The sequence below is a fragment of the Hyalangium versicolor genome, assembly GCF_020103695.1.
In the GTDB taxonomy this organism is placed as follows: Bacteria; Myxococcota; Myxococcia; order Myxococcales; family Myxococcaceae; genus Hyalangium; species Hyalangium versicolor.
Genome location: NZ_JAHXBF010000025.1, coordinates 115344 through 172104 on the forward strand (window position 1 = coordinate 115344; position 56761 = coordinate 172104).

Genomic DNA, 56761 nt, shown 5'->3' on the forward strand with positions numbered 1-56761 from the left:
CGGCCATCCTAGCCGCCAGTCTCCAGCACCTCAACCAATCCGAACCTGCCTGCCGCATCTCTATCCCTGCGCCACTCTTGAAGAATTCCGCTCCGAGTATCACCTGCGACAAGCGGTTGGCACCACGAACCGCTGTGCTACGGTGCCGAGTCCATCGCCTTCCTCCTTAAGAGGTCCATCTCGATCATGTCTCCGCGTCTGGTCGTCCTCCTGAGCGCCGCCCTGCTGGCCAGCGGGTGCGAAGTGACCACCGAGCTCGGCAAGAAGTGCGTCCTGGTGAAGAAGCCGTCCGATGAGGAGGTGGCTCAGGGCATCCGTTCCAAGCCGGTGATCAACAGCGAGATCGCCGCCGGCCAGGACTTCATCTCCTTCGGCGCCACGGACTGTGAGGATCTCATCTGCGTCCGGGATGCCGAGTTCGTACCGGAAGACACGAGCCCGAACGTCGCGGCCGAGGGTTACTGCAGCCAGGAGTGCGTGGAGGGCAGTACCGGGGACTGCGAGGTGACGGACACTTCGGTGCCGGATGCCCTCAAGGACCGCATCGTCTGCCGCTCGCTGCTGCTGGACCAGGCGACGCTGGAACGTCTGAAGCGAGACGATCCGGTCACCTACCGCAGGACATTCGGGGAGACGAACTCCCCCTACTTCTGCTCGGGCAAGCTGTCCTCGACGGCCCCGCAGTGAGACACTGGCGCGCGGCCCTTTAGATCTTTTTCGCGCGCCATTCGTCTGATGCAGGGCCTGCCGTTTCTAGGAGCCCTGCCATGAACAAGACGACGACCTTCCTGGGTCTGGCCGGAGCGCTCGCGCTCGTGGCCCTGGTGCTGGGGATGCCGCATGTGGTGTCCCCTCCCCCGCCGCCCCAGCCGCACATCGCCACCCCGGTGGCGCCCACTCCCCCTCCTCCTCCCACCCCGCCGGCCAGCACCTCGCAGGGCTCGCTGACCATGACGAGCCGGCTGAGCCACCCGTACATCGTCCCGGGCAGCACGGATGTGTTCGTCACGGTGGACGTCACGGGCGCGGAAGTCCCGGGCTCGAAGCGCAGCCCGGTGAACCTGGCGCTGGTGATCGATCGCTCCGGCTCCATGAATGGCTACAAGCTGGCGCAGGCCAAGCAGGCGGCGCGGCAGCTGGTGGGGATGCTGACGGAGGATGACCGGCTGGCGATCGTCCACTACGGCTCGGACGTGAAGAGCCTGCCGAGCATGCAGGCCACGGCCTCCAACCGGCAGCGGATGCTGCAGTACATCGACGGAATCTGGGACGAGGGCGGCACCAACATCGGCGCGGGCCTGACGACGGGGCAGCACCAGGTGAACACGGCGCGCAGCCAGTACCAGGTCAACCGCATCATCCTCATCAGCGATGGGCAGCCCACCGAGGGAGTGACGGATGACGAGGGCCTGAAGCAGGTGGTGAAGAACATCCGCGCCGAGGGCGTGACGGTGAGCTCCATCGGCGTGGGCACGGACTTCAACGAGGATCTGATGCAGGCGTTCGCCGAGTACGGCGCGGGGGCATACGGCTTCCTGGAGGACGCGGGCAAGCTGGCCACGCTCTTCCAGAAGGATCTGCAGCAGGCCACCACGCAGGTGGCGCGCAATGTGGAGCTGTCCTTCACCCTGCCCGAGGGCGTCACCCTGGGCGAGGTGCTGGGCTACCGGGCGCACCAGGCCGGACGCACCGTGCGCGTGCCGATGCCGGACTTCTCCGCGGGCCAGACCGAGCGCGTGGTGGCGCGGGTGACGGTGACGGGCTCGGCGGTGGGGCAGGCGGTGGACGTGACGGGGGTGAAGCTGACGTACACGGACCTGCTGAAGGACGGAACAGTGGAGAGCGGGGCCGCGCTGTCGGCGATGGTGACCGACCGCCGCGAGGAGGTGGCGGCGAAGCAGGACAAGGAGGCCACGGTGTACGCGGCGCGAGCTCGCGGCGCGGCGAACCTCCAGAAGGCGGCGGAGGCCCTCAAGGTCGGCCGCCGGGACGAGGCGCGGCAGCTCATCCAGCAGAACCAGGAGATGTTCGACGACGTGGCCGCGGTGGCGGGGGCTCCGGCGGTGGCGGCGGACAAGGCTGCGCAGCAGGCGGCGTATGACGAGTACGAGTCGGCCCAGAGCGAGGAGGCAGTGAACACGGCGGTGAAGAAGTCCAAGGTCCAGGCTCTCAAGGACTTCGGGCGCATGGGCTCGACGTACTGAGCCAGGACAGGGCTCCCCAGGCAGGCACCTCACCGAGGGCTCCGCTGGCAACGGCGGGGCCCTTGGTGTTTTCGCGTCCTGCGATTCTGGAGTTGACCGGTGGAATCCCGCCGCCCTATCTCCGCGTTCCTCCTGCTTCCTGGCAGGAGAGCGCACAGAGAGAGAGGACACGGCATGGCGAGCGCGGACACCCCCTGGGTCGGGGTCATCATGGGCGGCAAGAGCGACCTCGAGTACCTGCGCCCGGCGATCGAGATCCTCACGGAGCTGGGTGTTCCTCACGAGGTGCGGGTGGTGTCGGCCCACCGGACGCCGGACTGGATGATGGAGTACGCGTCCACGGCCGAGTCCCGAGGGCTGTCGGTCATCATCGCGGCGGCGGGAGGAGCGGCCCACCTGCCTGGCATGGTGGCGAGCAAGACGCTGCTGCCCGTGCTCGGAGTGCCCATGCCGACCACGGTGCTCAACGGCCTGGATGCCCTGATGTCCATCGTGCAGATGCCCAAGGGCGTGCCCGTGGGGACGCAGGCCATCGGCAAGCCGGGAGCGGCGAACGCGGCGCTGCATGCGGCGTCCATTCTGGCACTCAAGTATCCAGAGCTGCGCGCGCGGTTGGCCTCGTGGCGTCAGGCACGGACGGATGAGGTGTTGCGCGAGCGGGAGATCTCATGACCACGGTCCTTCCTGGCGGGACGATTGGCATCCTGGGCGGCGGGCAGTTGGGCCGGATGATGGCGCTGTCGGCGCGCACGCTGGGGTTCCAGGTGCAGGCGCTGGATCCGGATCCCGCGTGCCCGGCGCGCTGGGTGGTGGACCAGTGCTACACAGCGGATTTCGGCGACGCCAGGGCCGCGGCGCAGTTGGCTCGCTCGTGCGACGTGGTGACACTGGAGATCGAGAAGATTCCTCTCTCCTCGCTGCGCGCGGCGGCGGAGCAGGCTCCACTGCGGCCCTCGGCCGCTGTTCTGGAGATGATTCAGCACCGGGGCCGGCAGAAGGCATGGCTGGCGAAGCAGGGCTTCCCGCTCGGGCCGTGGCGCGAGGTGAACAGCGCCGAGGAGCTGGGCACAACGGTGGAGGCGCTGGGCGGGAAGTCGTTCGTGAAGTCCTGCGAGGGCGGCTACGACGGACGCGGGCAGGTGGTGGTGAAGGCCGCCTCGGAGACCGCGCAGGCATGGCGGGATCTGGGCGAGCGCGCGGTGGTGGCGGAGGCCACGCTGGACCTGCAGTCCGAGCTGTCCGTGCTGGTGGCTCGGAGCCCTCGTGGGGAGACGGTGGTGTACCCGCCCGCCTTCAACCACCACGAGGACCGCATCCTGGCGTGGTCGCTGCTGCCCGGTCCGCTGCCGCCGCAGGTGACGGTGGAGGCGACGAAGATCGCCCGGGACATGGCGAACGCGCTGGAGGTCGAGGGGCTGCTGGTGGTGGAGATGTTCCTGCTGAAGGACGGGCGGTTGTTGGTGAACGAGCTGGCGCCGCGTCCCCACAACAGCTTCCACGCCACGGAGGTGGCCTGCCTCACCAGCCAGTTCGAGCAGGCGGTGCGAGCGGTGTGCAACCTGCCACTGGGCTCGGTGGAGGTGGTGCGTCCGGCGGCGATCGTGAACCTGCTAGGAGACCTGTGGCTGCATGAAGGTGGGCCCCGCTTCGAGCAGGTGCTGGCAATGCCGGGCGTGCGGCTGCACCTGTACGGCAAGCGCGACGCTCGAAAGGGCCGGAAGATGGGGCACCTGTCCGCGGTGGGCGCGACGCCCGATGACGCGCTGGCTCGGGTGAAGGCCGCCTCGCAGGCCCTGGGGATGTGACGCCATGAAGACGAACGCGGCCCGCCAACTGGATACGCTCGGCATCAAGTACGAGCTGCGCGAGTACGAGGTGGATCCAGAGGATCTGTCCGCCGAGACGGTGGCCGCCAAGGTGGGACTGCCAGCGGAGCAAGTCTTCAAGACGCTGGTGGCACGAGGGGATCGGACGGGCGTGTTGATGGCGGTGGTGCCGGGCGACGCGGAGCTGGATTTGAAGGCGTTGGCGAAGCTGAGCGGGGACCGGAAGGTGGACACGGTGCCGCTCAAGGAACTGCAGCCGCTGACGGGCTACATCCGCGGTGGAGTGACGGCGATTGGCGGCAAGAAGGAGTACCCCGTCTACGTGGACGAGACGGTGGAGCTTTTCGACATCATCTCCGTGTCTGCGGGCGTGAGAGGAACGCAGATCCTCATTTCCCCAGCGGACTACCTGAAGGTCGTCAAGGGGAAGCCGGGTCCCATCTCCCGGCCCAAAGCCTGATTGATCAATCCTTCGCCGCTTTGGGCGCGAAGTACACCTTGCCGGCTGTCATGTTCGAGGCGGCGATGCGCAATGCCTCTCCTGCTGACTCCAGTGGCAGCTTCGCGCGAACCGGGGTCTCGAAGTCCTTGCCCAACAACGTCGGCACTTCCACCAGCGCGCGGAGCTGGTCCTTGCCGAAGCTCCCCTTGAAGAACTCCGAGAGCCAGAAGCCCTCGATCTTCTTCTGATGGAAGATGAGCTCTCCCGGGTGGATGCGGCTCTCCTGCTCCGAGAGCCCTCCGTAGACGATCACCGTCCCCTCATCCACCAGCGCCCGTGCCAGGTGCCCTGTCATCGATCCCGCGACGGCGTCGAAGGCCAGCGATACACCCAGTTCCTGGCAGATGAGCCGCAGCCTCTCCTCGAACTCGGGCTCACTGCTATTCACCACGTGCTCGGCCCCCAGCTTGCGCAGCATCGCCTCCTGCTCGGAGCGGCGGACCACGTTCACCAGCGGGATCTTCTCCTTGCGCGCCAGCTTCTGCAGCATGCGCCCCACAGTGCTCGCCGCCGCGCTCTGCACCAGCGCCTTGTGCTTCCCCTGTCGCGCTCGATCCATCAACGCCCACGCCGAGAACGGGTTCACGAAGAAGCTGGCGCCCTGCTCGTCACTGATTCGCGGGAGCAGAGGGATGCACTGCTTCATCGGCACCACCACGTACTCCGCCCACGTTCCGGCATCCGAGGGCACGGGCACACATCCCACTCGCCGCCCCACCAACAGCCGCCCCGCCAGACTCCCCGCCGCCACCACCGTCCCGCTCCCCTCGAAGCCCGGCACTGCTGGCAGCGGCTTCTTCACCCCGTAGAGTCCTCGAACGAACATCAGATCCGCTGGGTTGATCGGCGCCGCCGCCACCCGGACCAACACCTGCCCCGCCCCAGGCCTGGGGACTGGAACTTCCATGACTTGCAGAGACTCGGGCCGACCGTCGTAGGCCTTCAGGCACAGCGCTCGCATCGTCTCGGGCAGGGCGGTGGTCGTCATCCACAGACCTTTTTATTCGCACGCGCGTTCCCACGGGAACCTTTCTCTCGCCCGCCGCGTCGGAGTTACCGATGTCCGCCACTGTCCTGCAGCTCCACCACCGCGAAACCTTCGAGCGAAACGTCACCCGCGCACTGGCCGCCGGCGCCGGCGCCGGCCTGCTGCACCTGGCCATTCACAAGGCCGGCCTGGCGTTGCCCCTCGCCTACATGGTCCTCGCCGGTACCCTGCTCGCAGTGGCTCGAGGGGACAAGTGGGACCGGCTCCTGCTGTCCGGCCTGGGCGTGCTGCTCCCCGCCCTCCCCTATGCCCTCGGCATGGCACCCGCGTGGACGGCGGGACTGAGCGCCGCAGCGGCCGGTGCCCTGTTGGTTCGCGCCCACCTCAACGAACGCGGCGAGGAGAGCCAGGTCGGCGAGCGGCGCCCTACCTTCATCAACTACGTGCTCGGCGCGGGCCTATGCGCTGGACTCACCCTCGGCGGTGTGGCGGTGGCCCGCATCCTCGCCGCAAGGATGGCGGACCTGGCGACCCCGGTGCTGCTTGGCGCTGGAGTGACAGGCGCCATCGTGGGCCTCTTTGTCGGGCTCAGCTCCGTGGCCGCGCACCTGGCGCTCGCCTCGGATCCCGTGGAGGCGCGCTGCGAGGAGCTGCTGCCCCAACTCTCGGGTGATTTCCATACTCTGGCCCAGCGCGCGCTCACCATCTACCGGCAGTGCGGCCAGTCCCTGGCACAGCTCCCCCGCGAGCCCGCCCGCGAAGAGATGGCTCGCACACTGTCCCGAATGACGAAGGATGCTGTGGAGCTGGCCTCGGAGTGGGCCGGCGTGGAAACCCAACTCGAGGAGCGCGCCCAAACGGAGCTTCAGACCGAGCGCGAGGAATTGCTCCGTGCCGCGAAGGCGAGCACCGATATGGTGGCCCGTCGTCAGCTCGAGTCCGCCGCTGCCTCGCTGGGCGAAGAGGTGGAGCGGCTGGGAGAGCTCAAGCAGCGCCGCGAGCGCATCCTCGCGCGGATCCGGGCCCAGGTGGCTCAGTTGGATCGGGCCCGCGTGGCGCTCCTGTCGCTGCGCAGTGGGCACGCGCAGATGAAGGCCGCAGAGCTCTCGGCACTGTCCCGCCGCTTCCGCGCGCTCTCCTCCTCGCAGATCGAGGAGGGTCAGGCGATGGACGCAGTGGCCGCCCAGGCGACGCTCGCTCAGACCGAGCCGGCGCCCTCGGTTCCGGCTCCCACAACCGCCAGCCCCGAGGCCATGGCTCCCGTTGCTCCGATTGCCGAAGACGCGGAGGTGCCCTCGGCGCCCGTGCAGGAGCGCGTCTCCTGAGCCTGCTGTCTCCCTGAACTTTCGAAGCGCACCCAGGCGCGCGTTGAGCAGACGACATCCGTCTCTCGCCTCCCTGCTCTCCAGACCTGGAAGCGAGCTCTCGGCCGTTGCGCTCAAGTGACGGAGCTGTTGCCTGGCGCTCACTCGACGGGCGTGGGGCGGTCAGAGGGATCCGTTACATCTTCCAGGCATGACGCTCCCCCTGATCAACAGTGTCACCGAGCGGCCAGCCTGGCTCTGGGCCGGAGACGAGCCACGGATCACCTCGGTGTTCCAGCCGATCGTGGACCTGATGACGGGAGAGGCCATCGGGTACGAGGTACTCTCACGGGGCGTGGGTCCCATCCAGGCTCCACATGTGCTCTTCACCAAGGCGCGGGTGGAAGGTGTCACATGGGAGCTGGAGCGAGCGTGCTGGACAGCGGCCGTCCGGCGAATTGCCCTGCTGCCGCTCGAGGAGCGCCGCGTCCCCTTCTTCTTCAACGTCGGACCGGACGTACTGAGCGATCCACGCTTCGGAGATGGATCCACGCTGGAGCTGCTCGCGCAGTACGGAATGAGCCCGAGACAGATCGTCTTGGAGATCACGGAGACAAGCACCTTCGCGAGCGTCGATCAGCTTCAGCAGCTCATGCGCCAGTACATGGGCCACGGCTTCAGGATCGCGCTGGATGACTTTGGCGCGGGGCACTCGGGGCTGGTGACGCTGGTGCACAGTGCGCCGCATTACATCAAGCTGGACCAGGCGCTGGTGCGGGACATCCACCAGCACAGCTACCGGCAGCACCTGGTGAAGTCTCTGGTCGACTTTGCCTCCAGCGTGGACAGCACCTTGATCGCCGAGGGCGTGGAGACGTGGGAGGAACTGAACGTGCTGCTGCGGCTGGGCGTCCGTCATGCGCAGGGGTTCCTGGTGGCGCGGCCCGCGAGCGATCCCCCCCAGCCCTCGCGGGAGTTCGATTTGCGCCGCCGCGAGGCGATCCGCGCGCACCACTTCCAGAAGGACGAGGACGACGAGACGGTGGGGGGCATCGTCATCCGCAGGCTGTGCGTGGACGCGGAGATGACGACGGAGGAGCTGGACCGGCTCTTCCGCCGCACCCCAGAGCTGGATCACGTGGTGATTGTCGGCGAGGAGAAGCCTCGGGCGTTGGTGACGCGGCAGCACTTCTACGCGAAGACGGCGGGGCCTTTCGGCTACCCGCTGCTGCAGAAGAAGCCCGCGGAGCTGACTTCGAGCGAGCGGCCGTTGATGGTGGAGGACACGATGGCGATTACCGCTCTGGCGAAGGTGGCCATGGAACGGGCGCCGGAGTCCCTTTACGATCCCGTGGTGGTGACTGACGCGCAGGGGCGGTTCCTGGGCACAGTGACGATGAAGCAGCTGATCGGCCGAGCCACAGAGCTGGAGGTTCGGGCGGCCACAGGGGCGAATCCGCTCACGCAACTGCCAGGGAACCGGATGATCGAACGGTGGATCCGGCAGGTGCTACAGGGTCCAGGGTTCACGGTGATCTACGGGGATCTGGATCACTTCAAGGAGTACAACGACCGCTATGGCTTCCTGCTGGGAGACAAGCTGATCCGGCTCACGGCGCGCGTGCTGTCGGAGAGCCTGCACCTGTTCCCGCGTGGGAGCCACCTGGGACATGTGGGAGGAGACGACTTCGTGCTCGTGTGCCCGGACGCGGTAGACCCCTCAGCGCTCGAGGTGATCTGTCAGCGCTTCGATGAGGAGAAAAGTGCGCTGTTCGACGCAACAGACCTGGAGCGCGGGTGGTTCGAGGCCACGGACCGGAAGGGCACGTGCGTGGAGGTGCCTCCGGTGACCCTGAGCCTGGCAGTGCTGGACAGCCGGAAACTGGGTGGCAGCGTACATCCCGCCTCACTGTCGAGCATGGCGGCTTCACTGAAGAAGAAGGTGAAGGAACTGGCGGCCAGCAGGCGCACCAGCACGTTCATGTTCGAGCGTCGCGCACAGATTCAAGAGAGGTAGGCGCTGGTCATCACTGGGAGATAGAACCTCCAGACATGGGAAGCTGGAGGAGAGCTGTCGCCTGGACCGCGGCGCTGGGTGTGCTGGGGGCCGTGCTCGTCGCGGTGTTCCCCGACAGCTACCAGCAGGATGGGGGACAGCACTATCTGTTCGCACGCTGGGCCTTCCGCCTCCCCCACTACTTCGTCAAGGTGTGGGCCCGGCCCCTCTTCATGCTCGTCTATGCCCCGGCGACTCAGCTCGGCTATTCGCCCGCCCAGCTCGTCACCGTGCTCGTCTGTCTCGTCACCAGTTGGCACACGTTCCGGCTCGCGGAGGAGCTGGGCCTCGCAAGGCCCCACCTCACCGTCCCCCTCCTGTGGTTCCAGCCATCCTGGCTGCTGCTGAGCCACGAACTCATGACCGAGCCCCTCTTCGCGCTCGTCTTCGTTCTCGCGCTGCGGCTCCATCTCTCTGGACGGGTGATGGCTGGCGTCGGTGTGGCGTCCCTCATGCCCCTGGCCCGCCCCGAGGGCTTCTTCCTCGGCATCCTCTGGGGCGTGTGGCTCCTCATCGATCGGCGCGACTCACGCCCCGTCTGGAAGCGACTCCCTTCCACCCTGCTCCTGCTCTCAGGCTGCGCCCTGTGGTGGCTGGCCGCGTACCTGCTCACCCGCGATCCCCTCTTCATCCTTCACGACTGGCCCCGAGACTGGCACGCCACCGCCGCCGAATACGGCTTCGAGCCAGTGTGGAGCTACATCCTCCGCCTCCCGGAGCTGGTCGGGCCCCTACTCCTCGTCCCCTTCCTGCTGGGATTGAGCCTCCTGCTCCGCCGACGCCAACTGGGCACCGCCACCTCGGCCTTCCTCGTGCTCTTCGTGCTGCACTCCGTGCTCCACACCTTCGGCCTCTTCGGCTCCGCCGGCTACCCGCGCTACCTCGTCTGTGTCGCTCCCGCCACCGCCCTTATCACCCTCGTTGGCTGGAACCTCCTCGCCGACTGGCTCTCCCGTTTCTCTCGTCCACGGATGGCCTGGCTCGTGGGCTCTCTGGTGCTCGTGCCCTCAGCGCTCGCGGCACTCCTCTACGTCGATGCCGCTCAGTGGGCCCGCGATGCATGGGCCGTGGATGCCACGGTGGCTCGCTTCCGTGAGGAGCCTCGTCCCGTGGCGCGCTTCTATGGCAGCCAGCGCTACATGAACATCGTGTTCGATGACGGCGCTCAGGAACCCCGCCTCGGCCAGGACCGCGAACGCAACCTGCAGATCCTTCGCGAGGCTCCACCCGCCACACTCGTCATGTGGGACGCTCAACGTGGACCCGACTGGTTCCGCTTGGAGGTGAAGGATCTCGAAGCGCTCGGATACACCCTGCTGCGCTCCGATGAGTACGTCCTCACTGGCAAGCTGCTGAACCGCTCGCCCGGACCCTGGTTCGACTATGGCTATGGTCCGCTGGTCCGATACGGATGGAGGTGGCACGGCTTCGGCGGCCCCCACTCCGTCCACCTGTTCCTGCTCTACAAGGAGCGCTGAACCTCGCGCTCTCGCTCGCTCCTCAGGGGACGATCTTGATCGCCGAGACGCCCTCGAACTCCACCGTCGAGCCCTTCGTCACTCCCACCGACTGGCACCACCCTCCCGGCACCTCCAACACGAACTGGCTGGGAATTCCCACCGAACGCGCCGTGTACGTGCGCGGCTCCGCCCGCTCCACGATCCCCACGATGCGCTTCTCCGCGTTGATGAACACCATGTCCAACGAGATGAGCGTGTTGCGCATCCAGAAGCTCTGCACCTCTTCCTCCGGAAACAGGAAGAGCATCCCCTTGCCCGCCGCCATCTCCGTGCGCCACATCAATCCCCGCTGGCGCGAATCCCCCGTCGCCGCCACCTCCACCTCCACCCGGTGCACTCCCCCAAACGCGTCGTGCAGACGCACGTACCCATGCGGCAGCGCCGGCATCGCATAGTCCTTCGCGGTCACGTCCGTCTCGGCGGCCGCCTTCGCCGGCGGAGCCTTGCCCTCAGCCTCGGGCCGGCACGCCAACATCATCAGCACCGCCAGCCCCACCGCCTGAAATGGAAGTCGGCGCATGCTCACGAGCCCAACGGCTTCTTCAACAGCTTCTCCGTCAGCTCCGGCCCCAGGCTGTCCGCCATGAGCTTCTCCACCACGCCTTCGAAGTCCGCCCGCTGCGCATCGCTGTTGTAGATGAAGCGAATGCCCATGCCCGGCTCGTCCCCGTCCCCCTTGGACCAGACCACCTCGCCCAACAGCTCGAACGGCGCCTCGCGATGCGGAACCGTGAGCTTGAAGAGAAACCGCGTGCCGATGGCCAGCGGCTTCTTCGTCTTGATGAAGGTGCCACCCTTCGAGATGTTCTTCGTGTAGTCCGCGAAGAACGAATTGAGCTTCTTGTAGTCGACCTTCAGCTCGATCGGCACGCGGACTTGTTGGCGCTGGTCTGGACCGGTCTTCTGTTCGGGCATGCTGGGTCGCAGTATAGGGGAGCCTATGCGGCAAGTCCTGTTTACCCGAGCTACCTCCCTGTTGAGGCGTCCCGCCGTCCTCCTGGTCGTGGGCCTCGTGGCGCTCGGAGGCTCCGCCCTCGTCTTCCTCCCCCTCTTCGGCCTCCCGGGCTTCGAGCTCAGTCTGGCCCTCTCCATCGCCGTCGGCACCCTCGGGGGAGGCGTCGGAGTCGCCGCCGCCGCCCAGGAGCGCCGCGTCCTCCGAGGCGAAGAGCCCCGCCTCAAGGACCTCCCCCGCCCCGAACGCCCAGGCCACGCCGCCGCGCTCGCCCTCGGCACCGCCCTGCTGATCAACGGCGCGGTGCTCATTCCCCCCTTCCTCAGTTCCACTCTCTTCGCACTCTTCTCGACGGAGTGTGATCCGTTCGAACTGGTGGGCTTCTATCCGCTGCTCACCTTCCCCTCCGCCGTGCTCGCCTCCACTGCGGGTGTCCTCTGTGGTTTCTGGGCGCGAAAACCCGGCCGGGGCGTGCTCGCCTACGTCGGCCTCGTGCTCCTCTCCGGCGTCCACACCGCGTGGCCCATTGTCTTCGGCCCTCAGGTGTATGCCTTCAACCACTTTCTCGGACATCTCCCAGGGCCCCTCTATGACGAGGCGCTGGCGATCACTCCGCGCGTGGGCTGGTTCCGCCTGGAGACACTGCTGCTGGCCGGGCTCCTCGCACTGCTCACCGCCCTCTGCCTGGACGTGCGCGAGGGCCGCCTCTCTCGTCCCAGGCTCTCACTCGGCGCGTGGGTGCTGCTGATCCTCCTCGTGGGGGGCGTGGCGCTCCTCGAGGGCAAAGCCCCATCGCTCGGCCTGCGGATGACCCACGAGTACCTGGCCGATCACCTGGGCGGAGTCCGGGACACCCAGCACTTCCGCCTCCACTACGCGCGCGGCCTGGATCGCGAAGCAATGGAGCGCGTGGTGAGGGATCTCGAGTTCCGCTACCAGCAGCTCTCCACCTTCCTGGGCGGCGCTCCCTCCGAGAGGATCCAGGTCTACCTGTACCGCAACGACGAGGAGAAGCAGGCCCTGGTGGGCGCCGGGCGGACCCAGTTCGCCAAGCCCTGGCTCTCCGAGCTGCACATCAACGATCGGCCCTTCCCTCACACCAGCCTGCACCACGAGCTGGCGCACGTCATGGCGGCCTCGGCCGGCAGTGGCCCGTTCCGCGTCACCACCCGCTTCGGCGTCTGGCCCCTTATGGGCGTCATCGAGGGCTTCGCCGTCGCCGCGGACGATCCCATCCAGGGCGATCTCACCCTCCACGAGTGGGCCGCCGGCATGCGCCGCCAGAAGCTCGCCCCGGACATGCGCAAGCTCATGGGCACCGAGGGCTTCTACCAGTCCGCTCCCGCACGGGCATACACCGTGGCTGGCTCGTTCCTGCGCTACCTGGCCGACACCTATGGCTCCGAGAAGGTCCGCGTCCTCTATGCCCACGCGGATTTCCAGCAGGCCTATGGGCGCTCGCTGGACGATCTCGTCACCGAGTGGGAGCGCTACCTGGACACCCTGCCCCTGGACGAGGCCGCCATCAGCCGCGCCTTCCTCCGCTTCCGCACCGGCAGCCTCTTCACCCGTACGTGCGCCCGCGAAGTGGCACGCATCCAGAAGAATGCCCAGGACGCGCTGGCCACCGATCCCCAGGAGGCGCTCGAACTCTACCGCCGCGCCGGCCAGCTCCAGCCCGAGGAGCCCACCTATGCCATGGGCCAGGCCCTCGCCCTGGACCAGCTCGACCGCACCACCGAGGCCGCGCAGATCCTCTCCACCCTGGCCACCAAGGTGAAGGAGCAGCCCGCCCTCCTGGCCGAGGTCGTCATGGATCAGGCCGACATGGCGCTGCGCCTGCAGAACCTCGACGAGGCCCGGAAGTACCTCGAGCAGGTGCTCTCCCTGGCCCCCAGCCCCGAGCTGACGCGCTCGGCCCAGATCAAGCTCGCCTCGCTGGATTCGCCCTCCCGCCTACAAACCGTGGAGCGCTTCTTCCGCGTCCGCCAGGAGGAGGTGCGCCTGCTCTACCTCGCCCGAGCGCTCCAGATCGCCCCGAAGGATCCCTACTTCAACTACCTGATCGGCCGACGCCTGCATCAAGCCGGGGAGGCGCAGCTCGCGGTGGAGTACCTCACCCAGGCGCTCACCCCGGGCTCCGAGACACTCTCCGAGGCCATCCGTAAAGAGGGGCTCCGACTGCTGGTGGAAGCTTCGTACCTGGCCGGGGACTGCGGCGCGGTGCGCCACGAAGTGGGCGCTCTGCCCGATTTTGGACCTGCCTTCAAGGTCTCCGCCCTCGAGTGGGTGGCCCGATGTGACTTCGAGGATGCTGCCTTCCACGGACCGCTGGTACCCCGGCAGGCTTTCCGCTAGACGCAGGCCCTTCAACAACAGGAGGGCGTATGCGGTTCGAATCGCGGCAGCGGATCCAGGGGACGGTGGACGAGGTGGAGCGCGCGATGCTCGACGAGCGCTACAGCGAGTTCCTGCTCAAGCACCACGGCGTGCTCCTCGAGGTCCAGAGCCTCGAGATCAAGGACGAGGGCGACAAGGTCCGCCGGAAGATCCGCTATCGCCCCAAGCCCGTCATCTCCTCCATCGGCCCGAAGAAGGTCCCCCCCGAGTGGTTCGCCTTCATCGAGACGTCCACCTACGACAAGAAGAAGAAAGAGCTCTCCTTCAACAACGTGCCCACCTCCAACGCCATCTCCAAGATGTTGGTGAACTCCGGCACGCTGAGGCTGCGCCAGGTGGGCGGAGAAACCGAGCGCACCATGGATGGGGAGATCTCCCTCAAGCTGCCCTTCCTCATGAAGATGCTGGCCCCCATCGGCGAGAAGATCATCCAGTCCGAGGGCCTGAAGATCCTCGACGGCGAGGCCCCGGTGCTCAACCGCTTCATCGCCGAGGTGCTGCGCAAGGGCTGAAGCAGGCCCTCTTCAGGCTGGGGAATGAGTTGACACCGGCGCGGTTGCACCCTTAGAGGCGACCGCACCATGACCTTCCGAGCCCTTCTCGTCGTTCCCCTGCTGCTGGCCACCGGCTGCGCCACCAAGCGCATCCCCGGTACCGAGATTGCCGACAACGATGACTCGCGAGCCATCCTCGCGATCATGGAGCGCTACCGCGCCGCGCTGGAGGCCAAGGATGCCAAGGCCATCCAGTCGCTCGTGTCCGAGGACTTCAAGGAGGACGCCGGCACCGAGTCCCCCGACGACGATCTCACCTACGCCAACCTCCCCGAGCACATGAACGCCCTCTTCCAGCGGGTGGAGCGGCCCAAGGTGGACCTCAGCGTGCGCCGGGTGGACGTGCAGGAGGACGAAGCCGCCGCCATCTACTACTGGAACGCCAGCTGGCGCATGCCCTCGCTCACCACCCGGCCCCAGAGCGACTCGGAGCTGGAGCAGATGGTCTTCAAGCGCGTGAAGGGCGAGTGGAAGATCGTCTCCGGCATCTGACGCCCGCTCACAGCCCCAGCAGTTGCAGGAAGCCCGCCGGGCCCATCGCATCCAGGGCCCGCGCCCGCGCCAGGTAGGTGCGGAAATCCTTGCGGGTGAGCTGCTCGGGCGGCAGCGGCGACAGGTGGAAGTCGCGGATGCGGCTGGCGGTGTAGCGCACCGAGCCGAAGAGCGCGTGACCGAACAGGTTCTCGCGCTCCACCTGCGTCAACAAACGCGACTCCTGGTAGCCGCGGATGAAGGCCCGACACAGCTCCGGCCGGTAGCCTCCGTCGAAACACCAAGCGTTCAGGGTGATGACCACGTCCAGGCCGTAGGCGTCCCGGCACGCCATCTCGAAGTCGAAGAAGGCCCCCACCCGGTCCGCCAGCCACTTCACGTTGTCCAGGAAGAGATCCGCGTGGATCACCCCGTGCGGTTGCAGGCCGTGATCCCGGGCCCGCTCGGCGCGCTCCAGGTGCTCCGCCAGCTCTTCCGCGACGCTGGCCACCTCGTCATCCTTGTGGCGCCGCAGCCCCTCCAACCAGCTGCGCACCTGCGCGGCGCTGTACGGGTTGTTCCGCGAGCCTCCAAAGGAATGGGTGATGCGGTGCATCTTCCCCAGCTCCTGCCCCAGCAATTCCACGTGCTCGGCCGTCACCTGCGGGCGCTTCAGCTCCTCGCCGGACAGCCACTTGAAGACGCTCACCCGCCCGCCCTCCAGCTCCAGGAAGGGCTGCCCCTGCTGCGTCCGCACCAGCGTCGGAGACGGGAAGTGGGACTCCGTCAGGTGCGTCAACAGCGCCGCCTCGAAGCGCAGATCTTCCTCCGAGCGCACCGTGGTGTGCCGCACGAAGACGCGCCCCGTCGAGGTGAGCACCCGGTGGTTGGTGTTGATCGAGCCCTCGGGGATGGCTACCACCTCCTGCACCGTCCCCAGACCGAAAGCCTCCGCCACCCGAGTGAACGCCTCGGGTTTCAGCACCGTATAGACAGCCATCGAGCCACCTCCCGGAGTGGACAGCCACCCAACCCTTCGAGCCCCCCTCCGTTGACACCTGAGGGCGCCGGGCATATCTAGGCGCGGCTCTCTGATCAACATAAACGTCCGAAACCACTCAAACTTTCCGGCCGGAGGCAGTCGCGCATGGGAACGGCAGACGGCGGTAGCGTCGGGCAGCGGGACTGGAAGCGGCGGGAGAGCCTGGCCAGCGCCCTGATTCAGGTGGCGCTGGTGGCCGTGCTGCTCGGGGCGGCGGTCGTCTACGTGGTGCACCGAGGCAAGGTGCGCCAGGAGACGGACAATCGGCTCAAGGCAGCCCAGGGGTTGGCGCAGCGCGGCAACCCGGCTGATTTCCAGAAGGCGCTCCAGGAGCTGGATGCGCTCTTCTCCATTGATCCGAATGTGTACGGGGCGCACGCCCTGGCCGCGGATCTCCAGGCCGAGCTGTGGCTGGAGCACCACCAACCCGGAGCCGAGACCCAGGCCCGCGAGCACCTGGCTCTCGCCGAGGCCTTGGAGTCCAAGGACGTGGAGCGCTATGGCGCCCGCGTGGTGCGCGCCCGGGTGCTGCTGGCCGAGGGCAAGACGGCCGAGGCGGATCAGACGCTCAAGGCGCTTCGGGATCGCGGGGCGAGCAACCCGAAGCTGTGGCTGGCCCAGGCCCGGACGCTCCAGGCCCTCGGAAACCTGCAGGGCGCGCGGCAGGCCTTCTCGCGCGCCACCGAGGGAGCGTGGAGGGATCCGCGCTTCTCCACGGCCTACGGAGAGGCCCTGCTCGAGGAGGGGCTGTTCACCCAGGCCAACGAGGCGCTGGGACGGGCGCTGTCGGCCAACGCGGAGCACCTCCAGGCGCGGCTGACGTCGGCGCTGGCCCTCCTTTATATGGAGAAGCCGCAGGACGCCGAGCGCGCGCTCCAGGAGGTGCAGGCGCGCGAGGCCGAGCTGACTCCGGCGCTGAAGGCGCGCGTGCTGGCGACGCGGGCCGAGCTGGCCCTGGCCCTGGGCAGTCCCGACGAGGCGATGAAGCAGGCGGATGCGGCGCTCGGGGTGATCCCGGACGAGCCCTATGCCCTCTTCAGCCGGGCACGGGCGCTCGCGGCCCGGAAGGATCCCGGCGCACGGGCGGCCTTCGAGGCGGCGGTGGCGAAGCATAAGACGGCTCCCCTGCTCTATCTGGAGGGCGCGAAGTCGCTCCAAGTGGCAGGAGACGGCGCTGGCGCGCTGGCACTGCTCGATGCGTACGAGTCCGTCTTCCGCGGCGTGCAGGTGCCCGCGAGCGAGGGCAAGACCGTGAGCGCGCTGGAGCGGGACGATCGCTACTGGCTGGCGCGTGGCGGGGTGCTGGAGACCGCGGGCCAGCAGGACACGGCGCTGGCGGCGTATGACCAGGCGATCGCCATCAAGGGCCCGTCCCAAAGCCGCGCGCGGTACGCCAAGGGTCAGCTCTTGCTGGCGCGCAAGGACTACGCCCAGGCTCGCGAGGTGCTCGCGCCGCTGACGCCCGATTCGGGCGGAGGGCCCCTCCCGGAGGCATATACCGCGATGGGCTCGCTCCTCTTCGCCCAGGGCGACTACGCCACGGGGTGCCAGCACTACTTCTTCGCGCTCAGCCGGGATCGCGCCCGGGGCGTGCCGCTCGACCAGTTGCAGGCGCGCTCCGCAGCCATCGCGAAGCAGCTCACGGACGCCGGGCAGGCCAACATCGCCAAGGCATGGAAGGCCGAGATCGACAACCTGCTGAAGTAGCGGCCCGATCGCTGATGCAGGCGATGGGCACGAATACGCCCCAGATACGAGAGGGGTCGTCGGAGCCCGAGAAACATGGACACAGTGCCACAGGTCGCAGGCCCCTCGTGGCGGGGCGGGTTTCGGGGACGGGTCCTCCAGCCCCGCCGTCCCGCTCGCTCATGAAGTGCAGCCGCTCAACGTGTCCAGGTGTCGAGCAACTCAGGGGCAAGCCGGAGTCGCAGTATACGCGGAGTCGTGCTGGCATACTTCAGGGAGGGCGAGCAGTGCCCCTCAGCCCCCACATCCAACTGAACGGCCGTGTTCATGCTCACTCCAAGGCACAGCGCCCTCCTACTCCTGATTCTTCTCTCTGCCTGCGCCTCGATGGAACCGCTCCCGGGAGAGCGAGCGGACCCGAGTCCGAGACTCACCAACCTTCAGCGCGCGGCCCAGTACCCCTGGATGGATGACGGCCATTGCGTGGTGCGAGAAGCCTCCAACAAATGGCCGATCCTGGCAGAGAGGTGCTTTCACGCGCTCGATCACGACAGGATCAGGTTTCGTGATGTCACAGGACAATGCGCCGTCGCCTCCGCGCCTGCGGCTGCCGCAGCAATGGGTGTAGGGCTCTGCCTCTTTGCGTCACCGGCAGTCATCACTGGGGCAGTGATTGTCATTGCCACCGTGGTGGTGGCGATTGCCATCAAAGAAGGACTGGATGCTTATGAACGGAGCGCATCCAGCGAGCGCGCGAAGCGTAAGATACAGATACGGCCATCCAGTGAGCAGGAACCCGTGACGAACAGAGAGCCCACGCCGAGGGGCTTGGGGCGGGACTGGCTTCCACCCGTCTCATCCGATTCAACGGAGCCCCGCCCTGAGTGCAGGCCCGTCCCGGTACCGCACCTTGGCGGAGATGCCGCACATAACGAGTGCGCCGACGAGTTTCCGCCGAACCGCTACCCCGGTATGGACGTGCTAGTGAACGGCAAGCGCTTCGATGCGCTGCAAGTCGGAGTGCGAGTTTTGTGGGAGATCAAGACTGATCAATTTGACACGTATAGTGAGTTCCTCCAGGAGCAGGTGGGCGAAACTCAAGTGGAAGCGCTTCTGGAAGAGCGCAGGATTGCGCAGGCATGTGGATATGGCTTCGTCATTGGGGTGAGCAGTGCTGCGCACAGACAGGCACTGCTCGACTTGGAGCCCTCCCTTGCCCCTCATATCGTTGTTACGGGGTGCAAACGATGACAGTGAACGGTCGCCTCCTTCTTTCCGTCTGCGCACCAGCACTCGAGGGCGACGATGGCCGCACACTCACGGTCGTCCGTGGGATGGAACGGGCGCTTCCCGGCTTGCGCTTGGAGTGGGAGGTCACCAAAGAGGGGCAGCCCATAGCGTTGCCGCTGCGTGATGCGTGGCTCGCTGAGGCAGCAAATCGCGGGAAGTTCCCGCTCCTATGCAATGGCGACGAGAGCACCCCCGTGACGATCGCCGGGTTACAGAGACCCGCGAGTTTGATCCCAGGTGGCCAGCCGCAGCTTCAGGTCCATGCGAAGCTGCCACTAGATGCGACCGTCATCGCGGCGGCGGCAGAGTTGCTGGAGCGCGTAGCAGAGGGCGCACGCGCTTTCTGGGGGCATGCGTCGCCGAAGGGCTTCGGCTCGGAAGTCGCGCAGCAGATGCGCAGCTCAGCTCAGGGACCGAAGAGTTCACCCCGCGGGCTTCCCATGCTCACCCCCCCAGAGGAACTCCGCTCACCCGAGATTCCGCATTACCTGGGGTGGCTGAACTACTGGTCTGCTGCTACCGCGCAGGCCATCGGCTTCCCGGATCCTGCCCGCGACGCCGAGTTGCTGATGCGGGCGCGGCGCACGGCGTCGGGTGGGTGGATCGTGCAGTTCACCGATGCGCCGCTCGACCTCGACAACCCCGCCCACTTAGACGCGCTCAAGCAGGCCTACGAGCGATTCCCCGAGATCGGCGGGCGCGCTGCACCTTGAGGTCCGCTCTTCCCTAAGAAGACGCTCGCGGTTGGAGACGAGACCTGCACGGAGTGCAGAGAGCAGGCGACGGCGCAACAGCGGATACGTCAGGACGATGCCTTGAACGCCTCCAGCAGCATGACGAGATTGGAGGCAGTCAGGTGCAGAGCATAGGCCGCCAGATAGCCCGGAACCTCCACGGGCTCTTCACCCTGGCCATGGCCGCCGAGCTTGTTGCGGACTGTGGGGACTCCAGCCTCAAGCGTTTGCCGAAGCCCGGTGAAGTGCGCCTGCATCGACTGGGGAATCAGCTCCTTGTCGAAGATGATGGTGATGAGATTGCGCGCGCCAGCAACATCTGGGTAATCCCAGCTCTTCCGCTTGCAAATCGTCTTCATCGTGCTCTCGAATGCCTTGAGGGCATCAACGAGCGCCTCCTTGTGCTTCCCATGGCGGTAGTGCTCAAAGGCAGAACGAAATTCTTCGTCGGCTCCCTCAAAGCCCTCTTCGAACAGGAGCTTCAGCGCGGGCTTTACGACTTCGGCGTGCACAAGCGCTGAATCGACACGGATGATGAGCCCCGATTCGAACTGGTAGCCGACGCCACTCTCTTTGAATCGGCCGTTCAGCTCGGCAATGAGGGCGTCAAAGGCTTTGGGTCCCAGGTGTGGAGGATAACTGTTTCGCTGCGCATTGTTCCAAAACATACTAAAAGTCAGCTCGATAATGTCGAGTGCCTGTTCTGGTTTACAGGCCAGCAGGAAGCCGCAGCATTCGTCTTCATATTCGTCATATCCATGATTGCCCACCGCGAGATAGCTGTCATATCCATGACGGCCCTCCACGAGACGGAACAAGCCGTATTCCCGGCATAGTAAGTCGCGAATCCCCTTGTATACTTTGAAGGCAAATGAACCTTCATAAGACTTGCCGAACCCCTCCTTCCAAAGGTGGATGACCTGCACCCGCAGTTGCTCGGGAACAGTGTCGTAGCTGTAGACATCAGGAACATCGCCGCGCTCTGCTCGCCGCTTGCGCTTCGAAAAGAGATCATAGATGGGCATGGAGCAAAAAATACCACCAGACCGGCAGGACGCGTGGCGCACTCGCGCACCTGCCCCGAAAAGACGGCAATCAGAGCGGACACCGCCGACAGGGAGGACGCGGCCATTCCTGAGATCAGAATTCCTGCTTGGCACTACGCTCGTGGTGAGCGCCTCCAAGAAGAAGGGGCCCGCGGCAGTCCCGCGAGCCCCCTCTCACTTCACACGAGGCAGGAACCCTCTCAGGTGCCCACGCCGTCCACGCAGGCCCCGAAGGGACGCAGCGGGGCGAGGTGGCCCTCCGCGTTCCCCGACAGCGAGCCGGCGTAGATGCCACCGTCAAAGCTGCCGTTGTTGAAGTCGAAGTAGGCCTGGGGTGCCAACACCGTACCGAAGAAGCCGTAGTTGAAGGCGTTCAGATACACGGCGTTCGGGAAGTTGAAGAGCACGCCCGTCGCATCCGCTCCACTGTACGAGTTGGAGAAGTTGGCGATCGTCGCCTCGGTGCCAATCACGTTCACCACCGCGATCGAACCCGACGGCACGGTCAGGGAGAAGTACCTCGTGCTGCTCAGCTGGTTGGTGGTGATCTCGAACACGTTCACCTTCGTGTTCGTGCCCTGCAGGTAGAGGCCACCCCAGGACTGGAACTGCGTGGTGCCATTCACCTTCATGCTGCCGATGATGGTGGACAGTTCCGCCACCTCCGCGGCCCGCTGGAAGGGGTCGAAGGACAGGCCCTCGGACAGCGCGCCCCGGTAGAACGTCACCGTCCCGTTGGCGGTGGTGCTCTCCCCGTAGTGCGCGTCCCCGAAGACGCCGCCGTGGCGGATGTTCAGCGCTCCGCCCGCAACCAGCACGTCGTCCGTCTGGTCCGGCGCCAGATCCGCGCCCAGCGAGAAGTGCTCCAAGTCGATGTTGCCAGCGGCCGCCACCTTGCCTCGCACATCGTGGCCACCGGTGTAGTTGCCGCTCACGAACACGTTGTAGTCGTTGAGCAGCACGTCCACGCAGACCTGCGTGGTGCGAGACATCGTGATGGTCACCGTACGAGCTGCCTCCACGTTGCCCGCGTTGTCCTTCGCGTAATACGTGATCGTCGTCGTCCCCTCGCGGTTGATGAGCGGGGCATACGCCAGCACGCCATCCTTCTGGCCGCTGCCCGTCACCGCTCCGCTGAGAGTCCAGTAGATCGTCTGCACTCCGGATGAGTCATCCGTCGCCTCGAGACGGACCGCCACATCGCTGTGGTACACGCCATTCGAATCGGCCTTCGCCTCGACGAAGGCCGTGCTCTGCGGTGGGGTGGTGTCCGCGGCCTCCAACGAAGGAACAGCACTCGTGAGCTGAAATGCTGGCGTCTCCTTCGCGTCCGTCCCCGTCATCTCCGGGGCCCCGCACGCGGTAGCCGTAAAGGCCAGAAACACCAACTCATAGATGGACTTTCTCTTCACAGGACTTCCTCCTCCCTGGCTCAGCCTCCGCGCCGCGGGGATGAGCCACAGGTTCCGTTTGCCCGACGCGTCCGGATTTCAGGAATACGGTACGCCCCCCTGTTTCACTGCCAGCATCAGCTTAATGGACTAAAGGGAAGAACCCTTCTGTAAAGTGCAGGTAGATCTTTATGACCACCACGGCTAGTGGGTTATGGTCGTCTTCCAGCCCTTCTGAGGAATTCTCGAATTGATGTAGGCACGCGCTCGGAAGCCCCGGGCGCAAAGCCGCAAATCGGGGATCCGAAAGGCACGTAGAACGCGCGCTTACGCTGTGCAGTGTTCGACAAGAGCCTCGGGCCGCGAGCCGAGCGCGGCGCAACGAAGCTTATGGATCAGAGCAGATCTCTCGGATCCAGCGAGCGGTGACGGGCCGTCACCACGCGCCACTCGCCATCCTGCTCCTTCTCGAAGGAGCCCTCGACGAGCCATGCGTTGATCACGCTCTCGCGAGCGAGCTGCTCCAGCTCCTGCGCCTCGGAGCGGGCGAAGATGAACCGCACCGTGAAGTCCCCCTTCGAGGGAGACACCTCGGTGACTTCCAGGCCCGTGTGGAAGATGCGGACCCACTGGCCTCGCAGCACCTGGGCCAGGAGGATGCCGCGCACCTGATCCTTGCTCCAGCCCTGACCGGACTTGAAGCGCTCGGACACGCCCTCCATGAGCGCGCCCATGTCCTTCTCCTCGGCGGCGCGCGTCATCTGGACGATCTTCCGGGTGATGGCCTCCTCGACGGAGGGCTCCTCGCGAGGCCACAGGGCCAGCACCAGGCCGCCCACGAGCAGCGCCAGCACCAGCCCCATCACCCTCGAGCGAGAGAGCGTCAGCATGGCTCCCGCCGGCTCATGAGGCCTGGGCCTGCTCCGCCCCGATCACCAGCTCGTCCGCGTCGATGATTTCCGCGGGCCGCAGCGCCTCGGCCGTCTGCTTCTGCCGGCGCTCCGAGAGCTGCTCGAGGTACGTCTTGATGGTGGGGTACTCCTTCACCAGCTCCCCGAAGGCCTCGCGATCGATATAGGCGGTGGCCGTCTTGCGCGTGGAGACCACGGTGGCGGTTGCGGGCACACCCGTCAGCAGGGAGATCTCCCCGGCCACCTCGCCCTCGCGCAGCACGCCCAGACTGACCACGCCGCCGGCGGGATCGTCCTTCTGCACCACCAGCTCGCCGGCCAGCACCAGGAAGAGGCCCGGAGCCACTTCGCCCTCGGTGAGCGCCTTGTCCCGAGGCTGCAGCGCCCGGAACGTGAAGCGCCCCAGCAGCGCGGAGCGCTCGGACTCGGGCAGCTGCTGGAAGAGCGGCGAGGTGGAGATCATGTTGCGCGCCATGCGCTGCTGGGCGAACTCGGCCAGCATCTGCGGCACGGAGGGGAAGCTGCGCGCCACGGTGTTGAGGTGCTCGCGGCGGATCTCGAACACCTCCGTATCCACCACCGTGCTCACCGAGGCCGTGGGCGGCGTGCCGGTGATGAGGGACAGCTCGCCGAAGATGGAGCCACCGCCCAGGCGGCCCAGGGCCTTGCGCTGCCCGTCCACCAGCCGCGTCACCTCCGCCTTGCCCGCGACGATGACGTGCATGTGGTCGCCCGCGTCACCCTCCTGGCTGATCACCGTGTTCGCGGGGACGCTCTTCCACGTCATCCGCTGCACCAGATCCAGGAAGGCATCCCGCTCCAGGTCGGCGAAGAGCGGCAGCGGCGGCCGGCTGTTCGGGTCCGCCACGCCACCCGGATCCGGCGCGGCGAGCACCTCGAGGACGCGGGCGGTCAGCTCCTCGCCCATCAGCTCCAGCAGATCCGTCTCCACCTTGCCATCGAAGAGGGGATCCGGCGGCAGCGGCGGGGGCACGGACGCACGGCCCGGGGCGCTGCGCGCCGCACGCGCGTGGATGCGATCCAAGGTGTCCTTCAACCGGCGCTCCTGCGGAGCCAGCTCCAGCGCCAGCTTGCAGGCAGCCATGGCGGACAGCAGGTAGTCCCTGCGGAGCAGCCCCTCGGCACAGGCATGGTAGGCCGTGACCGCGCGCTCCCGCTCTCCCAGTTCCGCCAGACACCGCGCCGCGAGCATGCGCGAGCGGTGATCCGACGGCCTGCGACGGACGGCCTCGGCGAAGACGGCGAGGCCGCGCTCGAACTGGCGCTCCTCGAGCAGGTCCATGCCGAGCTCTCGCAGTGATTCACTCATTCCCAATCTCCCCGACGGTGGTGCGACAGTCGCTGTCGCCGCGGCGGCACCTTACCCCACCCTCGAAGCTTCAAGGATTGAGTTCTCTCAGGTGGATCTGCGCCTTGTCCCGCAGCTCGGAGCCCTCGGGAGCGGTGTCGATGACAATCCTGAATTTTTCCGCTGCGGACCGAGGATCCCGATCCTTCTCGACGTAGGCGCGCTGGTAGAGCTCTTCCACTTTGCTCTCGAGGCTGGCGAGCCCGTCCCGAGCGCGCTGATCATCCGGGTTGAGGCGGAGCGCCTCGCGGAAGTTCTTGCTGGCGCTGGCCACGTCATTGCGAGCCATGGCGGCCTTGCCCGCGCGCACCGAGGCCTCGGCGAGCTTCTCGTGGATGGTGTCCAGCAGGCCGCCAGAGAAGCCGATCTGCATGTAGAGCTCCTCGGACTTCTTCAAGGGCCGGACAGCGGCCTCCAGCGAGTTGGACTGGACCTTGCGCATGGCGTCCTCGAAGGTCCGGCCGAACTGGGGGATGAGGCGCTTGAGGTTCTTGGCGCGGTTGCGGATCTCCTCGTCGCCCTTGTTGGCCTCGACGACGCGATCGCACTCGAGCACGGCGCGATCATAGTCCCCGTTCTCGAACTTGCGCTCCACCGCGTCGAAGGCCTCGACGATGAACTGAGCGCGCTTCTCCGCCGCCCGCTTGGCCGCCGCCGCCCGGCTGTTGCGATCCTGCTTCGCCTGGTTGGCGGCATCCTGGGCGATCGCCGCCTCCACTTCCTCTATCTTCGTGCGGTAGAGCGGCTGGGCGTTGGAGGGCAGCTTCGAGATGATCGCGCGCACGCCATCCAGATCCTGGGCCGCGAGCAGCTCGTCCGCCTTCTTCGTGTAGAAGGCGCCCTCGGCCTCTGTCAGCTCCTTGTCGAGCTTGGTGCGCTCCTCGTCGCTCTTGGCGGTGGTGCCCGTGGGGGCCGCGTCCAGCTTCTGGCGAGCCTCCTCGTAATTGCCCTCCTTCATCGCCGCGCGCACGGCCTGGAACGCCTCGATGACGGTGGCCTCGGCCCTGGCCGCCTTGGCCAGACCCTCTTCATCGATGCCGGGCTTGAGCTTCTCCGCCTCCTCGATGAGGCCGACGGCCTGCATGTACTCGCCCTCGCGGATCGCGGAGCGCGCCGCCTGCATCTTCGTGGCGGCCAGCGCCACCTTGGGATCGGGCGGAGGGGGCGCGGGCGGCTCCTTCTTCCCCAGGACGATGATCAGCACCACCACCAGCACCACCAGGCCCACACCCGCGCCGCCGATGACGATGACCTTGTTGTCGCCCAGCTTGTTCTGGGGCCGCCGCGTGGGCACGGGCCGAATGGTGTCGATGGAGCGGACCTGCGTGCCCTCCTTGAAGCGCGGATCGTCCGGATCCACGTCCTCCTTGTTGGCCGCGGTGGCGTTGGCCGCCGCTGCCTTCCGGGCCGCGGCCTCCTCCTCCTTCTTCTTGGCCTCCTCTTCCTTCTTCTTCTTCGCCTCGGCCTCCTTCGCGTCCTGCTCGGCCTGGAGCTGCTTCACCGCCTCCAGCTCGTCCACGAAGCGCAGCAGCGTGCGGCCGATGACGATCTCGTCACCGTGCTTGAGCAGCTTCTCCTCGACGCGCTCGTCGTTGACCTTGGTGCCGGTGGCGCCGCCGAGATCCCTGAGCAGCGTGCCGGTGTCACCGTGGATCAGCTCCAGGTGGCGGCGGGAGACGGCCTGATCCGACAGGCGCAGGTCCACGTCCTTGCCGCGCCCCACCACCATGCGCACGCTCTTGAAGCGCCGCTTCTTGCCCGCGTCCGGCCCCTCGACCACTTGGAGCGAGATGGGCGGCCCGGTGCGCGTAGCATCCGGGTTGTCATCCTCGTCCTCTTCGGGCTCCTCGTCCTCCAGGGCCCGCATCTCCTTGGAGACGACACGGGGATCGTCCCCCACGGGCGTACCCTCGGAGGGGTCCTCCTCCCCTTCCTCGCCGGGGAAGTGGTTGGAGGTGTGGTACTCCTCCTCCTGGGGGTCCTTCATGGACGGCTCGTCAGGCTCCTCTGCCGCCGGGGCAGAGCCCGGGCGTCTCTGGCCCTTGTTCCGGAAGGTGGGCGCAGGTCTCATTTCGGTACGATCGTTCTTCGACGCGCCACCTGAAGGCTTCGAGGAATCCGCGCGGGAAGAGGTCGGTCGGCGAGGGGGCATGGGTGTAGGCCGGTCCTTTGAGGCCGGGGCATCTTAGAGCGCCCGGCAGGCCAGGGGAATGCACTGAGAGGTTCCCTGGAACACTCAGTGTGGGTTGGCCGTTGCCGGTGACGGAGGGCCCCGTTAGGGTCCTCTCATTTCACAGTGTCTTGGAGAATACGAATGCCCCGTGCGTCGGCGAGGACGAAGCGCCCCACCCCGGCCCAATTGGCCCCTCTCATCAGCCGGCAGGCGACGCCCGCTCCCCTGCTCCCTCAGCCCCTGATCGAGCGACTGTTGGCGGTGGCCATGGAGAAGGGCGGCGAGTTCGCCGAGGTGTACGTGGAGCGCTCCACTACCACGGGGGTGATCCTCGAGGAGTCCCGCATCAAGAGCGCACAGACGGGGCTGGTGCAGGGCGTGGGGCTGCGCGTGATCTCCGGGGCGAAGGTAGGCTACGCGTACTCGGACAACCTGGATGAGGAGGCCCTGCTGCGGGCCGCGCGCACGGCGGCGATGATCGCGCAGGGCGGAGGCTCGGAGCGCAGCTTCAAGGTGAGCCGGGCGCCGGCGCCCAGCTACTACCGGGTGGCCATGCCACTGGCGGAGGTGGACGTGGCGCACAAGGCGGAGCTGGTGCTGCGCGCGGACAAGGCGGCGCGGGCGTTCGACTCTCGGGTGAAGCAGGTGAACGGCTCGTACGCGGACAACACCAAGCGGATCGCCGTGGCCAACACGCTGGGGCACTACACCGAGGACACGCAGGACCTGTGCCGCATCGGCATCCAGGTGGTGGCCGAGGGGAAGAACAAGGAGCGGCGCACGGGCATGTTCGGCGGTGGCGGCCGGGTGTCCTTCAACCACTGGGACAACTTCACGCCGGAGCAGGTGGGGCGCGAGGCGGCGCGGCAGGCGGTGGCCACGCTGGGCGCGGCCGAGTGCCCGTCGGGGCCGCAAACGGTGGTGTTGGCACCGGGCTGGAGCGGCATCCTGCTGCACGAGGCGGTGGGGCACGGCCTGGAGGCGGACTTCATCCGCAAGGGCACCTCGCTCTTCGCGGGGAAGATGGGTGAGAAAGTCGCCTCGGACCTGGTCACCGTCATCGACGACGGGACGATGGCCAACAGCCGTGGCTCCATCAACGTGGATGACGAGGGCGTGCCCGCCGAGCGCAAGGTGCTGATCGAGAAGGGCGTGCTCAAGGGCTATATGTACGACAGCCTGAACGCGAAGCTGATGGGCCAGAAGTCCACGGGCAGCGGGCGGCGCGAGTCCTTCAAGAGCATGCCGCTGCCGCGCATGACGAACACGTACCTGGCGCCGGGAGACCACTCGCCCGAGGAGATCATCAAGGAAGTGAAGCGCGGGCTGTACTGCGCCAACTTCGGTGGTGGGCAGGTGGACATCACCAACGGCAACTTCGTGTTCGAGGTGAGCGAGGCCTACCAGATCGAGGACGGGAAGCTGGGGCGTCCGGTGAAGAACGCGATCTTGATCGGCGTGGGGCCGGAGGCGCTGAAGAACGTGTCTCGTGTGGGCAACGATCCGATGCCGGATCCGGGCATGGGTACCTGCGGTAAGGATGGGCAGAGCGTGCCGGTGGGCGTGGGACTGCCTACGCTGCGCATCGACAACATGACCGTGGGCGGGACGAAGGTCTGAGGAGCGAACGGTGAACAACTACGAGCAGCTCGCGAAGAAGATCGTCCAGCGCGCGAAGAAGAAGGGCGCGAAGCAGGCGGAGGCATTCCTCGAGATCGGGCGGCAGAGCTCCTGCCGGGTGCGCAACGGGGAGATCGAGGATCTCACCGAGGCTGCCAGCAAGGGGTTGGGCCTGCGCGTCATCACCAAGGACAACCGGCTGGGGTTCGCGTACACGTCGGACTTCGAGCCGACTTCGGTGGACAGCTTCGTGGATCGGGCGCTGCAACTGGCGCAGACGGCGGCACCGAACAAGCTGAACGGGCTGCCCACGGCGAAGGAGATGGGCAAGCCCGGCAAGACGGGCGAGCTGTACGATTCGGCCGTCGCGAACCTGGCGAGCGACTGGAAGATCAAGACGGCGCTGGAGATCGAGAAGGCGGGCAAGGCGGTGGACCCGCGCATCGCGACGTTCAACAGCGTGGGAGCGGGAGACTACGTGGCGGAGGTGTATGTGGCCTCCAGCGAGGGCCTGTCCGCGGGCTTCTCGGGCACGTACGTGTACTTGTTCGGAGCGCCGGTAGCCTCGGAGAACGGGCAGCTCCAGACGAGCTACTGGATGGACTACAAGCGCTTCCTGGCGGATCTGGACTCTCCGGAGGAGATCGGCAAGGAGGCGGCTCGGCGCGCGGTACGGATGCTGGGCGCGAAGCGGGTGAAGAGCCAGCAGGTGCCGGTGATCTTCGATCCGCTGATGGCCTCGTCGTTCGTGGGCAATCTGGCCGCGGCGGCGGATGGGAATGCCATCTACAAGAACTCGAGCATCTTCGTGGGGAAGCTGGGCAAGCGTCTGGCCCCCGACTCCGTCACGGTGCTGGATGACGGCCTGCTGGAGCGCGGCCTGGGCACCTCGCCGTTCGATGGCGAGGGCGTAGCGACGCGGCGCACGGCGATCGTGGAGAAGGGAATCCTGAAGAGCTACCTGTACGACTCGTTCACCGCGCGCAAGGCGAAGGCGCAGACGACGGGGAACGCGGCGCGCGGGTACAACTCGCTGCCGCACATCGGGACGAACAACCTGTACATGGAGCCGGGCACACGGCCTCCGGAGGAGATCATCCGCGAGGTGAAGAGTGGCTTCTACGTGACGGCGATGCTGGGGCGCGGGGCGGATCCGGTGACGGGCGAGTACTCGCGCGGCGCCAACGGGCTGTGGATCGAGAACGGTGAGCTGGCGTACCCGGTGCAGGAAGTGACGGTGGCGGGCAACCTGCTGAAGATGCTGCAGGACGTGGATGCCATCGGCAGCGATCTGCAGTTCCGCGGCTCGGCCGGAGCGCCGACGATCCGGTTCAAGCAGATGACCGTCTCCGGCGACTGACGGGCTTCGGTTCCGACGTCTCAGGTTGGACTTCCCACGAGGGGTGATGGGAGAGGTTCACTCCCAACCCGTTGGGAGTGGATCTCAGCCTTTCGGCCGAAGACAACCCTCATCATACTGTCCCGGCCAACGCCAGGGGCAGTGCTGGTGGGCCACGTCAGCACGGCCCGCGCCGAATGCGTCCAGTTGCATCCTCCAGGCGAGTTGCCCCAACCCGTCGCACATCTCGGTGGGAGCACCCAAGTGGTCCGTCACTACGGCGTAGCGCCCGGTGGCGTCCTCCCTAGCCAACAAGGAGAAGCTCTCCGGTTCAAACAGCCAAGTGGTGACCCTGGGCTATTCACCAAGGATGGCCGGACCCTTGCGTCGTATCTGCCCGCCACCCGCGGGAGGCCCCCCGTCCGGAGAACCCCCATCCGGAGAACCTCCGTCGAAGCCCGCGTCGGGAGTGCCTCCATCCAGGTCCGAAGAGTCCTGCACGGGAACGGGCTTCCCGGCCCGCCACTGCCACGCCCCCGCGTCATCGAAGGGAGACATGGTATTACCGAGCGGGAAGTCGGAACTCTCTGGGACTGGCACGTAACCCGGGATCGCCTTGAGGACGATGACACCGGGCATGGTCACCGGCTCGGTGGTAACCATCAGGACGCCACTGTCGGGCCTGTCCAGCTCCTCCAGAGTGGGTTTGTCCCTCGACTCCGTGACGACCGTCACCGTTCCTCCATCAGGGGTCGTGAGACTCCAGACATGATCCTCCTCATCCCACCCATCGATGACTCGCCGGAGGATACGGCCGTCCTTGCTGATGGCATACTTCGCGCCTGAATGTATCGGTCTGAGCTTGATTCCGCAGTGGTCGAAATCCTCGTCAATGTAGACGAAGATGATGTCGCCCCTGCGCGTGAACCGATACGTGAGTGCGTCGAGTCTGGCCCAGCATGGTGGGTTGGAAATACCGGGAGGGATGTAGTCGTTGCCAGCGATCATGAGTGCTCGCAACACTTCACCATCCAGGTCATAGGTCGCTTGCTGCTCCTCGACCTTGATGAGCCCACCTCCGACGGACAGAGGGAAGATGATCGACCTGTCGTGTCCCGCTGGCATCCAGAACTGTTGCGGCTTCCGCGCGCAACTCGATAGGGCGATAGCGACCACGAAAATCAGCATTCTGGAAGTCATGGAGTACCTACTGGTGGAATTTGTCAGTAGTCTGACTATCTTCCTTCGATCTTGTATGTTTTATCATCGATCCACCTGATGATTCCATAATCCGTCCTGTCCCAGTGGCCACCTGTCTGGGTCCACGTCATGAACTCACGCGTGGAGGGAACGTATTGGTAGAAGCCATCACAGGTGGGGCTCTCGGGATTCTTCGATTTCGAGAAGAATGCGATGATGGCGAGCTTGACCTTGCCGTTCCGTGTTTCGACTTCCCAATCATGGATGCTTGCCTTGTTTTCGATGAAGTGAAGATCCATTGGGGAGAATTTTGACCCGAATGGATGATTGTGGAGCGCGAAGATGTACTTGAGTTCGCCTTGCGCATAGCGCGTGTCATCCACGAACGTGGGAAGCACACAGGTCTTCCTGTTGGCCAAGACATCATCCGGCCTCGACAAGTCCGTCAACATGCTCAGTTCATACTTGTGCTCCGGCGTGTAATACAACCAAGCGCAATACTCGGTGGCTGTTCGGGCTGCCAGTTCGGGATTCAAGTCTTGGAGATAGCCCACAGTGGCGTTGGGCTTGGAGAGGATCAACGGGCAGGCCGCCTTCAGCGCGTCCGCGTAGGAGTCGAACGGCCCGAAATTCTGGATTGGCCCCGGGATGTGGTTCGCGTCCTCCCCGGGGCCGGGCCTCCAGACACCTTCGACGGGCTTGGGCGATGAGCATCCCAGCCCCATGAGGAGCATGGCCAGCAGGCGCATGGGAAACCGCTTCGTTCCAGACATGGGGCAATCGTACAGGTAAGCCCGGCCGCGTGCTCGGCACAGGGCCTCCAGTTCCGCGGGCCATTCCCGCGTATCATGCTGCATCGACCCGGACAGGGAATGTGCCGGTGAGGATTCACGCTGGCACAGAGAACTGCTGGCCGACCCGGACTTTCAGCGCGAACTGTTCAAGAGGCTCGCGCCAGCGGCCTTCGAGCGCGTGTCCAGTGCGTGCACCGCAGATCTCCTCGGGCAGGTGTATGCATGGGATCGCCATCTGGAGAAGCAATAGGCGTACGGCTCAGATTCCAGCCGCCGATCTGGTTCAAGCAGATGACCGCCTCCGGCGACTGACGGGGGCCGGTTCCGACGTCCTGGGTTGGGCGACTCCCGCAAGAAGCGTCACGACTGCGTGACGCAGGTGGCCTTCCCCGGCCACCGCGCCTTCACCTCATTGTGGTTTGAGCTGTGCCCGGCATTGGTTCTAGAGGTGGGGCTCACACGCAGTCCTGCTCGTTGTTCATGACCGGAGTTCCATGCGTTCTGCTCCACGAACAACGATCTGGCTGGCGGCGGAGTGCCTGCTGCTGTTCGGTGGGTTGCCCTTCGCGCTCTGGCTCTTCCGGATGCAGGCCGCGCTGTTCGCCGTCCTGTGGCTGGTGGCGATCGGGTGTTGGCTCGCCCTGCGCAAGCACGGCTCCGAGTCGCCTCAGGCCCCTCTCGAGCCGGAAGAGCATTCCTGGCACGCGCTGAAGCCACTCATGCTGCGCTTCGCGCTCTCGGCGGCGGGGCTCACGGTGCTCCTGGCACTCGTTGACCCGAAGCGGCTGCTCGAGTTCCCCCGCGAACAGCCGAGCCTGTGGGCAGCGGTGATGGTGTTCTACCCTCTCTTCTCCGTACTGCCGCAGGAGCTGATCTACCGCGCGTTCTTCTTCCGGCGCTATGCCCCGCTCTTCCGCACGCCCTTCTTGATGATCTGCGCCAACGCCCTGGCGTTCGGCCATGCCCACCTGCTCTTCAACAATGCCGTCGCCTATGTCCTGAGCATCCTGGGAGGCTGGATCTTCGCCCAGAGCTATCACCAGACCCGGTCGCTGAAGCGCGTCTGTTTGGAGCACGCCCTGTACGGCTGCTTCATCTTCACGGTAGGGCTGGGACATTACTTCCACGCGGGCTCGGTGGCCCGGTACTGAGAGCCTCTGAGCCGGTTCCAGCAGATGACCGTCTCTGGAGCCTGACAGGCCCTGGGTCCGACGTCCCAGGTTGGACCTCCCATGCGGGGTGATGGGAGAGCGTCACTCTGGCCATCTGGACAATCGCGAGTGTGGTTCCAGAGAGGCTCTGGCGTCCCTCAGACGGAAGCACCTTCGGCCACGTGAAGCTCGCAGCCTCCTGCGGTGAAGCGTGAACGGGACGAGGAGGACGTTGGAAGAGCACGCAGGCGGGCAGCCAGGCGCAAAGCAGCAACAGCAGCAATGGGCGCTTCATGGAGTTCCTCTCCAGCGGCGTCTGCCGAGGGAACTGGCCGCGTTGGCGCGGTTCAATCATCGACAGGGGTGATGAATCCACGAACCTTGTCCTTGGGCTTGAAGTGCCATCAACGCTGGAGGTCATCCGAGGAACTGATACGAGTGCCTTCTCGTCCATCCAAGGCTCAAATTTTCGCTTCCAACGAAAGATGAGACCTTTCTGCATAGCTTGCGAACCCCGCTCCTCCTGGGTTTGCAGGGGAAAATCCCTTGCATCTGGCCTGTGAAAGGAACCCATCTGATGAGAGCAATCATTATCGCCAGCATTTCCCTGACCTCCTTGCTGGCGGGCTCCGCCCTGGCAGCTACCGAGCCCGAGTCTTCAGCGCAGAGCCCTGAGGTGGAGAGCAGCGGCAGGGTCCTCCTGCAAGGGAGCGGCCCGTTCAACTCGATCACAGAGGTCAAGAACTACGACGCGGCCGCCTACGACGGTTGGCGCACCGTGACCTTCGTAGACGGTAAGGTCGTGCAGGATCTGTTCGGCTTCGGTCCGGCCACCCACAATGAGTACTTCCTTTGCGCTGACGGGAGGTATTGGGCTGTATGCTCGGATCCCTTCTCGCGGTCGAGAGCCTGGGACAGCCCGCTGCTCTCGTACTCGGGCTTCCAGGGCGCAGACACCATCATCAAAGTCGATGGCGTAGTAAGGAAGTGGAACACGGCGGCGCTGACGCAGGTGGTCGAAATCTCGACCTGCACCGGCGACAGCAGCCCGACGATGTGGAGTCCGTACACGTACCACCTCGTGACGAGCTGGACGTCGATCTATTTCGGCGCGCTCATCGGTCCCCGCACCTGCCCGTAAGCGCTGCGTCCCTCGGCGCCCAGCGATTGAAGGCGATGGTTCGCCAGCAGTCGCTGGGCCCCTCGGCGTGGACACGCGCGCCGAGGATTGTCTTGGAGGCCTCACCTGAACAGGTGTAGACCCCTGCCCCGCGCACCCGTCTGAGACGGTATCCACTCCATTGCAGGGGGACGACATGGCAGCCAAGAAGGCAGCGACCCGGGCCCGCAGCACCACGCCTCGCAAGCCGCGCCGCAAGAAGGTCGAACCGCGCTCCAAAGGCCTCTCCGCCGCCGAAGTCGCCAGCGAGGCCGCCGCCCAACCCACCGAGCTCATCCAGGGCATCCAGGAAGACGGCGGTCAGGTCCTCTCCGTGTACCGCGATCCTCTCGGCTCGCACACCGTGGTGTTCGCCGCGCTCCCCATCGACAAGGTGGAGCCCACCCCCTACCAGCGCGATCTCTCCGAGCCACACGTCAAGCGGCTCGTCTCCGCCATGGAGCGCCTGGATCGCTTCCTGGATCCCGTCATCGCCGTGCGCAAGGACGGCAAGTACTGGACGCCCAACGGCAACCACCGCCTCAATGCCTCACGGATGCTGGGCGCCAAGGCCATCGTCGCGCTCGTGCTGCCCGAGGAGGATGTGGCCTACCAGATCCTCGCGCTCAACACCGAGAAGGCCCACAACCTCAAGGAGCGCTCGCTCGAAGTGATTCGCATGCACCGCGGCCTCACCGGCTCGCGCGCCGGCCGCGAGGCGGACTTCGCCAACCTCTTCGAGGAGCCCTCCTTCATCACCCTCGGCGCCGCCTACGAGAAGCGCCCCCGCTTCGCCGCCGGCGCCTACAACCCCGTCGTCAAGCGCGCGGAAAGCTTCCTCGATCTGCCCATGGCCGAGGCCCTCAAGGTCCGCGAGGCCCGCGCCGACAAGCTCCTGGAATTGGATGACGCCGTGACGCGGGTCGTCACCTCGCTCAAGGACAAGGGCTTCCAGAGCCCCTACCTCAAGAACTTCGTCGTCGCCCGCATCAACTTCCTGCGCTTCAAGAAGGACGACAGCCCCATCGACTTCGACTCCACCGTGGGCAAGATGCTGGCCAGCGCCCAGAAGTTCAATGTCGACAAGGTCAACAAGGACGACATCACCCGCATGGGAGGTGGCGCCGCCGAGCCGGACGAGGAGTAGGCAAGCAGCCTCACTCTGCGTCAGCAACTGCCCGAGCCCTCGGATTGGAGGCTCGGGCCCCCCTGCCCTAAGCTCGCGGGAAAGACCGAACGGTGGGAGCGGGCGTGGCAGGGGTACCAGGAACCAGACGGGAGGAGCGCGGGCAGCGCAGGTGGGCCCTCGTCGGGCTCGGCGTCTTCCTTGCCCTCGCCTGCCGCACGCCTCCTCCGGCGCCCGACGCGCCTGCTCCAGCCCCCACACCCCACGAGGCCGAGGAGACAGCTCCCGCCCCGGCACCGGCCGCTCCTCGCTCGGAGTCGACACGCCCTCGCAAGAGCGAACCTCGGATCTTCGACGTCAAACCGAACGACACCCGGCTGGCCAGCTACCACGTCACCCTCACGGGCCAGGAACTCGAGACCGCGCCCTCGCGGTTGGCCCAGGTGTTCCCAGAGCACTACTCGGAGGCCGCCGGCGTCTTCACCTTTCGCGGAGGCCCGAGCCGCACCGGCGGGGCCTGGGGCACCTGCCCCATGCGCGAGCACAAGCTGGAGCTCGCCTGGACGGCCAACACCACCCGAGGCCGCCCGCCCTGGTTCGGAGGCGCTGGCTGGACGGGTGAGCCCGTCATCATCCAGTGGCCCGATGTCATGCGGCACTCCATGGTCCGCCTGGGCCGCCGCCGCTTCGAGAAGGGCTTCGTCGAGGTCATCCAGGGCTCGCTGGATGGCTCGGTGTACTTCCTGGATTTGAAGACGGGCCAGCCCACGCGGCCCCCCATCGTCACCGGCAACCCCATCAAGGGCAGCGTCTCGTTGGATCCGCGCGGCTATCCGCTGCTCTTCGTGGGCCAGGGCATCCCGCAGAAGAAGCCCATCGGCCTGCACGTGTACGATCTGATCACCCACCAGGAGGTCTTCTTCCTCCCGGGCAGGGACAAGGCCTCCCCGCGCAGTTGGGGAGCCTTCGACAGCTCGGGGCTGCTCAACCGCGCCACCGACAGCTACCTGCTGGGCGGAGAGAACGGGCTGTTCTACGCCCTGAAGCTCAACACCGACTTCGACTCCATCAAGCTGAAGCTCAAGGTGCGCCCCGAGGTGCTCCGCTACCGGTACACGCCCGAGGGCAGCGCGCACTACGGCATCGAGAACTCCATCTCCGTGGTGGGCAACCTGGCCTTCTTCGCCGACAACGGCGGGACGATCCAGGCGGTGGATCTGAGGACCTTCAAGCCGGTGTGGACCTTCGATGCGGGAGATGACACCGACGCCAGCATCCCCGTGGAGCTCGAGAACGATCGCCCGGTCCTCTACACCGGCACCGAGGTCGACAAGACAGGCCCACGCGGCAAGGCCTGGCTGCGCAAGCTGGACGGACTCACTGGCCGCGTCCTCTGGGAGCGCCCCTACCCGTGCCAGGGCTCGCTCGGGCCGCCGAAGAAGATCGACGCGGGCACCTTCGCCACCCCCCTGGTCGGCACTGGGGACATCGGCCAACAGGTCGTCTTCACGCTGTCACGGTGCCCGGGCTTCGAAGAGGGGCTCATGGTGTCGCTCGACAAGGCCACCGGCGAGGAGCGCTGGCGCAAGCCCCTGGAGCACTACGCCTGGTCCTCGCCCACCGCCTGCAAGGACGATCAGGGCCACACCTTCATCCTCCAGGGAGACATTCTGGGCACCGTGCACCTGCTCGACGGGCGCACCGGCGCGGAGCTGGACTCGCTCAAGCTGCCGGGGCTGATCGAGGCCTCTCCCGCCATCTTCGGCGACATGGCCGTGCTGGCCACGCGCGGCAATTGGATCCACGGCCTGCGCCTGCGCTGAGCCCGCTCCGGGCGCTCGCGCGAGCACAAGCGTCCACGACTCCACAGAGCGCCGCTCCACCTTGCCGCTCCCAGGGAGCGTGAACACCTTCGGTCGCCATCCCCGGGCAAACCCGCGCCCTCTTCCTCAGGATCCTATGGCCCCGCGAAAGCCGTCCTCGACTTCCTCCTCGCAGAGCAAGAACCAGAGCCTCGAGAGCTTCCGGGAGCGCCCGGAGAACACGACGCTCACCACGGACCAGGGCATTCCCATCCCCCACACGGATGACTCGCTGAAGGCGGGCCTCCGCGGGGCCACGTTGCTGGAGGACTTCCACTTCCGCGAGAAGCTCACGCGCTTCGATCACGAGCGCATCCCCGAGCGCGTGGTGCACGCACGCGGATCGGCCGCCCACGGGTACTTCCGCGTCTACCAGTCGCTGGAGAAGTACACGAAGGCGAAGTTCCTCACGGATCCGTCGCTGCGCACGCCGGTGTTCGTGCGCTTCTCCACGGTGCAGGGCTCGCGCGGCTCGGCGGACACCGTGCGCGACGTGCGCGGCTTCGCCACGAAGTTCTACACGCCCGAGGGCAACTTCGATCTGGTGGGCAACAACATCCCCGTCTTCTTCATCCAGGACGGCATCAAGTTCCCGGACGTAGTGCACGCCGTGAAGCCCGAGCCGCACAACGAGATGCCGCAGGGCGGCTCGGCGCACGACTCGTTCTGGGACTTCGTCGGGCTGGTACCGGAGACGGCGCACATGATCATGTGGGTGATGTCGGATCGCGCCATCCCGCGCAGCTACCGGATGATGGAGGGGTTCGGCGTCCACACCTTCCGGCTGGTGAACGCGCAGGGCAAGTCCCACTTCGTGAAGTTCCACTGGAAGCCGCTGCTGGGCACGCACGGGCTGGTGTGGGACGAGGCGCAGAAGATCGCCGGCAAGGATCCAGACTTCCACCGGCGCGATCTCTGGGAGGCCATCGAGTCCGGCGCGCCCCCCGAGTACGAGCTGGGTCTGCAGATCATCCCCGAGGAGGATGCGCTGAAGTACGGCTTCGATCTGCTGGACGCGACGAAGCTGGTGCCGGAGGAGTTGGTGCCGGTGCAACGGGTGGGCAAGCTGGTGCTGGACCGCAACCCGGACAACTTCTTCGCCGAGACGGAGCAGGTGGCGTACTGCGTGAGCAACGTGGTGCCGGGGATCGACTTCACGAACGATCCGCTGCTCCAGGCGCGGCTGTTCTCGTACCTGGACACGCAACTGACGCGGCTGGGCGGGCCCAACTTCGCGGAGATCCCGATCAACAAGCCGGTGTGCCCGGTGCACAACCACCAGCAGGACGGCTTCCACCGGGACACCATCAACACGGGCCGCGCCAACTACCACCCGAACTCGCTGGGAGGAGGGTGCCCGGTGCTGGCCAACCCGGCCCAGGGCTTCTCGCACTATCAAGAACGGCTCGAGGGCCACAAGGTCCGCCAGCGCAGCGAGACCTTCAGCGATCACTTCAGCCAGGCGAGGCTCTTCTTCAAGAGCCTCTCGCGACCGGAGCAGGAGCACCTCATCTCGGCGCTGCAGTTCGAGCTGGGCAAGTGCGAGCGCCCCGAGGTCCGCGAGCGCGTGGTGAACCAGGTGCTGGCGAACATCGACTCGGAGCTGGCCACCCGGGTGGCGAAGGCCGTGGGGGTGACACCGCCCAAGGCAGCCAAGCCGCCCAAGCCGCCCAAGTCGCGCCACACCGTGGAGACGTCTCCAGCGCTCAGCATGGAGAACACCGCGAAGGACTCCATCCGGTCGCGGAAGATCGCGGCGCTGGTGGCGGATGGGTTCTCCTCGAAGGAGCTGGCCCAGGTGAAGCGCGCGCTGGAGGCCAGTGGCGCGATCGTGGAGGTGGTAGGCCCCACGCTCAGCCCCGTCAAGAGCGCGGAGGGCACGGAGGAGGTGCCGGTGAAGACGTTCCTCACGACTCACTCCGTGCTGTTCGACGCCATCTACGTGCCTGGCGGAGAGAAGAGCGTGGTAGCGCTCGGGATGCTCCCGGACGCGGTGGACTTCGTGCGCGAGGCCTACAAGCACTGCAAGGCGCTGGGCTTCTCGGGAGAGGGCACGCAGCTCATCGATGCCGCGGGCCTGAGCAAGCTCTCCGCGGCACAGAGCCTCGACAGCGATCCGGGGGTAGTCCAGAACCCCAAAGCGGACATGAAGAAGTTCAACCAGCGCTTCGTCGAAGCCATCGCCGCGCACCGCAACTGGGCGCGCCAGGGGCCACCGCCGGCCTGAGCGGGAGGGGGCCTTCGGGGTGGGCACTGCCCGTGAGAGACTGGGGGCGTGTCCACCGTCGACGTCCCGCTCGGCCCCATCGCCGCTCGCTGCGCCACCCATCCGGAGGAAGCCGCCAGCGGCACATGCTCCCGCTGCGGCACCTTCTTCTGCGACGGGTGCGTGAAGCGGGTCTTCGACAAGGAGTGGTGCTCGGCGTGCGCGGCCCGCCCGGAGGTGAACTACCTGGAGCGCCTGCGCCTCAAGCTGTGGGGGCGCCGGGACAGCGCGGCCTGGATGTTCGGAGCCTTCAGCCTGGTCCTCGCAGCCTTCACGATCCGGGCCCTGCTGCTGCGGCGGCTGTTCTGGCCGCTCACGTTGCTCATGGGAGCCTGCGCGGTGGTCAGCATGGCCTTCTTCCTGGGCAAACGGTGGGCCCGCGAGTCCCTCATCGTCACGACGCTGAGCTGCGGCGGCGCGTTCCTGATGCGCGGCTTGCAGGGCCCCGCCTTCGTCTTCCTGATCAGCGGCTTCAGCGCCACCCTCTTCTACTTCAATACGCGCAACCGGCTCTTCTTCCAGCAGCCGGTCTCCACCCTCCGGCTCCAGCGGCTGTGGCACGCGATCGAGAACAACCCGCTGGCCCGTAGCGCGATGAACCTGGGCCTGGCGTCCGTGCTCTTTCCCCTCTTCGCCCCCTTCGCCGTCATCTTCGGCGTGGTGGGCCTGATGCGGGTGAATCCACAGGCCACCCCGCCCATCGGGCGCAAGGGGCAGGCCATCGCCGGCCTCGTCCTGGGGCTCCTCATGACAGCGCTGTGGGGCCTGTTCGTGTGGACCTTCATCGCGGCCAACGTCGACAAGGACTCCTGAGCCGGACTCAAGCCCGCGGGTGAACGCCTTCGCGGAGCGCTACGCCGCCGGTTCGTCCGTCTCGGAGGCATCGGCCTGCAACACCACGGAGTGCACCTTCTCCAGCAGTTGGTGGAGCGTCTTCATCTCCTCCACCGTAAGGTGCTTGCGCATGTCCCCCTCGAGCCGCTCCATCTCGGACAGACAGACCGCCAGCTCCGTGCGCCCCGGCTCCGTCACCTCCAGCCGGACACAGCGGCGATCCTGCCCCTCGCAGCGGCTCAGCAGCCCGTCCTCCACCAACCGGTCCACCAGCCGGCTCACGGCGGGCGGATCCACCAACAGCCGCTCCGCGAGCGCCGCCTGACTGCGGACCTCGCCGTGCCCAATCGCTTTGAGCGCCAACATTTGCTGGAACGGACGATCAGTCCGCTTGCTCAGTCGGCGCTTGAGCAGCCTGTGAATCGCGCGGCGAACGGAAGCTACTTGCTCTGCGATGGTCATTGCACGTATTAATGATTGCGCTTTGCAACGATTGTCAACTGCACCGATAGACATGGCTACTCCGGGGCGAGCGCCGGGAAGCTCTGTCGGTGGGGTGTCCCCTCATTTCGCCCCTGGTATGGCTCTTCGCGTCACGCTCCTCATCGGGCTCGTTGCTTCTTCGGCATGGGCGCAGCCCGTTACGCCCGTCCCCCCTCCTACCCCTTTCCAACCCAAAGTCGAGGACCCGATGCTGGCCCCGGCGGCGCCCGCGCCCCGGCAGGTGAGCACCTGGGACGAGGCCCTCGCCCTGGTGAAGGAGCGCTCCACGGATCTGGACAGCGCCCGCGCCGGTATCGAGCGCGCCGAGGGCCGCTGGCGTCAGTCCCTGGCCGCCCTGCTGCCCAACGCGCGCTTCGCCGGAGGCGTCGCCGTCGATCTGCTCAACACGGACAGCTCCGTGCTGGCCACCTCGGGCTCCACGCTACCGGCGACGCCCTCCGAGAGCGGGCGCGTCCCCACTGCGCCCCTGGCCTCCGGCGCGGTGTCGCTGACGCAGTCCGTGGTGGATGTGAGCGCCTGGCGCGGGCTGTCCTCGGCCGAGGCCGCTCAGCGCAGCGCCGAGGCCAGCCTGCAGGACGTGCGGCGCCGGCTCACACTGGGGCTCGCGCGCTCCCTGGTGGCAGTCGTCTCCGCCGAGCGCGCCGCCGAGCTCAACCGGGTGGGCCTGCGACAGGCGCTGGAGCGCGCCGCTCTGGTGCAGCGCACGCTGGAGCTGGGCGCCGCCACCCAGTTGGACGTGGCCCGCACCCGGCAGGACGTGGAGCTGGCGCGCCAGTCCCTCATCTCCGGTGACGAGCAACTGCGCCGGACGCGCGAGGCGCTGGGCCTGGCGATGGGCTTCGATCAAGCCGTGGGCGTCACGCCGAACTTCCAGCTCCAGGGCCTGGTGGCGGAGACGCAGTCCGACTGCGCGCCGCTGAAGGCCGTGGGCGAGCGGCCGGATCTGCTGGCCGCGAGCACGCAGCTGGAGTCCGCGCGCGAGAGCCGGCGGCAGGCCTCCGCGGGCTATCTGCCCACGCTGGGCATCACCAGCAACGCGCTGGCCTTCACCACCGAGCCGGGCCTGGGCCGGGTGGCTTCCTGGAACATTGCCGCCGTGCTGTCGGTGCCCATCTGGGAGGGCGGCTTGCGAGGCGGCCTGGTCCGGGAGCGTACGGGCGTCGAGCGGCAGGCGGAAGACACGCTGGAGCGCACCCGCCGCGAGGTGGAGTTCGAGGTGGCACGCACTCGGCGCGGCGTGGAGGTGGCCGAGGCGTTAGTGAAGACGGCGGCGGAGGCCCGCTCGCTCGCTGAGCAAACGGACCAATTGACCCGCCGTTCATTCGAGATTGGCCGCAGCGGTAGCCTCGAGCTGGTTCAGAGCGCCGCGGCACTACGCCAGGCGGAATTGGCACTGGCACTGCGTGAGTTCGAGCTTGTCCAGGCACGCCTGGATGCATTCCTGACGGAGGCCCGATGCGACTGGTAACACGGGTACGCCCCTTGGAGGCGCTGATGAAGAAGGTCTGGGGATTGGCCCTGGTGGCCAGCATGGTGGGTTGCGGTGGAGCGGCTCCGCCGAAGGCGGCTCCTCCTCCGCGCGAGGTGGATGCGGTGACGCTCGCGCCGAGCGAGACGCGTGACACGGGTGAGTACCTGGGCGCGCTCATCTCCCGGCAGAGCGTGAACGTGCTGCCGCAGGTGGCGGGCTATGTGCGCCGCATTCACGTGACGCCGGGCCAGAAGGTGGAGGCCGGAGCGCCGCTGCTGGAGGTGGACGGGCGCCAGGAGTCCGCCGCGCTCGAGAGCGCTCAGGCGCAGCGCAGCTCCGCGCAGTCCGCACTGGAGCTGGCGAAGCAGACGCTGGAGCGCACCGAGGCGCTCTACAAGGAAGGCCTGGTGAGCGCGCAGGAGTTGGAGCGTGCCCGCTCGGCGGCGCAGACGTCCGAGGCCGCCACCCGCGCCGCCTCCGCGCAGGTGTCCCAGCGCGAGGTGCAGCTGCAGTACTACGTGGTGCGCGCGCCCTTCGCCGGCACGGTGGGAGACGTGGTGGTGCGGGTAGGCGACTACGTGGGCGCCACCACGCCGCTGACGAGCGTGGCCCAGGCGGACGTGCTCGAGGTGAGCGTGTCGGTGCCCTCGACGAGGGCCCGTGCGCTGCAGCCGAACACCCCGCTGGAGCTGCTGGATGCGCAGGGCAAGGTGCTGATCAGCAGCCCCATCTTCTTTGTGGCGCCGCAGGCCGATCCGCGCACGCAGTTGGTGGAGCTGAAGGCCGCCTTCCGCAACACCGTGGGCCTGCGCCCCAACGAGCTGGTGCGCTCCCGCATGGTCTACTCCACGCGCCGCGCCCTGCAGCTGCCGGCGCTGGCGGTGGTGCGCCAGAGCGGCAAGCCGTTCGCCTTCGTGGTGACGGACAAGGAGGGGCAGACGGTGGTGCAGCGCCGCCCCATCACCCTGGGCAGCCTGGGTGAGCAGAACTACATCGTGGAGAACGGCCTGCACGAGGGAGACCGGGTTGCGATCTCCTCGCTGCAGACGCTGCGTGACGGCGCGCCGGTGAAGGTGAAGGCGGCCGCCATGCCCATGGCGGATTCATTGCCGGGGACCGACGGTGGCGGAACCACCGGGGGCGCCCGCTAGTCCCGGGCCCGAGAGAATGAGGGCGTAGCCACCGTGTTCGTCGATTTCTTCATTCGCAGGCCCATCTTCGCGGCCGTCTGCTCCATCCTGCTGACGCTGGTGGGCGTGCTGGCCATCCCCACGCTGCCCATCTCGCAGTACCCGGATCTCGCGCCTCCCCAGGTGACGGTGACCAGCACCTACGTGGGTGCCAGCGCCGACGTGGTGGAGACGGCCGTCACCATTCCGCTCGAGCAGGAGCTCAACGGCGTGGAGGGCATGCGCTACATCTCCTCCACGAGCAGCAACGACGGCACCAGCGCGATCACCATCACCTTCGAGCCCACGCGCGATCTCGAGGTGGCGGCGGTGGACGTGCAGAACCGCGTCAGTCGCGCGTCGGCGCGCCTGCCCTCTCAGGTGAACCAGACGGGCATCGTGGTGAACAAGGCCTCCTCGCAGCTGCTGATGAGCTTCGGCCTCTACAGCCCGGACGGCACGTACGACTCGCAGTTCCTCAGCAACTACGCGGACGTGAACCTGAAGGACGCCATCAAGCGCGTGCGCGGCGTGGGCGAGGTGCGCATCTTCGGCGAGCGCAAGTTCTCCATGCGCCTGTGGCTGGATCCCACGGAGCTGGCGCGCCGCAAGCTCACCCCGCAGGACGTGCAGCGCGCGTTGCAGGAGCAGAACCTGCAGGTGGCGGCGGGACAGGTGGGCCAGGCTCCCGCGAAGGATGATCAGGCCTACCAACTGGCGGTGCGCGCTCACGGCCGGCTCATCGAGCCCGAGGAGTTCGATGACATCGTCATCCAGCGCAGCAATGACGGGCGCATCGTCCGGGTGAAGGACGTGGGCCGGGCGGAGCTGGGCGCGGAGAACTATGGCCAGTTGATGCGCTTCAACGGCAAGGAGGGCGTGGGCCTGGGCATCTTCCAGTTGCCCACGGCCAACGCGTTGGACGTGCGCGACGCGGTGACGCGGGAGATGGAGCGCCTGTCCAAGCAGTTCCCGACGGGCATGGAGTACAAGCCGGGCACGGACACGACGCTGGCGGTGCGCGCCTCCATCAACGAGGTGATCCACACGCTGGTGGAAGCCATCGCGCTGGTGATCCTCGTCATCTTCCTGTTCCTGCACGGGTGGCGCAGCGTGCTCATCACCGCGCTCACGCTGCCGGTGTCGCTGGTGGGCACCTTCGCCTTCGTCAAGCTGTTCAACTTCTCCATCAACACCCTCACCCTGTTCGGCCTCACGCTGGCCACGGGCCTCGTGGTGGATGACGCCATCGTCGTCATCGAAAACATCGAACGTTTGATGTCGGAACGCGGGCTGTCCGCGAGGCAGGCGGCGCGAGAGGGCATGAAGGAGGTGTCCGGCGCGGTGGTGGCCATCTCCATCGTGCTGGTGGCGGTGTTCGTCCCGGTGGCGCTCTTCCCTGGCACGACGGGCGCCATCTACAGGCAGTTCGCCTTGACGATCGCGGCCTCGGTGGCGCTGTCCACCTTCTGCGCCCTCACGCTCACGCCAGCCCTGAGCGCCCGGCTGCTGCGCCATGGCCACGGGCCGAAGTGGATCTTCTTCCGGAAGATCGACGAGGCGCTGGACTGGACGCGAAGAACATACGGCCGTGCGCTGGGCGGGCTGCTGCGGCACCCGGTGCTGGTGCTGCTGGCCTTCCTGGTGTGCGTGGGCGGCACGGTGCTGCTGTTCCGCTCGGTGCCCACGGGCTTCATCCCCGACGAGGACCAGGGCTACCTGATCATCTCGGTCCAGGGCCCCGAGGGCATGTCGCTGAACCAGACGCAGAAGGTGCTGACGCAGGTGGAGAAGGTGCTGAAGGATCAGCCCGAGGTGACGGGCATGTTCGTCATCGGCGGCTTCTCGTTCTCGGGCGCGGGCCCGAACATCGCCACGGCGTTCGCCATGCTCAAGCCCTGGGAGGAGCGCCCGGGCCGTGAGCACTCGGTGGCGGGCCTGGTGGAGCGGCTGCGAGGCCCCTTCGGCCGCATCGGCGAGGCGCGCGTGCTGCCCTTCCAGCCTCCGGCCATCCGCGGCGTGGGCCAGGTGGGTGGCTTCCAGTTCATCGTCGAGGACACCTCCGGCAACGGCACCCTGGACAACCTGGGCGCGGCCGTCGGCGAGCTGGTGGCCAAGGGCAACGAGGAGAGCAAGCTGCGCGGCGTCTTCACCTCCTTCACGGCGGACACCCCGCTGTTGGATCTCGAGGTGGATCGCCAGAAGGCGAAGGCGCTGGGCGTGCCCATCGAGCAGGTCTTCAGCACGCTGCAGCTCTACATGGGCAGCCAGTACGTGAACGACTTCAACTACGCCAGCCGCACCTACCGCGTGTACCTGCAGGCCGATCAGCAGTTCCGGGACAGCCCCACGGACATCGGCGCGTTCTACGTGCGCAGCGACAATGGAGACATGATCCCGCTGGAGTCCTTGGTGAAGGTGGCGCCCACCACCTCGGCGCAGATCATCCGTCACTACAACCTGTTCCGCTCGGCGGAGATCAACGGCCAGGGCGCGCCGGGCGTGTCCTCCGGTCAGGCGCTGGAGACCATGGAGACGCTGGCGGCCCAGCAGCTGCCTCCCGGCATGAGCACCGAGTGGACGGGCATCAGCCTGGAGCAGAAGGAGAGCGGTGGACAGACGCTCATCATCTTCGCGATGGGCCTGGTGTTCGTGTTCCTGGTGCTGGCGGCGCAGTACGAGAGCTTCAGCTTGCCGTTCGTGGTGATCCTCTCGGTGCCACTGGCCATCATGGGCGCGCTGGGGCTGCAAGTGGCTCGCGGGCTGGCGAATGACGTGTTCTGCCAGGTGGGACTGGTGATGCTGGTGGGCCTTGCGAGCAAGAACGCCATCCTCATCGTGGAGTTCGCCGAGCAGCTGCGCGAGCAGGGCAAGAGCGCGGTGGAGGCCGCCATCTCGGCGGCCGAGGTGCGGCTGCGGCCCATCCTGATGACGTCCATCGCGTTCCTGCTGGGCGTGGTGCCGTTGATGCTGGCCACGGGCGCGGGCTCGGCGGCGCGCAACTCGCTGGGCACAGCGATCTTCGGCGGCATGCTGGTGTCCACGGTGGTGAACCTCATCTTCATCCCGGGGCTGTACGTGCTGGTGCAGCGTCTGCGCGGCGACGCGCGTCGCGCGGGTGCGGACGAGGAGCCGGTCGCTCCCGCTCCGTCTCACTGAGCCAGGCCGGGCCGGGCGGATGGGGCTCAGGTCCCATCCGCCTGCGGGCCCACGGCTCGTGAGGCTGTACCCTTCCCTGCCATGCCACCTCGCAAGTTGGCGGGGCCCTGCGGCGTCTCCACCCTCTGGGCAGACCGGAGCACTCCTCCGGCGCCACTCTGTCCATCGAGGGAATACGCCATGAAGTTTCCCAGCCACATCAGCCTCTCCCAGGAGACGCGCGAGGAGCTCATCGAGCTGCTGAACACCTGCCTGGCGACCGCCATCGATCTGCACTGGCAGGTGAAGCAGGCGCACTGGAACGTGCGAGGCAGGCAGTTCATCAGCCGGCACGAGCTGTTCGACACGGTGGCCGACCACGTGCGCAAGCACGCCGACGAGTTCGCCGAGCGGGCAGGCGCGCTGGGAGGCTACGCCGAGGGCACCATCCGCCTGGCCGCCCGGAACAGCGAGTTGGACGAGTATGACTTGAAGGCGATCAGCGGAGAGGAGCACGTCCGCGCTCTGGTGGACCGCGTCTCCACGTATGCGGCCTCCATCCGACAGGGCATCCACCGCGGAGAGAAGCTGGATGACCCGGTCACCGTGGACCTGTTCACACGGATCCTGGGAGAGATCGAGCAGGATCTGTGGTTCCTCGAGAGCCACCTGTACGGCTCGCCACAGGCGTCTCGCACGGCGAGCACGTCCGTCGAGGTGCCGGAAGGGCTCCCTCCCGTGTGAGCCATCCCGAGCCGGGGCGTGTTGTCACTCCCCACTAGTGGGGAGTGACGCTCAGGCCTGAAGCGCGGGGTCGAGACCGGACTCCCTAGCCCGCCAGCGCTCGACCCATCACGTTGAAGATGACGGAGAGCACGATACAGCCCGTCCACGCGAGCATGATGTTCCGGTTCTGGTTCGTCTCGACGTTCTGCCAGCCCCAGATGAACGTGTAGAGGCCACAGATGATCCCCAGGATGCCGTGCAGCGGACCCTTGGCCTGGAACAACTTGATCACGACCATGACGAAGCAAACCAGGTTCGCCAGGCCCACGACCATACCCAACAGCCCAAGAATCATACCCATGTGTCTCTCTCCTCTGCGGTGTATCGGGGTTCACCCGATGGTTGTGTGAATGAAGGCACTGCGAAAAACGAGCATCCGAACAAGCCAGTAGGCCACCAGAGCCAGCAGCAGCAGGGCCACCAGACCTGTGCGCCGCTCGAACCGAGCCACTCCGGCAACGCCTCGCTGCCGGATGGACTCGGGGAGGAGCGCCATCCCGAAGATCAACGCGAGGGACGCCAGCACGAGGGGCGCGAAGGCATGCTGTGCGAGCGCGGCCGCCCAGTCACCGTGCAGCAGCGAGGCCATGGCCCGCGACAGTCCACAGCCCGGGCAGGGGATCCCCAACGCTTGCATCAGAGGGCACTGCCAGGTGGGCAGCGCCCAGCGCATCAAGCCCAAGTGGGCGAGCGCCGACACTCCGATGATCATGCCCGTGGCACGACGCTCCAGCACCTGAGCCAACACAGGGGACGACAGGCGCTGAAATGATCGAGCCAGTACGTTTGGGCGCTGATCCATGCGCCTCCCCCCTCCGGAACAGGTCGGCGAGCGCACCTAACACAGAGTGCTGTCCGGTGTCGAACGATCGCGGGTTCTCCCTAGCCTCAAGCCCACCCGGAACCACCCTCAGTGGCTGTGCGCAGGCTTGCGCCGGAACTCCGCGGGCACGGGCTCCCGACTCGACTCCACTCCGGTACCGGAGCGAGGCGACCTGACGACCAGCGCACGCAGCTCCGCCATCAGTTCACTCACGCCATAGCGGGGGCACTGCTCCTCGAGGAATGCGCGCAGTGCGTCCCTCATCGCGGCGGCGGAAAGGTAGCGCTCCTCCCGGTGGGAGTGGAGCGCGCGCTCCACGATGGCGCGCAAGGCAGCGGGAACCTGCCCCGCCACACGCGCCACGACCTCCGGGCACAGACGCTCCGCCCGAGCGGCCAGCTCCGCCGGAGAGGCCCAGCTCGGCTCCTCGGGCTTCAACCTGTGCGCCCACTTTGCCAGAGGGCCCGCCAGGCCAGGTGAGGTGCGCTCCAGGGGCGAGTCCAACAGGTACTGGTTGGTCAGCAACTCCACCAGCACCAGCCCGAGGGAGAAGAGATCCGCGCGGGCATCGGGCGTCTCATGCCGGAGGACTTCGGGGGCCGCGTACGACAGATCTCCCTTCACCAGCCTGCCCGGGGTGACGGGGCGGCCCAGACGCTGGGAGAAGGCCGCACCCAAGTCCGTGAGCTTCACCTCCCCGTGCGTGCCCAGCTGGATGTTGCGCGGGCTGACATCCCGGTGGACGAGTTCGAGGGGACGCCCCGCTTCATCCGTGACGGTGTGAGCGGCGTGCAGAGCGTCCGCCACCTGAGCGGCGACGTAGGCGGAGAACGGCGCGGACATGGGCCTGCGCCGCTTGGCGGCACGGCCCAACACCCGCTCCAGCGACAGGCCTTCCACATACTCCATCACGATCAGAGGCTGTTGGGCCCGAGGCGCCACGGCGAGCAGCCGCGCGATACCGGGATGATCCAGCATCCGCAGCAGCCGTGCCTCTTCCAGGAAGCGCCTCCGGTCTTCCGGGCGCTGCGTGGCGTGGAGGCGCTTGAGCACGACCAACTCCCCCTCGGCCCCAAGCCCCTCGGTGCGAGCGAGGATCCTCTCCCCTACTCCCAGGGTGCCCAGCACGCGCACAGCGCGGTAGCGCTGGGACCCCACGGTGAAACACTGGCTCGCCTGTGCAGCGGATGGTGGGCGGGACTGGCTGGGCATGTATGCACTCCTCAGGTGAACACGGTGGGAAGAGTCGTGGAGGTGAAGACTGCCTCGGGAGGCGACCCTTCAGGTCTGGTGACGCCTCCTTACCTGGAGAGTAACATGAAAGAACCAGCAGGAGCGAGCCCGTAGAAAATCCCGGGGAGCGTGCCGTTGCGCCGTCCTCACAGCACATGCCGGAGCCCGAGGTGACCTGGGCAGCTACTCCGCGAACTTGGTGACGTACCTGACCTGGCCATAGTTGCCGTGGGTGAAGGTGTCGTCCGTGGAGCCTGGCCCCTTCTCCAGGCCAAAAAATGGGACTCCGATTCCACGCGCGACAGCGCAGACAGGGACGCGCTCATTGGATCCGGGCAACTGGGCCTGGTACCAGCGAATGAAGAAATGCTTGCCGCCACCGGGGAGGACCTCGCCAAACAGGAGGCTCCCTTCCGGGAGGCTGCCCGGGTCGTTGTCCCTGACAAAGCTGACGATGGGGCCTACGCGGAAGGAGCCTTCCCCGACGCGTCGTCTGTCGGCATCAAGCCATGCGTCGCCTATCCCCATCCCCCGCGCGCCTCGATCAATGCCCAGGGCCCTCATGTTGTTGATGGCCGCGGGTGGGCACTCCTTGGGCACCGGACGCACAGGGATGCTGGGGCAGCCGGCTGCCAGCGCGCAGGAGACAGCCAGGCCTGCGGCCTTGGCGGCAGACCTGCCGAGAGGAGTCGAAGAGGGCCGGCTGGGCGGTGAACTCTGCGGTGTCTTCACAGGAGTGTCTTCCTTCTGGGAGGTGGCGGTGATGGCCGCCAGGCTGGGTTCAGGGGGAGGAACCGCCGCGTACTCGGGTGCCGGAAAGGCAACCGGCGGAACTGGCGGCACCTCATGGGGTACCACAGACTGGCCAAGTGCCGGTGAAGGCGTCTGTGCGGGGGAGCCAGCAGGCCCGGTCAGGGGAGTAGCGGCAAGCGGAGGCCAGACAACCCAGAGTCCCAGAGCAGCCAACAGCAGCACCAAGGCGCCCCCCCCACGACGCACCGTCGGTGGCCACACCATCGGTTGTACTGGTAGCAGCGCATCTCGCCGACCCCGCGTGGCGGCCTGTCGCTGCTCCTCGTGCCCCTGCTCGCGCTTTTCTTCATGAGCCAGGGCCACGCCCAAATCGTCCGCCACGAAGCCGTCGCTCGGCGTGGGCTTCAGGGTGGGCGTCTGCCCTGGCACATGCGGCGGGCGGGACTCATACACGGGAGCCTCCCAGTCCCCCACTTGCGCCAACACCCCGTCCAGCGCCGCCCACAGCGCGTGCCCGTTCCGGAAGCGCCGATGGGGGTCCTTATTCAGCAGCCGCATCACCACCTTGCTGAGCGCCAGCGGGACCCGAGGGTTGAGCAGGTGCGGAGGCACAGGGCACCGCTGAAGGGCCTGCTGCTCGTAGCTCGTTCCGGCCTTGTCGCTGGAGAAGGGCAACACCTCCGTGAGCAACTCGTAGAGCGTCACCCCCAGAGCGTACCAATCATCCGCGGGCTGGAAGTGGTAGGGCCGCCCGCCTGAGCGCTGGCGGAGGGCAAGTGCCTCCGGGCTGAGGTAGTAGCGAGTGCCCGGGGGGCTACCGCCTTGGGTGATCGGAGGGCTGTGCTCTGTCTCGCCGAGGCCGAAGTCCCCGAGGAAGGGCTCACCGTCGGCCTCACTCACCAGCACGTTGCCCGGCTTCACATCCCGGTGCAGCACTCCATTGTCGTGCGCAGCCTGGAGCGCGTGCGCCAGCTTCTGTGACAGGCGCACGAGGACGCGCAAGGGCGGGTTGGCCTTGCACGCCCACTCCAACAGCGTGCCGCCCTCCACCCACCGCAGCACTGTGTAGAGGATGCCTGTGTTGGGGTCTCCCCACCGCCCGTAGCCCACCACGCCCAGCACGTTGGGGTGCGCCGCCTGGAGCAGCAGTTGCACCTCGCGCAGGGCTCGTGCATCCCCGGTGGAGGCCTCTCCGGGCGGGTGACGGTTGAACTTCACCGCGAAACACTGGCCAGGGCAGTGGATGCTCTCGGCCTGCCACACGCACCCAAAGCCTCCGGTGTCCACGTAGCGCAGCAGCCGGAAGCCGTTCACCTCTGTCCCCGGAGCCAGGAGCGCCGGGTCCACTTCCGTAGCGGGGGACAACGCGTGGGGCAAGATCCCCCTCTCCTCCTGCATCTCCTGCATGACTGTCCTCCCTCGCTCAACGCTTCCGAGCGGCCGGGGCCGCAAGGGTCAGGTCTCCGCGCAGCTTTTCCCTCTGGGGATCCTGCGCAGTCACTTCCAACGTGTACGTCAGGGAGGGATCCCCCGTAGGCACTGCGAACTCCACCACGAGGCGAGCCTTCTCGCCGGGTGCCAGCACCGCCGCACCCAACAACCGCTTCACGCGTGCGGGAATGACGGGGCCCGTGCTCATGACAAGCGTGGCGCTCTGTGGCGCCCAGGCTGGAGCACCTCCCTCCAGAGTGAGCTCCACGTCCAGAGCCATACGCCCTGTGGCCATGTAGAGCTGCGCCTTCTCCACGTTGATGCCCTTTGGCATGGCCCAGCCCGGCGCCTTCACTTCCTGTTCCACGGAACGGATTCCCTCCCGCCCGAGCGTGCCCGCCACCACCAGCGCCACCAGACTGCCCGCCTGCGCGTGTGCCACCGCCAGTTCCACGTCCTTGGCCGCAAGCGCCGCCTCCAGGGCCTTGCAGCGTGCGCGCTCCGCGCTCAGGGCTTCCTCCAGCGCGGCGACAGTCCTCGGGCGACGCACCACCTCCACCGAGGCCTCGGCGTTCTGCGGGTCCACCACGAACACCACCGCCACCTCTTCCGGCTGCCCCTGCGCGAACCGGACCGGCAGCCGCAGCCGAGTCCCCGCCTTCACCTCCGCCCCAGGCACGACCGTCAGCGTGTCCTCTGCCACCGCCACCCGGGCAAAGCCCAGTTCACGTGCGGCGCGTTCCACCGCGTCTTGGTCCAGCGCTGCATTGAACAGGAGTGTCGTGGGCCACCCCGGCGCCGCGCGCACCTCGTCCCCTCCAGACGGAGCCGGAAGCTCGAGTCGGCGGAGCGGCGAGCGGTCCGCCTCGGAGCGAGGCTGGGCCAGCACAGGCTGCGCCAGGAGCAGGAAGGTGAACGGCACCACGACAACGGGTGACAGAGACACGGATGACCTCCCGGGTTCTCCACCCTACCAGAGACGCATGAGGTCTTCTCTCCTCAGAAGGAGGGTGCGCGCACCCCACCTGGAAACAGTGAGCAGCGAACTCCGGCGAGCGGTAGGCGCTGGGCGGGGGTTGGCACGATGCCGAGCCATGCATTGGGTGTGCGGTAGCGGTGGGGATTAGACTGCCCACCCATGGACCCTCTTGAGCTCTTCCTCCAAGGATTTCTGGGCGGCGTGCCTTTGGGCGTGCTCGTCTACCTGGCTCTGCGCTACGGCCTGGGCGGCTTGTTCACCGTGGATCAGAACGAGCGTGCGGTGAAGGTGCGTCTGGGCCGCGCCGAGCGCCTGGGAACGGATCTCACCAACCGCACCGGTCCCGTCTCCGAGGGCCTCGCTCGCACGGACGAGGACCGCTATATCTACCCGCAGCTGCGCGTCTACTCCTCCGGGGGCCCCTACTTCAAATGGCCCTGGGAACAGGTGCGCAAGGTGTCGGTGGCCACGCAGACGCTCAACATGGCCTTTGATCCGGACGAGCCGAGCGCCAACCAGGACGGCACCGTCATCGAGGCCGTCACCAAGGACCAGCTCAACACCGGGCTCACCGGTCAGCTGCGCTACCGCGTCTCCGAGAACAACCTCTACGCCTTCCTCTTCGGAGTGAAGCGTCCCATCTCGCACGTCATGGGCTTCTTCGTCTCCATCCTGCGCCAGCGCATCTCCAACTTCGAGGCGCCCGCCAGCGTGCAGGATCCCTCCCTCTCCCGCGTCGAGGCGAGCATCGTGGCCGGCATCTCCATCAACGATCTGCGCAAGAACCTCAGGGATCTCAACGAGCACATGGATCACGAGTGCAAGGGCAGCGAAGCCCGCTACGGGGTGGTCCTGGAGGCCTCGCTCATCACTGGCATCGATCCTCCCCAGGACGTGGAGAGCGCGCTGGCGGCCATCAACACCGCGCACAACCATGTCTCCAGTGACATCAGCCTGGCCCAGGCGGCCGCGGACCAGAAGATCGTCCAGAGCCGGCGCGCCGTGGAGATTGAAACGCTCCGGGCGCAGGCCGAGGTGGAACCGCTCCTGGCCCTGTCCACCCAACTGTCGCTGCTCAAGCGCAGCGGCCCCGGCGCGCTCCAGGCCTACCTGCGCAACATCCGCCTGGGGCTGTATCAGAAGGCGCAGTCTGTCTTCATGGCGGTGAAGCATGATTAGCACCCTGGCTGGCGCGGTCTTCGGTTTCCTGGGCACGGCCCTGGCGCTGCCCGTTCTTTTCGGGCTGCTGCGGATGTTCGGCGTGTACACCGTGGTGCAGGAGCGCTCATGCCACGTGTACGTGCTCTTTGGCTCGGTGGTCCTCACACTCGACGAGCCCGGCTTCCACCTGCTGTGGCCCAAGCTCGGGCTGAAGGCGCTCTTCGTCAACCTCCTGGGCCGCTGCCACGTGGTGGATCTGCGGCTGGACCAGCAGTACCTGCGCAGCCAGGCGGTGAACTCCGAGGAGGGCGCGCCCATGGGGATTGGCGTCTGGTACGAGATGTATGTCTCGGATCCCAAGCGCTTCCTCTTCGAGAACGCGGATCCCCGAGGCAGCCTGGCCGCCAACGTGAGCAATGCCGTGGTGCGCTGCCTGTCCAACATGAAGCTTTCGGCCATGCTGGAGACGCGTCACGAGATGAGCCGCGCGGTCCGCGCCGAGGTGAGCCACAAGAGCCACGAGTGGGGCTACAAGCTGGGCAGCGTGTACGTGCGCAAGGTGCACTTCCGCGACGCGCAGATGATCCACCAGATCGAGGAGAAGGTCGTCAACCGGCTGCGCCAGGTGACCAGTGCCATCCGCCAGGACGGCGCCAACCAGGTCAGCATCATCACCAGCACCGCCGAGCGGCAGAGCGCGGTGGAGTTCGCTCGTGCCGCGGCGCTGCGGCCCCAGATCGTCGGCGCGGCGCTCCAGAAGATTGGAGAGGATCCCGAAGTGCTCCAGGGCACCTTCGAGCTGCTGGAGACGCAGCGTCTGCTGGAGAGCGGGGCGCTGCTCACGCTGGTGCCTTACGGGGCGCGTGTGGAGCTGCTGAATCAGTTGCCGTCAGCGGCCCCGGAGCCTGTCCGCCACCGCAAGGGCTGATGCGGTATGAATTGAGCAATGCTGTTCAGCGGGAGGGGATCATGTCTTGGCTCGACACACTGGATGACGTTCGGACGCGGAACTTCAGCAAGGTCTCCATGCCGGAACGGGACAAGACTGCGCGAGACGTCATCAACATGTGCTCTTACGCAGCCGCCGTCGTGTCCATCTCACCGATTCCGTTCTCGGATGTGGTGCTGATGCTGCCCATCCAGACCGGCATGGTGATGACGGTGGGGCACATCTACGGACGGAAGGTGGACAAGGCATCGGCCCGGGATCTCATCCTCGAGTTGGGCACCACCGCGGGGGTGGGCTTCCTGGCGCGGCAGGGCATCAAGGTCCTGCTGCCCATGTTCGGCGGGCTGATTACAGTCGTGCCGGCCTTCGCCGCCAACTGGGCCATCGGCCGCGTAGCGGTTGAGTATTTCAAGAACCCCGGTCTCTCCCAGGAGAAGATGAAGGAGGTCTTCCGAAAGGCCAAGGACGAGGGCAGCTCGCTCTTCTCCAAGGACGCGTTCAACGACTTCCGCAAGAAGAACGAGGGGAAGATCAAGGAGGTCGCGGAAGAGGATGCCGATCAGCCGGCACCGGAGGAGGAGGAGCAGGAGGCGGCGCCTCCGAAGGCTCGGAAGAAGGCGGCCGCGAAGAAGACGGTGGAGAAGAAACCGCTGGGGAAGCCCGTCACGGCAAAGAAGGCGGCCACGAAGAAGTCTGCTGCGAAGAAGGCCCCCGCGAAGAAGGCCCCCGCGAAGAAGGCCCCCGCGAAGCAGCGAGGCCGCGCGTCGTCCGCCGAGGCAGAGGAGCCGCAGGAAGACCTGGATGCGGACGCTTCCCTCACGGTACGCACACTGATCGAGCGGGAGCTGCCGAGGCGCATCGAGGCGAAGCGCGAGCTGGCCCGTGGCATCGGCGCGGTGGTCCACCTTGATATCCATGGCAGCGAGGGTGGCCAGTGGACGGTGGACCTCGGCGCGCAGAGCCAGTGGGTCAAGCGGGGACTGAGCGGTACTCCACGCGTGACGGTCCGCTGCAAGGACGACGACTTCCTGCAGATCGCCACTGGCAGAAAGGACGCCAAGATGGCGGTCCTCATGGGCTCGCTGGAGTTCGACCCGTTCGACCTCGAGTTGGCAGGTCAGGTGGGCGAGCTGTTGACCTGAGGGTGAAGCGCGAAGACTAGTAGGCGTTGTTCTCGCCGAAGGTCTTCATCGTCTTCTGTTGCAGCTTCTTGTCGGCCTCAACGCCGTCGTTGGTCACCTGCGAGTTACCAGCGAGCGCGGAAGCCGAGGCGCCGAACAGCTTGCGGATGTTGTCACCGAACACCGTGATCACGCCGATGGAGGCGATCGCGATCAGGGCGACGATGATGATGTACTCGGTCATGCCTTGACCACGAGCCTTGCGCAGTTGCTTCTTCGAGACGGCCTTCATTGGAACTCCTGGGGGTTGAGCGGCGGAGGGGTAAAAGGTGAAGACGAGTAGGAGTTGTTCTCGCCGTCGGAGGGCTTGCACCCCACTCCGAGGAGGAGCAGGAGGCTCAGGCCTTGTCCCTTCCACCGGGCGATGGAGGGAATCTCCTGGAGTGGGAACGGCGCATGGAGCATGAACTGTCTCTCTCGGGACACGAGCTGAGCCCACAGAGAGATAGATCAGTGCTTGATGCTTGCCTGTACCACTTCAGGCGTAGGACGACGGAAACGAGCTTCCTGACGGTGAGCCCATGAGCCGCGCTCCGGGCTGGCGCAGAAGCCATTCATCTCCGGCAGACACACGCCTGCTCAGCCCAGCCGCCTTCCCAGGCAGGACGCGGCAGAGACCTGATGAGCCTGCCCCGATTTTGTGGACACCCCTGATGAGTCTAAACGCGAGAGGATGTGTCCATGGAACACAGGAAGAGGCGGAGTTTCACGCCCGAGTTCAGGGCGCAGACAGTGCGGTTGGTGTGAGAAGGGACGAAGTCACTGCCCCAGGTGGCAGTGGCCAGCTCAGCTTCGCTGCCTTCACCCGGCCCAAGTATCCGTTCACCGTGATCGGCGACAGCGAACAACTGCGCGCGATCGCCCGCGCGCGCATCATGGACGAAAGCGAGCAAACTTCTCGATGGCCATGAGCAGATCTCCTCGGGCGGCATCACCGTCAGGGAACTGGTTTCCAGGGTCACTCAGAAACGACTCGGCGAACGACAGGGCGGCTCTGCACAGAGGGGCAGCATCCACCTCGTCCACCAACGTCGTGCCGCATCGGATGGCAATGAGCCCTTTCTTCGTCCGCTGAAAGAGAACAGAGAAGGATGAATCAGCACCAATCAGAAGGAATTCGGACTTTCCTTGCCTCAGGAACCGCTCCAGGCCGAAGAGCAGGTCAGCGATGGCGATGACCAGCATCATCGCTTGATCCGGTTGCCTGCCGCGCGAGGTACCGATCCCCTTCTCACCCACAAGGGTCATATGCCCCAGGTCGAAGCCAGACCGGATGGAACCCGTAGGCTCATTGAGCCTGCCCCGATTTTGTGGACACCCCTGATGAGTCGAAACACGAGAGGATGTGTCCCATGGAACGAAGGAAGAGACGGAGCTTCACGCCCGAGTTCAGGGCGGAGGCAATCCGGCTGG

General features: G+C 66.6%; 50 protein-coding genes. 29 read left to right on the forward strand and 21 right to left on the reverse strand.

Annotated features, from left to right (window positions below):
- Positions 1-186: 186 nt before the first annotated feature.
- The 5 genes from cglC (at position 187) to ybaK (ending at position 4490) form a co-directional block, all read left to right on the forward strand.
- Entirely contained in the window at positions 187-687 is a 501-nt protein-coding gene (gene cglC, locus KY501_RS40630) for an adventurous gliding motility lipoprotein CglC (RefSeq protein WP_224369288.1), read from the forward strand.
- 80 nt (positions 688-767) lie between these two features.
- The gene (locus tag KY501_RS40635; RefSeq protein ID WP_224369289.1) at positions 768-2204 is read left to right on the forward strand and encodes a vWA domain-containing protein; all 1437 of its coding nucleotides are present in this window, start codon (positions 768-770) and stop codon (positions 2202-2204) included.
- 174 nt (positions 2205-2378) lie between these two features.
- Positions 2379-2876 (forward strand): 5-(carboxyamino)imidazole ribonucleotide mutase, encoded by a 498-nt coding sequence (purE, locus tag KY501_RS40640; RefSeq protein WP_224369290.1) that lies wholly within the window; start codon positions 2379-2381, stop codon positions 2874-2876.
- Positions 2873-4009, forward strand: coding sequence for a 5-(carboxyamino)imidazole ribonucleotide synthase (gene purK, locus KY501_RS40645; protein ID WP_224369291.1), 1137 nt, complete (start codon positions 2873-2875; stop codon positions 4007-4009). The genes purE and purK overlap by 4 nt, the downstream gene beginning before the upstream one ends.
- A gap of 4 nt (positions 4010-4013) precedes the next feature.
- Positions 4014-4490, forward strand: a complete 477-nt coding sequence (gene ybaK, locus KY501_RS40650; protein ID WP_224369292.1) for a Cys-tRNA(Pro) deacylase — start codon at positions 4014-4016, stop codon at positions 4488-4490.
- A 4-nt stretch (positions 4491-4494) separates the two neighbouring features.
- Here ybaK and KY501_RS40655 read toward each other — a convergent pair whose 3' ends face one another.
- Positions 4495-5520: a zinc-binding dehydrogenase gene (locus KY501_RS40655; protein WP_224369293.1), complete on the reverse strand. Its 1026-nt coding sequence runs from the start codon at positions 5518-5520 to the stop codon at positions 4495-4497.
- A gap of 71 nt (positions 5521-5591) precedes the next feature.
- Between KY501_RS40655 and KY501_RS40660 the strand changes: the two genes are divergently transcribed.
- The 3 genes from KY501_RS40660 to KY501_RS40670 all read left to right on the forward strand — a co-directional run bounded on the left by KY501_RS40660 (position 5592) and on the right by KY501_RS40670 (position 10358).
- Positions 5592-6845 (forward strand): hypothetical protein, encoded by a 1254-nt coding sequence (locus KY501_RS40660; protein ID WP_224369294.1) that lies wholly within the window; start codon positions 5592-5594, stop codon positions 6843-6845.
- 190 nt (positions 6846-7035) lie between these two features.
- Positions 7036-8841 (forward strand): bifunctional diguanylate cyclase/phosphodiesterase, encoded by a 1806-nt coding sequence (locus tag KY501_RS40665; RefSeq protein WP_224369295.1) that lies wholly within the window; start codon positions 7036-7038, stop codon positions 8839-8841.
- A 35-nt stretch (positions 8842-8876) separates the two neighbouring features.
- Complete coding sequence (locus tag KY501_RS40670) at positions 8877-10358, forward strand: hypothetical protein (RefSeq protein WP_224369296.1); 1482 nt, start codon at positions 8877-8879, stop codon at positions 10356-10358.
- A gap of 22 nt (positions 10359-10380) precedes the next feature.
- Here the strand turns inward: KY501_RS40670 and KY501_RS40675 are convergent, their stop codons facing one another.
- Both KY501_RS40675 and KY501_RS40680 read right to left on the reverse strand, forming a co-directional pair.
- Positions 10381-10920: a DUF192 domain-containing protein gene (locus KY501_RS40675; protein WP_224369297.1), complete on the reverse strand. Its 540-nt coding sequence runs from the start codon at positions 10918-10920 to the stop codon at positions 10381-10383.
- A gap of 2 nt (positions 10921-10922) precedes the next feature.
- Positions 10923-11315, reverse strand: coding sequence for a TIGR02266 family protein (locus tag KY501_RS40680; protein ID WP_224369298.1), 393 nt, complete (start codon positions 11313-11315; stop codon positions 10923-10925).
- Positions 11316-11340: 25 nt separating this feature from the next.
- Between KY501_RS40680 and KY501_RS40685 the strand changes: the two genes are divergently transcribed.
- From KY501_RS40685 to KY501_RS40695, 3 genes are all read left to right on the forward strand, one after another.
- Positions 11341-13710 carry a hypothetical protein gene (locus KY501_RS40685; protein WP_224369299.1) on the forward strand — a complete coding sequence of 790 codons (2370 nt, stop codon included), beginning with the start codon at positions 11341-11343 and terminating at the stop codon, positions 13708-13710.
- A gap of 29 nt (positions 13711-13739) precedes the next feature.
- A complete protein-coding gene (locus KY501_RS40690) occupies positions 13740-14264 on the forward strand; it encodes an SRPBCC family protein (protein WP_224369300.1) in 525 nt (174 codons plus the stop codon).
- 69 nt (positions 14265-14333) lie between these two features.
- Positions 14334-14798, forward strand: coding sequence for a YybH family protein (locus tag KY501_RS40695; RefSeq protein WP_224369301.1), 465 nt, complete (start codon positions 14334-14336; stop codon positions 14796-14798).
- Between the two features lie 7 nt (positions 14799-14805).
- On the opposite strand, the gene KY501_RS40700 is transcribed toward KY501_RS40695, so the two are convergent.
- Positions 14806-15777 carry a homoserine kinase gene (locus tag KY501_RS40700; RefSeq protein WP_224369302.1) on the reverse strand — a complete coding sequence of 324 codons (972 nt, stop codon included), beginning with the start codon at positions 15775-15777 and terminating at the stop codon, positions 14806-14808.
- Positions 15778-15924: 147 nt separating this feature from the next.
- On the opposite strand from KY501_RS40700, the gene KY501_RS40705 reads away from it, so the two are divergent.
- The 3 genes from KY501_RS40705 (at position 15925) to KY501_RS40715 (ending at position 19508) form a co-directional block, all read left to right on the forward strand.
- Positions 15925-17526: a tetratricopeptide repeat protein gene (locus tag KY501_RS40705; RefSeq protein ID WP_224369303.1), complete on the forward strand. Its 1602-nt coding sequence runs from the start codon at positions 15925-15927 to the stop codon at positions 17524-17526.
- A 306-nt stretch (positions 17527-17832) separates the two neighbouring features.
- Positions 17833-18756 carry a DUF6310 domain-containing protein gene (locus KY501_RS40710; RefSeq protein ID WP_224369343.1) on the forward strand — a complete coding sequence of 308 codons (924 nt, stop codon included), beginning with the start codon at positions 17833-17835 and terminating at the stop codon, positions 18754-18756.
- Entirely contained in the window at positions 18753-19508 is a 756-nt protein-coding gene (locus KY501_RS40715; protein ID WP_224369304.1) for a DUF5953 family protein, read from the forward strand. Before KY501_RS40710 ends, KY501_RS40715 begins: the two co-directional genes overlap by 4 nt.
- Positions 19509-19597: 89 nt before the next feature.
- Here KY501_RS40715 and KY501_RS40720 read toward each other — a convergent pair whose 3' ends face one another.
- The 5 genes from KY501_RS40720 to KY501_RS40740 all read right to left on the reverse strand — a co-directional run bounded on the left by KY501_RS40720 (position 19598) and on the right by KY501_RS40740 (position 26233).
- Entirely contained in the window at positions 19598-20554 is a 957-nt protein-coding gene (locus tag KY501_RS40720; RefSeq protein WP_224369305.1) for an abortive infection family protein, read from the reverse strand.
- Between the two features lie 221 nt (positions 20555-20775).
- Complete coding sequence (locus KY501_RS40725) at positions 20776-21987, reverse strand: choice-of-anchor A family protein (RefSeq protein WP_224369306.1); 1212 nt, start codon at positions 21985-21987, stop codon at positions 20776-20778.
- Between the two features lie 374 nt (positions 21988-22361).
- Complete coding sequence (locus KY501_RS40730) at positions 22362-22856, reverse strand: hypothetical protein (RefSeq protein ID WP_224369307.1); 495 nt, start codon at positions 22854-22856, stop codon at positions 22362-22364.
- 13 nt (positions 22857-22869) lie between these two features.
- Positions 22870-24207 carry a cyclic nucleotide-binding domain-containing protein gene (locus KY501_RS40735; protein ID WP_224369308.1) on the reverse strand — a complete coding sequence of 446 codons (1338 nt, stop codon included), beginning with the start codon at positions 24205-24207 and terminating at the stop codon, positions 22870-22872.
- 70 nt (positions 24208-24277) lie between these two features.
- Positions 24278-26233, reverse strand: a complete 1956-nt coding sequence (locus tag KY501_RS40740) for an FHA domain-containing protein (protein ID WP_224369309.1) — start codon at positions 26231-26233, stop codon at positions 24278-24280.
- Positions 26234-26560: 327 nt separating this feature from the next.
- Here KY501_RS40740 and KY501_RS40745 point away from each other — a divergent pair, with 327 nt between their 5' ends.
- A complete protein-coding gene (locus tag KY501_RS40745; protein WP_224369310.1) occupies positions 26561-28039 on the forward strand; it encodes a TldD/PmbA family protein in 1479 nt (492 codons plus the stop codon).
- 10 nt (positions 28040-28049) lie between these two features.
- Positions 28050-29399, forward strand: a complete 1350-nt coding sequence (locus tag KY501_RS54085; protein WP_224369311.1) for a TldD/PmbA family protein — start codon at positions 28050-28052, stop codon at positions 29397-29399.
- Positions 29400-29483: 84 nt separating this feature from the next.
- Here the strand turns inward: KY501_RS54085 and KY501_RS40755 are convergent, their stop codons facing one another.
- The 3 genes from KY501_RS40755 to KY501_RS40765 form a co-directional block, all read right to left on the reverse strand.
- Entirely contained in the window at positions 29484-29654 is a 171-nt protein-coding gene (locus KY501_RS40755; protein WP_224369344.1) for an RHS domain-containing protein, read from the reverse strand.
- An 81-nt stretch (positions 29655-29735) separates the two neighbouring features.
- The gene (locus KY501_RS40760; protein WP_224369312.1) at positions 29736-30503 is read right to left on the reverse strand and encodes a hypothetical protein; all 768 of its coding nucleotides are present in this window, start codon (positions 30501-30503) and stop codon (positions 29736-29738) included.
- Positions 30504-30613: 110 nt separating this feature from the next.
- Positions 30614-31351, reverse strand: coding sequence for a hypothetical protein (locus KY501_RS40765; RefSeq protein WP_224369313.1), 738 nt, complete (start codon positions 31349-31351; stop codon positions 30614-30616).
- 515 nt (positions 31352-31866) lie between these two features.
- Between KY501_RS40765 and KY501_RS40770 the strand changes: the two genes are divergently transcribed.
- The 6 genes from KY501_RS40770 (at position 31867) to KY501_RS40795 (ending at position 39749) form a co-directional block, all read left to right on the forward strand.
- A complete protein-coding gene (locus KY501_RS40770) occupies positions 31867-32523 on the forward strand; it encodes a CPBP family intramembrane glutamic endopeptidase (protein WP_224369314.1) in 657 nt (218 codons plus the stop codon).
- A 577-nt stretch (positions 32524-33100) separates the two neighbouring features.
- Positions 33101-33664 (forward strand): hypothetical protein, encoded by a 564-nt coding sequence (locus tag KY501_RS40775; protein ID WP_224369315.1) that lies wholly within the window; start codon positions 33101-33103, stop codon positions 33662-33664.
- A gap of 175 nt (positions 33665-33839) precedes the next feature.
- Positions 33840-34829 carry a ParB/RepB/Spo0J family partition protein gene (locus KY501_RS40780; protein ID WP_224369316.1) on the forward strand — a complete coding sequence of 330 codons (990 nt, stop codon included), beginning with the start codon at positions 33840-33842 and terminating at the stop codon, positions 34827-34829.
- A gap of 104 nt (positions 34830-34933) precedes the next feature.
- Positions 34934-36631 carry a PQQ-binding-like beta-propeller repeat protein gene (locus tag KY501_RS40785; RefSeq protein ID WP_224369317.1) on the forward strand — a complete coding sequence of 566 codons (1698 nt, stop codon included), beginning with the start codon at positions 34934-34936 and terminating at the stop codon, positions 36629-36631.
- Positions 36632-36767: 136 nt separating this feature from the next.
- Positions 36768-38897, forward strand: coding sequence for a catalase (locus KY501_RS40790; RefSeq protein WP_224369318.1), 2130 nt, complete (start codon positions 36768-36770; stop codon positions 38895-38897).
- A gap of 48 nt (positions 38898-38945) precedes the next feature.
- Complete coding sequence (locus KY501_RS40795; RefSeq protein ID WP_224369319.1) at positions 38946-39749, forward strand: DUF4190 domain-containing protein; 804 nt, start codon at positions 38946-38948, stop codon at positions 39747-39749.
- Positions 39750-39788: 39 nt separating this feature from the next.
- Here the strand turns inward: KY501_RS40795 and KY501_RS40800 are convergent, their stop codons facing one another.
- Positions 39789-40136, reverse strand: a complete 348-nt coding sequence (locus KY501_RS40800) for a MarR family winged helix-turn-helix transcriptional regulator (protein ID WP_255637233.1) — start codon at positions 40134-40136, stop codon at positions 39789-39791.
- A 214-nt stretch (positions 40137-40350) separates the two neighbouring features.
- Here KY501_RS40800 and KY501_RS40805 point away from each other — a divergent pair, with 214 nt between their 5' ends.
- The 4 genes from KY501_RS40805 (at position 40351) to dps (ending at position 46796) form a co-directional block, all read left to right on the forward strand.
- Complete coding sequence (locus KY501_RS40805) at positions 40351-41742, forward strand: TolC family protein (RefSeq protein ID WP_373691702.1); 1392 nt, start codon at positions 40351-40353, stop codon at positions 41740-41742.
- Complete coding sequence (locus KY501_RS40810; RefSeq protein ID WP_373691703.1) at positions 41730-42896, forward strand: efflux RND transporter periplasmic adaptor subunit; 1167 nt, start codon at positions 41730-41732, stop codon at positions 42894-42896. The genes KY501_RS40805 and KY501_RS40810 overlap by 13 nt, the downstream gene beginning before the upstream one ends.
- A gap of 33 nt (positions 42897-42929) precedes the next feature.
- Positions 42930-46073 (forward strand): efflux RND transporter permease subunit, encoded by a 3144-nt coding sequence (locus tag KY501_RS40815; protein ID WP_224369323.1) that lies wholly within the window; start codon positions 42930-42932, stop codon positions 46071-46073.
- Between the two features lie 180 nt (positions 46074-46253).
- The gene (gene dps, locus KY501_RS40820) at positions 46254-46796 is read left to right on the forward strand and encodes a DNA starvation/stationary phase protection protein Dps (protein ID WP_224369324.1); all 543 of its coding nucleotides are present in this window, start codon (positions 46254-46256) and stop codon (positions 46794-46796) included.
- Between the two features lie 85 nt (positions 46797-46881).
- Here dps and KY501_RS40825 read toward each other — a convergent pair whose 3' ends face one another.
- The 5 genes from KY501_RS40825 to KY501_RS40845 form a co-directional block, all read right to left on the reverse strand.
- Positions 46882-47139 (reverse strand): hypothetical protein, encoded by a 258-nt coding sequence (locus tag KY501_RS40825; protein WP_224369325.1) that lies wholly within the window; start codon positions 47137-47139, stop codon positions 46882-46884.
- 30 nt (positions 47140-47169) lie between these two features.
- Positions 47170-47640 (reverse strand): DUF2752 domain-containing protein, encoded by a 471-nt coding sequence (locus KY501_RS40830; protein WP_224369326.1) that lies wholly within the window; start codon positions 47638-47640, stop codon positions 47170-47172.
- 108 nt (positions 47641-47748) lie between these two features.
- A complete protein-coding gene (locus tag KY501_RS40835) occupies positions 47749-48873 on the reverse strand; it encodes a serine/threonine-protein kinase (RefSeq protein ID WP_224369327.1) in 1125 nt (374 codons plus the stop codon).
- 204 nt (positions 48874-49077) lie between these two features.
- Positions 49078-51024, reverse strand: coding sequence for a serine/threonine-protein kinase (locus tag KY501_RS40840; RefSeq protein ID WP_224369328.1), 1947 nt, complete (start codon positions 51022-51024; stop codon positions 49078-49080).
- A 46-nt stretch (positions 51025-51070) separates the two neighbouring features.
- Positions 51071-52024 (reverse strand): DUF2381 family protein, encoded by a 954-nt coding sequence (locus KY501_RS40845; protein ID WP_224369329.1) that lies wholly within the window; start codon positions 52022-52024, stop codon positions 51071-51073.
- 192 nt (positions 52025-52216) lie between these two features.
- On the opposite strand from KY501_RS40845, the gene KY501_RS40850 reads away from it, so the two are divergent.
- The 3 genes from KY501_RS40850 to KY501_RS40860 are packed head-to-tail and all read left to right on the forward strand — an operon-like array spanning position 52217 to position 55309.
- Positions 52217-53236 carry an SPFH domain-containing protein gene (locus tag KY501_RS40850; RefSeq protein ID WP_224369330.1) on the forward strand — a complete coding sequence of 340 codons (1020 nt, stop codon included), beginning with the start codon at positions 52217-52219 and terminating at the stop codon, positions 53234-53236.
- Positions 53229-54146, forward strand: a complete 918-nt coding sequence (locus KY501_RS40855; RefSeq protein ID WP_224369331.1) for an SPFH domain-containing protein — start codon at positions 53229-53231, stop codon at positions 54144-54146. The genes KY501_RS40850 and KY501_RS40855 overlap by 8 nt, the downstream gene beginning before the upstream one ends.
- A 41-nt stretch (positions 54147-54187) precedes the next feature.
- Complete coding sequence (locus tag KY501_RS40860; RefSeq protein WP_224369332.1) at positions 54188-55309, forward strand: DUF697 domain-containing protein; 1122 nt, start codon at positions 54188-54190, stop codon at positions 55307-55309.
- Between the two features lie 16 nt (positions 55310-55325).
- On the opposite strand, the gene KY501_RS40865 is transcribed toward KY501_RS40860, so the two are convergent.
- From KY501_RS40865 to KY501_RS40875, 3 genes are all read right to left on the reverse strand, one after another.
- Positions 55326-55580 carry a hypothetical protein gene (locus KY501_RS40865; RefSeq protein WP_224369333.1) on the reverse strand — a complete coding sequence of 85 codons (255 nt, stop codon included), beginning with the start codon at positions 55578-55580 and terminating at the stop codon, positions 55326-55328.
- On the reverse strand, positions 55577-55753 hold the full coding sequence (locus tag KY501_RS40870) for a hypothetical protein (protein WP_224369334.1): 177 nt from the start codon (positions 55751-55753) through the stop codon (positions 55577-55579). The genes KY501_RS40865 and KY501_RS40870 overlap by 4 nt, the downstream gene beginning before the upstream one ends.
- A gap of 468 nt (positions 55754-56221) precedes the next feature.
- Positions 56222-56536, reverse strand: a complete 315-nt coding sequence (locus KY501_RS40875) for a hypothetical protein (RefSeq protein ID WP_224369335.1) — start codon at positions 56534-56536, stop codon at positions 56222-56224.
- Between the last annotated feature and the right edge of the window lie 225 nt (positions 56537-56761).

Bases quoted from the DNA above. Each gene is read 5' to 3' on its own strand.
- cglC (WP_224369288.1), top strand. From the start codon at position 187: ATGTCTCCGCGTCTGGTCGTCCTCCTGAGCGCCGCCCTGCTGGCCAGC.
- KY501_RS40635 (WP_224369289.1), top strand. From the start codon at position 768: ATGAACAAGACGACGACCTTCCTGGGTCTGGCCGGAGCGCTCGCGCTC.
- purE (WP_224369290.1), top strand. From the start codon at position 2,379: ATGGCGAGCGCGGACACCCCCTGGGTCGGGGTCATCATGGGCGGCAAG.
- purK (WP_224369291.1), top strand. From the start codon at position 2,873: ATGACCACGGTCCTTCCTGGCGGGACGATTGGCATCCTGGGCGGCGGG.
- ybaK (WP_224369292.1), top strand. From the start codon at position 4,014: ATGAAGACGAACGCGGCCCGCCAACTGGATACGCTCGGCATCAAGTAC.
- KY501_RS40655 (WP_224369293.1), bottom strand. From the start codon at position 5,520: ATGACGACCACCGCCCTGCCCGAGACGATGCGAGCGCTGTGCCTGAAG.
- KY501_RS40660 (WP_224369294.1), top strand. From the start codon at position 5,592: ATGTCCGCCACTGTCCTGCAGCTCCACCACCGCGAAACCTTCGAGCGA.
- KY501_RS40665 (WP_224369295.1), top strand. From the start codon at position 7,036: ATGACGCTCCCCCTGATCAACAGTGTCACCGAGCGGCCAGCCTGGCTC.
- KY501_RS40670 (WP_224369296.1), top strand. From the start codon at position 8,877: ATGGGAAGCTGGAGGAGAGCTGTCGCCTGGACCGCGGCGCTGGGTGTG.
- KY501_RS40675 (WP_224369297.1), bottom strand. From the start codon at position 10,920: ATGCGCCGACTTCCATTTCAGGCGGTGGGGCTGGCGGTGCTGATGATG.
- KY501_RS40680 (WP_224369298.1), bottom strand. From the start codon at position 11,315: ATGCCCGAACAGAAGACCGGTCCAGACCAGCGCCAACAAGTCCGCGTG.
- KY501_RS40685 (WP_224369299.1), top strand. From the start codon at position 11,341: ATGCGGCAAGTCCTGTTTACCCGAGCTACCTCCCTGTTGAGGCGTCCC.
- KY501_RS40690 (WP_224369300.1), top strand. From the start codon at position 13,740: ATGCGGTTCGAATCGCGGCAGCGGATCCAGGGGACGGTGGACGAGGTG.
- KY501_RS40695 (WP_224369301.1), top strand. From the start codon at position 14,334: ATGACCTTCCGAGCCCTTCTCGTCGTTCCCCTGCTGCTGGCCACCGGC.
- KY501_RS40700 (WP_224369302.1), bottom strand. From the start codon at position 15,777: ATGGCTGTCTATACGGTGCTGAAACCCGAGGCGTTCACTCGGGTGGCG.
- KY501_RS40705 (WP_224369303.1), top strand. From the start codon at position 15,925: ATGGGAACGGCAGACGGCGGTAGCGTCGGGCAGCGGGACTGGAAGCGG.
- KY501_RS40710 (WP_224369343.1), top strand. From the start codon at position 17,833: ATGCTCACTCCAAGGCACAGCGCCCTCCTACTCCTGATTCTTCTCTCT.
- KY501_RS40715 (WP_224369304.1), top strand. From the start codon at position 18,753: ATGACAGTGAACGGTCGCCTCCTTCTTTCCGTCTGCGCACCAGCACTC.
- KY501_RS40720 (WP_224369305.1), bottom strand. From the start codon at position 20,554: ATGCCCATCTATGATCTCTTTTCGAAGCGCAAGCGGCGAGCAGAGCGC.
- KY501_RS40730 (WP_224369307.1), bottom strand. From the start codon at position 22,856: ATGCTGACGCTCTCTCGCTCGAGGGTGATGGGGCTGGTGCTGGCGCTG.
- KY501_RS40735 (WP_224369308.1), bottom strand. From the start codon at position 24,207: ATGAGTGAATCACTGCGAGAGCTCGGCATGGACCTGCTCGAGGAGCGC.
- KY501_RS40740 (WP_224369309.1), bottom strand. From the start codon at position 26,233: ATGAAGGACCCCCAGGAGGAGGAGTACCACACCTCCAACCACTTCCCC.
- KY501_RS40745 (WP_224369310.1), top strand. From the start codon at position 26,561: ATGCCCCGTGCGTCGGCGAGGACGAAGCGCCCCACCCCGGCCCAATTG.
- KY501_RS40760 (WP_224369312.1), bottom strand. From the start codon at position 30,503: ATGCCAGCGGGACACGACAGGTCGATCATCTTCCCTCTGTCCGTCGGA.
- KY501_RS40765 (WP_224369313.1), bottom strand. From the start codon at position 31,351: ATGTCTGGAACGAAGCGGTTTCCCATGCGCCTGCTGGCCATGCTCCTC.
- KY501_RS40770 (WP_224369314.1), top strand. From the start codon at position 31,867: ATGCGTTCTGCTCCACGAACAACGATCTGGCTGGCGGCGGAGTGCCTG.
- KY501_RS40775 (WP_224369315.1), top strand. From the start codon at position 33,101: ATGAGAGCAATCATTATCGCCAGCATTTCCCTGACCTCCTTGCTGGCG.
- KY501_RS40780 (WP_224369316.1), top strand. From the start codon at position 33,840: ATGGCAGCCAAGAAGGCAGCGACCCGGGCCCGCAGCACCACGCCTCGC.
- KY501_RS40790 (WP_224369318.1), top strand. From the start codon at position 36,768: ATGGCCCCGCGAAAGCCGTCCTCGACTTCCTCCTCGCAGAGCAAGAAC.
- KY501_RS40800 (WP_255637233.1), bottom strand. From the start codon at position 40,136: ATGTTGGCGCTCAAAGCGATTGGGCACGGCGAGGTCCGCAGTCAGGCG.
- KY501_RS40805 (WP_373691702.1), top strand. From the start codon at position 40,351: ATGGCTCTTCGCGTCACGCTCCTCATCGGGCTCGTTGCTTCTTCGGCA.
- KY501_RS40810 (WP_373691703.1), top strand. From the start codon at position 41,730: ATGCGACTGGTAACACGGGTACGCCCCTTGGAGGCGCTGATGAAGAAG.
- dps (WP_224369324.1), top strand. From the start codon at position 46,254: ATGAAGTTTCCCAGCCACATCAGCCTCTCCCAGGAGACGCGCGAGGAG.
- KY501_RS40825 (WP_224369325.1), bottom strand. From the start codon at position 47,139: ATGGGTATGATTCTTGGGCTGTTGGGTATGGTCGTGGGCCTGGCGAAC.
- KY501_RS40830 (WP_224369326.1), bottom strand. From the start codon at position 47,640: ATGGATCAGCGCCCAAACGTACTGGCTCGATCATTTCAGCGCCTGTCG.
- KY501_RS40835 (WP_224369327.1), bottom strand. From the start codon at position 48,873: ATGCCCAGCCAGTCCCGCCCACCATCCGCTGCACAGGCGAGCCAGTGT.
- KY501_RS40850 (WP_224369330.1), top strand. From the start codon at position 52,217: ATGGACCCTCTTGAGCTCTTCCTCCAAGGATTTCTGGGCGGCGTGCCT.
- KY501_RS40855 (WP_224369331.1), top strand. From the start codon at position 53,229: ATGATTAGCACCCTGGCTGGCGCGGTCTTCGGTTTCCTGGGCACGGCC.
- KY501_RS40860 (WP_224369332.1), top strand. From the start codon at position 54,188: ATGTCTTGGCTCGACACACTGGATGACGTTCGGACGCGGAACTTCAGC.
- KY501_RS40865 (WP_224369333.1), bottom strand. From the start codon at position 55,580: ATGAAGGCCGTCTCGAAGAAGCAACTGCGCAAGGCTCGTGGTCAAGGC.
- KY501_RS40870 (WP_224369334.1), bottom strand. From the start codon at position 55,753: ATGCTCCATGCGCCGTTCCCACTCCAGGAGATTCCCTCCATCGCCCGG.
- KY501_RS40875 (WP_224369335.1), bottom strand. From the start codon at position 56,536: ATGATGCTGGTCATCGCCATCGCTGACCTGCTCTTCGGCCTGGAGCGG.